Origin of the sequence: Actinoplanes sp. NBRC 101535 (assembly GCF_030269225.1) — a bacterium.
In the GTDB taxonomy this organism is placed as follows: Bacteria; Actinomycetota; Actinomycetes; order Mycobacteriales; family Micromonosporaceae; genus Actinoplanes; species Actinoplanes rectilineatus.
This window is the reverse complement of sequence record NZ_BSSY01000012.1, coordinates 1-57,671: the sequence shown is the minus strand read 5'-3', so window position 1 is coordinate 57,671 and position 57,671 is coordinate 1. Positions and strand designations below refer to the sequence as shown.

The following is a 57,671-nucleotide window of genomic DNA, read 5'->3' as shown; positions in this document are numbered from 1 at the left end:
CGCAGCGCCTGGTCGGTCGGCTCCAGGCAGTACCCCTTGGAGTCGATGATCCGGTAGCTGGTGCCGTAGTCGCCGGTGTCGTGGTAGACGGTCCACTGCAGGTAGTCGGTCTTGTTGCCGTTGGTGCACTTCTCGGCCGTCACCCAGGTGCCGACGGCGACGGTCTGCGGCGACTTCAGGCAGTAGGTGACGTTGCTCTTGATGAAGGTGATGTTGCCGGTCAGCGAGATCACCGGAGCCTTCGGCGTCGGATGGATGAACTGCTGGTTCCAGGTGACGACGCCGTTCGGGGCCTGCTTGCAGAACCAGGCGATCATGTACGACGCCCCCGGGTCCTGGCCGGTGACGTCCAGACAGCGACTGAACTGGGCATAGTTCACCAGCTGGTTGGTGTCGTCACCGGCCATTCCGGCACCGACACCGGTGTCCGCCCGCCAGATGCTCAAGGTGCTGCTGTTGTTGCAGCTGCCCAGCACGATCGGGCTGCCGGCCTGACCGGCCGTCTTCACCGTCAGGCAGTAACCCTCGACCGCCGAGCTGGCGCTGGCGGTGCGGTACTGGCTGGCGTCGTCCAGGCTCCACTGCAGCGTCGTGTCCCGGGTGGTACTGGTGTCGCACTTCTTGAACACCACGACCACACCGTTGGAGTGGGAGGAACCGGACGTCAGGCACATGCCGTTCGTCGCCGTCGACGACTCCGAGTTGACCAACTTCAGGTACAGGTCGCTGGAGTAACCGAACTGCTGGGTGCTACTGCCGTTGCAGACCTGCAGGGTGACCCCGGCGCCGACGGCGGGCTTGCTCGTCCCGGCGTCCAGGCAGGCGTTGCCGAGGCTGGAGGCGGCGATCCGCATCGCGCCGCCCGGGATGTTGGAGTTGCTGGTGGAGAAGACATAGGTGGCGATCATCACCCGGCTGACCGTGCCCGCGGTGCCGACCGAGGTCACCGTCGCGGTGGTGGGCACGTCGTTCGTCGGGCAGCTCAGGGCCTTGCCGTCCTGGTCGAGGTACCCGACCGAGACGTCGTAGCGCAGGGTGTCGCCGGCGCTGGTGACACCCGCGTCGCCGGTCATCCGGCACGCCGGCAGGTTCTCCAGCAGCCCGTACTGCTCGGAGTCCGACGCCGCCCGGACCCGCGCCATCATCATGTCCATGCCGACCTGCGCGGCGCTGATGGCGACGCTGCGGTTCAACAGGAGCCGGGTCGAGGTGATCTGCCGCAGCACCACCGGCACCAGCGCCGCCGACAGCGACATCCCGATGGTGATCACCAGCATGACCATCGGCAGCGAGCCCCGGTCGTCGTCCGGCACGTGGAACGTCCTCATACCGTCGGCCGTCCTTTGCTGCAGTCGTTGATCGAGGAGGTGTTCCGGGTGTTGTTGAGCGCCGAGAACACCACGTCGAGCGGCACGGTGACGGTCCCGACCTTCGCGCTGAAACGGAACCGCACCTGCTGACGTTCCGGGGAGAAGTTGCGTCCCACACCGGCGGTGTTGGGGCTGGCCGACGCGTACGGGAAACTGCCGGTCGCGTAGAGGGTGAACGGGGCCACCCCGGCCGTCACGGTGATCTCGCTCGCGATCGTCGACGGCGTGCCCGGGGTGGTGGACGGCAGGCTCCACGTCGCCAGGCTCAGCACCCCGTTCTCCAGCTTGAGCTGACGGCAGATCAGGACCAGGGCGCCGGCCGCGTCCCGGGTGGGCCGCTGGTACTCCATGTACCAGCGGGTGCCGACCTGCGCCGGAGTGTTGATCCAGATGGCGTACCGCAGATCGCTGTCGAGCCGGCGGAAGCTGGTGTCGATCTGCTCGCGGGCGTACGACTGCTGTTCGGTCTTGTTCGACATCGAGTACATCTCGGTGGTCGCACTGACGATCATGAGCGTCACGAACGTCATGATCGTGGTGGTGACGACCATCTCGATCAGGGTGAAGCCCTCGTCGTCGCCGCGGTGCCGGATCCTCATGTCACCGTCCAGATGAAGGTGTACGTCGACTGCTGGGTGAGGTTCTTGGCGACGATGGTGACCGGGTAGGTACCGGGTGTGGTCGGCTTGCCGGTGAGGGTGCCCTGGCCGCTGTTGTACTTCACGCCCGGCGGCAGACCGGTCACCGTGTACGTGGGACCGACCAGCCCGAGCAGGTCGGCGTTGCTCTGGATCGGCACGGACACCGACTGCCCGGACGGGGTGGAGAGGTCACCGGTCGGCGAGGTGATGTTCAGCTGGGTGCTGGTCGCCACGGTCAGGGCGAAACTGGTGCTCGCCGTGCCCCCGGTGCCACCGGTGGCGTCCGTCGCGGTCACCGTGATGATGTACCGGCCGGGCACCAGCGGCGTACCGGAGATCGTCCCCGTGCTCGCGGCCATGGAGGTGCCGGTCGGGACTCCGGTAGCGCTCCAGGTGTAGGTGCCGTCACCACCGGACGCGCTGTTGGTGACGGTGATCGACGAGGTCAGGTTGATGCTGCGGTCGGCGACCGCCGCCACGCTCACCACCGGATAGACGATGTGGGTGTACCGCACGGTGGCGCTCGCCATCGCGTTGGTGTCGGTGGCCGTGATGCCGGGGGTCCAGGTTCCGAGCGTGGTGGCGGTGCCGGTGATCTCCCCGGTGTCCGTGTTGAACGTCCAGTTGGCGGGCAGATCGGTGACCGCCCACGCATAGGGGCTCGCCCCGCCCGACACCGTCGGTTTGACGCTGACCGTCTCGCCGATGTGGTTCTTCACCGTGGCCGCGACCGTGACCGTGGGGGGCAGGATGACGATCCAGGTGAACGATGCCGTGTCGGTACGCCCCAGTTTGTCGGTCACCGTCACCGTGCCGGTCGTGGTCCCCACCGTCGTCGGGGTGCCGCTGACCACCCCGGCCGTGGTCATGCTCAGCCCGGCCGGCAGGGTGCTCGCGGTCCACGTGTTCGGCAGCTGACCACCGGTGGCGGTGAGCTGGAAGGACTGCCCGGCCACCCCCTTGTAGAAGGTGGCGCTGGTGGCTTTGACCACCGGTGACGGGCGTTTGATGTCGAAGATCGGTTCCGGCGCCCGGGACACCAGCGTGCTGGCGATGTGCGTGCAGACGTTGTCGGCGCAGTTCGTGCCCTTCCAGGTGACCAGGACGACCACCCGGAAGAACTTCAGCACGCTGGTGCTGTCGACCGGTGCCGGCGAGACCGGTTTGACGCACCCCTCGCCCTTGCCGACGTAGATCTCGCAGCCGCCGAGATAGGTCGAACGCTGGTAGAGGGTTCCGTTGACGGTCATCTGCTGGGTGGCGGTGGAGAGGGCCGCATCCGCGCCCGCGGTCTTGGCGATCACCGGGTCGGTCTGCCACACCGGCGTGATGGTCTTGTAGTACGGCTCCATCACCGCGGGCAGATTGTTCGTCCACTGGTTGGTGCTCGCGTCCTCGCCCCGGCCGACGATCAGGGAACTGCCCTTGAGCGCCCGGATCTGCTCCATCGCCGTGTTGGCGAGCTGGGCCGCCTCACGCTGGTCCCGCTGCTGGTAGACCGCGCGGTAGCTGTTGACGAAGAACGAGGCGAAGCCGGCCATCGCGACGGTGAGCACGACCATCGACACGATCAACTCGACGAGGGTCGAGCCCTCCTCGTCCGCCGCCCTGGCCATCCACCGCTCCTCCACGTCCCCGCATAGGGATGATCGGCAGGAGAGCGGAACAGAACAGGGTTATCCGCCGTACTCGACGGCCGGATCGGGACCGTGGTGCGCCAGGAGCCGCCGCAGCGCCGCCGAACAGCCGACCAACCGCAGCCGGTGCGGCCCGGCCACGGTGAGCAGCATCCGGACCGCCGCCGAGTCGGCGAACCGCAGACCGCCCACGTCCACCGTCAGGGTCCGCCGGTCCTGGCCCGGTGCCGCGTCGTCGTCCACGTGGTCGAGGATCGCGCGCAGGGCCCGCCGGTTCGACAGGTCGGCCTCGCCCACCAGCCGCAGGCCGAACGATCCGGCGGTCCGGGTCACGCGCAGCAGGGGGATCCCGCCCGCTTCGGTGCCGCCGGCGATGGTCGCCGGGTGCGAGCGGGTGATCTGATGCAGCTGTTCCTCGCCGAACAGGCTGCGGTCGTAGAGGCAGACGCCGACCGCGAACCCGTCCGCGAAGACCCGGCTGAGCTGGGCCTCGTACCAGGCGAGCCGGTCGGTGCCGGGCGGGTCGCCACCGGCCCAGGACATGTCGCGGATCGCGCGCAGGCCGTGGTAGCCGTCGTCGCGGGCGCGGGCCGACTCGTCGCGCCAGCGGCGGACGATCGTCTCGAGGTCCGCCGGGTCCGGTGTGACGATCCGCAGGCGGCCCTGCCGGGTCGCGGCGGCGACGTCCACGCCCTCGTCCGCCAGCCCGGACGCGGCCCGGTCGCCGTCGAGGGCGTGGTAGACCACCCGGTGGTGGTCGCGCAGGCCGGACCGGATCCAGGCGGCGACGTCCCGGATCCGGGCGGGTTCCTCGTCGACGACGAAGCAGGCGTGGTCACCCGGACAGAGCCGGTCGAGCAGACTCGCCTCGGCCATGACGCCCCCTTGCCGAAGCAGCAGCCGGTCGATGTCGCGCTCACCGTATGTCACCACAAAGAGGACCGGTATCGCTGAATCGGGGCATGACACCCCCGCGGATTAGCCCGTCCGGTCGGCTATGTAGTGGCAGAGGGCCTCGAGCGTTCGGCGGGCGGGGCCGTCCGGAAGGGCCGCAACGTGGTGGCGGGCTTCGGACGCGTACCCGTGCACGGTCTCCCGGGCCTGTTTGAGGGCGGCCGACTCGCGCAGCAGGAACAGCGTTTCGGCGTGCAGCGCGTCGTCGGTGATCGGGCCGGTGGCGAGCAGTTCACGCAGCCGCCGGGAGTCCGGTCCGGTGTCCGCGGCGGCGAGCGCGTACAGCACCGGCAGGGTGGGCACGCCCTCGCGCAGGTCGGTGCCGGGCGTCTTGCCGGACTGCGCCGAGTCCGAGGCGATGTCGAGCAGGTCGTCGGAGAGCTGGAACGCGATGCCGATCGAGGTGCCGAACGCGGCGAGCGCGTCGACGTGCGCGCCGGGCAGGCCGGCGAACATGCCGCCGAAGCGGGCCGAGGCGGAGATCAGGCAGGCCGTCTTGTCCTCGATGACCCGCAGGTGGTGGCGGATCGGGTCGCCGCCGCGCGGTCCGACCGTCTCGTCGAGCTGGCCGCGGACGAGCTGGGCGAGGGTCCGGGCCTGCAGCCGGACGGCGTCGTCGCCGAGGCCGGCGGCGATCTGGGCGGCCCGGGCCAGCAGGTAGTCGCCGACCCAGACCGCGATCGAGTTGGTCCAGCGGGAGTTCGCGCTGGCCGCGCCGCGGCGCATCGGCGCCTCGTCCATCACGTCGTCGTGGTAGAGCGTCGCCAGGTGGGTCAGTTCCATCAGCACCGCGGACGGGGCCAGGGCGGGCCGTCCCGGGTCGCCGAACTGGGCGCCCAGGGCCACCACCATCGGCCGGAACCGTTTGCCGCCGGCTTCGACGAGGTGCGCCGCGACCTCACTGATCAGGGGGTCGTCGCTGACCACCGAGGCACGGAGATCGGTCTCGACGGCGGCCAGGAAGGCGGCGACCGAGTCCCGGACCTCCGGGTCGACGGTATCGACGAGATCACCCGGGGCCCACGCACTCATGATCTTGAGGCTAGATCATCCTCCTGGGAAAACGCTGACCGGCCGTGGTCGCCGTGGTCACCCACCAGCTCGGGGTGGACATGCACCGCCGCACCGGCACAACCCGGGACATGCCGGGTGACCTCCTGCTCCGCATCGGTGGCGATCTCGTGCGCCGCCAGCAGACTGAGCCGGTCGTCCACCGCGATGGCGGCTTCCGCGTACAGGCGGTGACCGATCCAGCGCAGGCGCAGCCAGTCGACGTCGGCCACCCCGGGTACCGACCGGAGCGCGTCCTCGGCGTCGTCGACCAGACTCGGGTCGACCCGGTCCATCAGCCGGTGGTAGATCGCCCGCGCGCCGTCCTTGAGCACCCAGACGATCGCCGCGGTGACCCCCAGGGCCACCACCGGGTCGGCCAGTCGCCAGCCCAGCGCGGATCCGGAGGCGGCCAGCACCACGGCCAGCGACGCGAACCCACCGGTCCGGGCGTGTACGCCGTCCGCGATCAGGGCCGCCGAGCCGATCCGCCGGCCCACGGTGATCCGGTACCGGGCGACCACCTCGTTGCCGGCGAACCCCACCACGCCCGCGGCGAGCACCCACGGCAGGTGCGTCACGGTGTGCGGATCGATCAGCCGGTCGATCGCCAGCCAGGCGGTCGCCGCGGCGGACACCGCGATCACCGCGACGATGCCGACGCCGGCCAGGTCCTCGGCCCGGCCGAACCCGTAGGTGTAGGCGCGGGTCGCGGCCCGCCGGCCGAGCCGGATCGCGATGCCGAGCGGGATCGCGGTCAGCGCGCCGGCCACGTTGTGCACGGTGTCGCTGACCAGGGCCACCGAGCCGGAGATCGCGGCCACGGCGCCCTGCAGTGCCGCGGTGAGGCCGAGACCGGCGAGCGAGATCCAGAGGGCGCGCATCCCGGCCCGGGAGGAGGCCAGCGCGTCGTCCACACGGCCGGGGGTGCGTTCATGTGCCACACAACCACACTTACCGATAAATCACCCTAAATTGGTCGAAGCGGAGTGGGGTCACCCGGTCGACTGAGCCGCCCCGAACCACCAGGATGAACATCATGGATGCTCTCGACCTGCTCGACATCGACGGCCTGCTCACCGGCGAGGAGCGCCAGATCCAGGAGACCGTCGCGCGGTTCGTCGCCGATCACGTCCGGCCGCACGTCGCGGACTGGTTCGAGGAGGGCACGTTCCCCCGCGACCTCGCCCCGGAGCTGGGCAGGCTGGGCCTGCTCGGGATGCACCTGGACGGCTACGGCTGCGCCGGGACCGGAGCGGTCGCCTACGGACTGGCCTGCCTGGAGCTGGAGGCCGGCGATTCGGGGCTGCGCAGCTTCGCCTCCGTCCAGGGTTCGCTGGCCATGTTCTCGATCCACCGCTACGGCTCCGAGGAGCAGAGACAGGAGTGGCTGCCGCGGATGGCCGCCGGTGAGGCGATCGGCTGCTTCGGCCTGACCGAGCCGGACGTCGGCAGCGACCCGGCGAACATGCGCACCCGGGCGGTCCGCGACGGCGACGACTGGATCCTCACCGGCACCAAGATGTGGATCACCAACGGCAGCATCGCCGACGTCGCGACGGTCTGGGCGCAGACCGAGGACGGCATCCACGGCTTCCTCGTCCCGCGCGGCACCCCCGGCTTCACCTCCCGGACCATCAAGCGGAAACTCTCGCTGCGTGCGTCGGTGACGGGTGAGTTGCACTTCGATGGGGTACGCCTGCCGTCAAGCGCCCGCCTGCCCGGAGCACGCGGGCTGGGCGCTCCGCTGAGCTGCCTGGGTGAGGCGCGCTTCGGCATCGTCTTCGGTGCGGCCGGCGCCGCCCGGGACAGCCTGCGGGCCGCCCTCGACTACGCGAACACCCGTGAGCAGTTCGGCCGGCCGATCGCCGCGTTCCAGCTGACCCAGGAGAAACTGGCGGACATGGCCGTCGACCTCAACACGGCGACCCTGCTGGCGGTCCACCTCGGGCGGCTCAAGGAGGCCGGCCGTGTCCAGCCGCACCAGATCAGCGTCGGCAAGCTGAACAACGTCCGCACCGCACTGGCCATCGCCCGCGAGTGCCGGACCATCCTCGGCGGCAGCGGCATCACGCTCGACTACTCCCCTCTGCGGCACGCCAACAACCTGGAGTCGGTGCTGACCTACGAGGGCACGTCGGAGATCCACACTCTGGTGATCGGCCAGAAGTTGACTGGTCACGCCGCGTATCGATGAACCGGCCACCCGGGGGCGCGGGGGCGGACACGGTGACGTACGTTTATGATCTTGCCGCGTGATCCACAAGAAACTGTCCTTAGTGGCAGCAATAGGATTGATCGCCGCCTCCGCCTTCCTGGGCGCCACCCCCGCACTCGCCGACGAGACCACCACGGCCGAACCGCCCCGGGTCGAACTGGTCCTCGACGTCAGCGGCTCGATGAAGGCCGCCGACATCGACGGCGCCACCCGCATCTCGGTCGCCAAGCAGGCGTTCAACGACGTCGTCGACGCGCTGCCGGAGACCACGCAGCTCGGCATCCGGGTTCTCGGCGCCACCTACGGCGGCGACAACAAGAAGACCGGCTGCAAGGACACGCAGCAGATCGTCGAGGTCGGACCGGTCAACCGGGTCGCCGCCAAGAACGCCATCGCGTCGCTGAAGCCGACCGGGTTCACCCCGATCGGCCTGGCCCTGCGCGAAGCCGCCAAGGACCTCGGCGACACCGGATCGGTGCGGCGCATCGTCCTGATCACCGACGGCGAGGACACCTGCACCCCGCCGGACCCGTGCACGGTCGCCCGCGAACTGGCCGCGCAGGGCGCCGGCCTGGTGGTGGACACCCTCGGCCTCACCCCCGACGAGAAGACCCGCAAGCAGCTCGTCTGCATCTCCACCGCGACCGGCGGCACGTACGCCTCGGCGAAGAGCGAGGAGGAGCTGACCGACCGGATCAAGCAACTCGTCGACCGGGCCGCCACCCCGCCGCCGGTCACCCCGGCCGTCGTCACCGGCGCGAAAGACTGCGTCGAGGCGCCGCTGCTCTCCGCCGGCGTCTACACCGACCGGGAACTGATCAGCGAACACCGGTTCTACCGCGTCACCGTGGAACCCGGCCAGGAACTGCGCGCGTCGGTCAGCATCTCGCTGGACCGGCCACTGAACCGTGATTACGGCGTACTCCTGAAAGCAGCGACCGTGAACGGCCGTGAGCTGGTCCGCGGGGTCGACGCGGGCAGCGGGCGCGCCGACGTGCTCTCGGCCGGCCTGCGCTGGTCCGGCACCGAGGAGAAGGAGAACGCGGAGGCCGAGGAGAACAACTCCGCCTCCGAAGAGGAGACCACGACCGTGACGGCCGAGGAGACCACCGACGTCTGCCTGATCGTCAGCAACTCGTTCGCCTCACCGACCGCCGCCGGCGAGCCCGGCATGCCGCTCGAGCTGAGCATCGACGTCGTCGACGCCTCTCAGGCGCCGGACGCGCCCGGCCTGGGCCGCGGTTTCCTGCTGCTCTTCGTGCTCGCCATCGCCGGCCTCGTCGCCGGTGTGCTGGCCGGATGGCTGACCCGCTGGTGGGTCGCCACCTGGAGGGAGAACTGACATGCGGATCACTCAACTGGCCGGTGCCGTCGGCGTGCTCGCCGCGCTCGCCGTGGCCACCCCCGCCGCCGCGGCCCCGTCGCCGGCCCCGGGTGTCAGCAACGCGGGAACCTCGTTCCTGACCGCCGTGGCGATCAACGCCGACCAGCAGGTGCAGGTCGGCGCGGTCACCGGCGACTATCTGTACTGGTCGTTCGGCGCGGTCGCCGGACAGCGCCCCGACCTGGACATCACGGTCGCACTGCCGCCGTCCACCGACCGGACCGGCTCCCAGTCGTGGACCGTGGAGGTCTTCGACGGCCTGCGCCGCCGACAGGCCTGCGTGGCCGGCGAGCAGAACCCGGTCGCCGCCGAGAACGCCACGTCGATCACGCTCGGCTGCCAGCTCCGGCAGGTCCGCTCCTGGGCCGAGCCGTGGGACGGCGACCCGCTGCCCGGCACCTACTACGTGCGGCTGTCCAGCACCGAACTGCCCGAGGAGGACCTGGGCCTGCCGGTCGACGTGACCCTGGCGCTCGCCCTGCCGACCGGCGACACCGGCGCCGACCAGGGCGAACTGGCCGCGCCGCTGGTGCCGAACAACAAGCCCGGCAAGGTGCTGACCACCCCGGCGGCGGCCGCGTCCGCCGCCCCCGGCACCGAGGACGACGAGGACGGCCTCTTCTCCTCCTGGTCCTTCGACTGGATCCCGGACTTCTCGTCCCGCTGGGTGTGGACGGTCGCCGGTGGCGCTCTGGCCGCGGTCACCGGCCTGATCGGCTTCTCCTGGACCCGCCGGCGCCGCGTCGCCTGATCGTTTTCCGGAGAGGGGCCGATCCGCGCTCGCGGAACGGCCCCTCTCCGTCACAGCCCATGGTCCTGAGACATACCCCTGCGTAAGTTCGGGAACGACCGTGGGGGCCGGTCGGGGTAGCCGAAAACGACCGCCGCGACGGCCGGAACGGCCGAAGCGACCACAGGCGACGGCCGGGTACCCCCGAGCCGTCGCCCACGGTTGCTCTCGGCTCGCAAATGGACCGCAGCCGACGGCCGAGCCGACCGAGCCGTCAGCCACGGCCATTCGGGAGAGCAGAAACCAGCCACCAGCGACGGCTCGGGGGCACCCGGCCGTCGCCCACGGTTTTTTTCGGCTCATGGGCGGACCGTCGCCGACGGCCGGGGTGGCTGGAACGCCACCGAACCCATTCCGATCTCGACGACGGCCCTGGTGAGGCCGCGCGTTGCTGAACGGCGCCGACGCGCGGGGTGACCGGAGGCGGCGCCCGGCAGGCGTGATCGCAGCCGCGGCGAAGTCGATGGGCAGACTAATGATCAACTTAAGCCGAGTGGCAATGGACGACGGTCGGCGGCAGACAGCAGACAGCCGCACCATGCCACCCAGCCAAAGTCGACCTTGGACGCGGCCCCGCGCCGCGACAAACGGCTGAGCTGCGCCGACACGACCGCCACCACCGCCACCGGCCGACGAATCGCCACGGCGAAGGGAACCGCACAGCTACTGGTCATGGCATTGATCAACTTAAGCTGAGCGTCATCGGGCAAGTGCCGACCCATACCGGGCAACGATCATGACGGGAGCCGTATCGCACCACCCTTCGGCCATCGATAGACGACCGAAGGGGTGATCAGTGCCAGGCGGTTTTCCGATCACTGGGAGCGCGATGTCGCGGGTAGGGCCCGGGACGTGCTGGTGCGGTTGACTGAGGTGTAGCCCGTACCCCTGAGAAAACCGGTGATCTAGAGGCGCTGCAGTTGGGTGACCACCATGGCGATGGCGAAGAAGCCGTAGAAGGCGATGGCCGCCAGCAGGCCGATCAGGCGCCAGCCGCGGAGGCGGATGGCCGCCGGGAGATCGCGGATGTTCAGGCGGACCAGCAGGATCGAATAGAGCAGGGTGACCACCGACGCGGCGCAGGTGGAGATGATCAGCAGGCCGAGCGGCTGGGTGAAACCGGCCAGCAGGATCGCCGAGCCGAGGACGATCTCGGCCCAGACGACGGCCAGGTAGAGGCGCGGTTCGGTCCAGCGGGACGAGTTCTGCAGGTAGGCGCGGTGCAGGAAGTCGGCGGCGACGCGGCCGATGATGTCGAGCAGGCCCATCGCGGCGGCCCAGAGGGAGACCGCGGCGACCGCGAGGAAGAGCAGTTTCAGCCACTCGCCGACCTCGGCGGCCATGATGTCGCCCTGGATGCGCAGGAACGACGGGTCGCTCTTGAGGTCGTCGCGGCCGAACAGCGTCTCGTAGGCGAGCAGGCTCATCACGCCGATCGTCACGAAGCAGACCGCGACGAAGGTGACCAGGTGTTCGGCGTTCGCCCGTTTCCACCAGATGGTCCAGCGGCTCAGCGACGCCTCGTCGGTGGGGAACGTGTAGCGGCCGGCTCCGGCCGCCTCCTCCTGCCCGGTGATCGGTGAGATCAGCCGCGGCACGTGCGCCCCCATGCCGTAGCGCTTGTCCCGGATCCAGTTGCTCAGGACCAGATTGTGTACGCCGCCCGCCCCGGCCGCACCGATCGCACTGAGCAGCATGGTGAACGTGATGCCGTCGGGGATCTGCCCGAACTCGGTGATCGTCGCCTTCGCGCCGTCGCCCCAGGTGCTCAGCGAGATCACGAAGATCACCACGACCACCAGGAAGAACAGTGTCAGCACGACCTTGACCGTCTCGACCCGCTCGACGGTCTTGTAGATGACCTTGGAAAAGGTCAGCAGGACGCCGATCGCGGCCAGTACCCCGACCGTGATCCAGACCGGATCGCCGCCGCCGACCAGATAGGTGAAGACGGTGGAGCCGCTGGTCGCCCAGCCCGGCCAGACGTACTGGAACGCGCCGGCCAGGCAGATGATCACGCCCCAGCCCTTCCACCAGCGGGAGAATCCGGCGACCACGGTCTGCCCGGTGGCCAGCGTGTACCGCTCGATCTCCATGTTGATGACGAATTGCACGGCCAGGGTGGTGAAGGCCAGCCAGAGCAGGCCGAGACCGCCGAGCGCGGTCAGGTACGGCCACAGGATGATCTCGCCGGCCGCCATGCCGATGCCGACGGCGACGATGCCGGGACCGACCATCCGGCGCAGGGAGAGGGGTTCGGGGAGTTCTCGGGTGGTGGTGTCTTCGTCCGCGATCATGTCGGCTCCAGGGCGGTCAAACGAGTAGTTCGTCCAGGTGGCGCAGCATCCGCGCGATGTCGGGGATGCGCCCGGTGAACCACTGGAAGGCGGCGGCCGCCTGGTAGGCGCACATCGCCGTGCCGCCGACCGCCCGCGCACCGACGGCACGGGCGGCACGCAGCAGCTCCGTCTCGACCGGCATGTAGACGATGTCGACGACCCACAGGCCACGGTGGAGCAGCTCTGCGGGCAGCGGGATCCCCGGGTGGGCGTGCATGCCGACCGGACTGGCGTTGACCAGGCCGTCGGCGCCCGCGATCAGGTACGGCAGCCGTTCCGGCGCGGCCGTCATGATGCGGGTGTCGTCGAGGTGCGCGGCGAGCGACTCCCGCCGCCGGGCGTCCGGGTCGACCACGGTCAGCCGGTCGACGCCCATGCTGAGCTGTGCGTACGCGCAGGCCGCCCCGGCTCCCCCGGCCCCCAGTTGTACGACGTGCCCGTTGGCCGCGTCGGGCAGGTTGGCGCGGAACGATGCGGTGAAGCCGTACGCGTCGGTGTTGTGGCCGTGGCGCCGTCCGTCGCGGAAGACCACGGTGTTGACGGCGCCGATGGCCCGCGCCTCGGGCGACAGGTGATCGAGCAGCTTGATCACCTGCTGCTTGAACGGGTGGGTGATGTTGAGGCCGGCGTATCCGGCCCGCTCGGCGTCGTCGAGTGCGGCATCGGGGGTGTCCACGTCGTGCAGCGTGTAGCTGAGGTCGAGTCCCTGGTGGCGGCCCTCGGCCTCGTGCAGTGCCGGGGACAGTGAGGCGCCGATCCCGGTCCCGATCAAGCCACACCGCGTCACTGGATCTCCTTGATGCCGATCAATGTACGAACTGGTACGTTAGTTATCGACTGTGACGGGCGACACTGTCAAGAGGAGAATCTGTGCGGCGTTCGATCGCGACGGTCTGCATGTCCGGGACACTCGACGACAAACTGGCGGCGGCCGCGGCGGCCGGCTTCGACGGCATCGAACTCTTCGAGAACGACCTGGTGGTGTCACCGCTGTCACCGGCCGCGGTCCGGGCCCGCTGCGCCGACCTGGGCCTGTCGATCGATCTCTACCAGCCGTTCCGCGACTTCGAGGCGGTCCCGGCCGAGCAGCTGCGGGCCAACCTGGAACGGGCCGCCCGCAAGTTCGACGTGATGGCCGAACTGGGCGTGGACACCGTCCTGGTCTGCTCGTCGGTCTCGCCCGCCGCCGTCGACGACGACGCCCTGGCCGCTGCGCAACTCGGCGAGCTCGCCGACGCCGCGGCCGCCCGCGGCATCCGGATCGCGTACGAGGCGCTGGCCTGGGGCCGGCACGTGTCCACCTGGGACCACTCGTGGCGGATCGTCCAGCGCGCCGGCCACCCCGCCCTGGGACTGTGCCTGGACTCGTTCCACGTGCTGTCCCGGCCGGTCCCACCGGACGGCATCGCCGCGATCACCCCCGGCAAGATCTTCTTCGTGCAGCTGGCCGACGCGCCGGAGCTGCGGATGGACGTGCTGCAGTGGAGCCGCCACCACCGGCTCTTCCCCGGCCAGGGCGACTTCGACCTGCCCGGCTTCGTGGCGCTGACCCGGGCGGCGGGGTACGACGGCCCGCTGTCGCTGGAGGTCTTCAACGACGTGTTCCGGCAGTCCGATCCGTCGCGGACGGCAGTCGACGCGATGCGGTCCCTGATCGCCCTCGAACCGGCCGGGCTACCCACCGCGCCGACGCTGGGCCGGCACGCGTTCACCGAGTTCACCGTCGACGGGCAGTCCGGGCCGGAACTGCGGACGGCGCTGCGCGGGCTGGGCTTCGCGCACACCGGTCAGCACCGGACCAAACCGGTGGAGCTGTGGGAGCAGAACGCCTGCCGGATCGTGCTGAACAGCGCGGTGATCCGCCCGCAGGCGGCCCTGCTCAGCGCCTTCGCGGTGACGTCGGACGACCCCGCGCGTTCACTGGCCCGGGCGTCGGCGCTCCGGGCACCGGCGCATCCGAACGTGCGGGAGCCCGGGGAGGCGGCACTCTCGGCGATCACCGCGCCGGACGGGACCAGCGTGTTCGTGACCCGAGACGACGACGACTGGCGGTCGGACTTCCTGGCCACCGGCGCGGTCCCGCAGGTCACGGCGGGACTCACCGGCACCGACCATCTCGGGCTGACGCAGCCGTTCGACCACTTCGACGAGGCGGGACTGTTCTACCGGTCGGTGCTCGGGCTGACCGCGCTGGCCACCGAGGAGTTCGCGGCGCCCTACGGGCTGATGCGGTCCCGGGCGGTGGCTTCCGGCGATCGGGGCGTACGCCTGGCCCTGACCGTCTCGGTGCTGCGCCGCGGCGAGTGGGCGCCGGCCGTGGCGGACCCGCAGCACGTCGCCTTCGGCACCGCCGACATCTTCGCCACGGCGGCGGCGCTGACCGTGCCCACCCTGCCGGTGCCGGACAACTACTACGCGGACCTGATCGCCCGCCTGGGCCTGCCGGAGGAGTTCGCGGCCCGCCTGAGCCGGTACGGCATCCTCTACGACCGGGATGCCGCCGGTGGCGAGTTGCTGCACCTGTACACGCCGGTCCTGGGCGGCCGGGTCTTCTTCGAGCTGGTCGAGCGGCGCGGCGGGTACGACCGGTTCGGCGAGCCGAACGCCCCGGTCCGGATGGCCGCCCACCGGCACCGCCGCCTCACCCACCGATGAGTCGGCCGCCGGTGCGTTCACTTCTCATTCATTGCAACGAACGAGTCGCATTCGTTGCGTTGAATTCCATGCCATTGCAATGATTTCACGTCTCTGAGCTGCTCAAACTGCATCACTTTGCGACTTCGACGTTTCCCGATTTCTGAAAGCTACGTAGCGTTTCAGTCATCGGAAACAACCGCTCGAAGGAGAGAACGATGCAGAGGTTCGACACCCCCGCCCCCGTCGCCGCGCAGCTCGACATCCCGGCCGGCCGCATCCAGCTGATCGCCGCGGACCGCACCGACACCCGGGTCGAGATCCGGCCCGCGAACGCCGACGACCGCCGCGACGTGCAGGCCGCCGAACGCGTCACCGTCGACTACCGGGACGGCGTCCTGCGGATCATCGCCGCGAAGCAGGCCAACCGGCTGCTCGGCTCGTCCGGATCGGTCGACCTGACGGTCCAGCTGCCGGCCGGCTCACGCATCGACGGCAGGACGGCCAGCGCCGAGGTGCGCGGCGCCGGACGCCTCGGCGACGTCGAGTTCGAGGGCGCCCAAGGCTCGATCACGTTCGACGAGACCGCGAACGCCCACCTGAGCCTGCAGTCCGGCGACGTCACCGTCGGCCGGCTCGGCGGCTCCGGCCGGATCAGCACCCAGCAGGGCGACCTGCGCGTCACCGAGGCGGTCGGCGGCGCCGTCACCCTGAGCACCCAGCACGGCGACATCACCGTCGGCGCCGCCCGCGGCACCGCCGCCGCGCTGGAGGCGGACACCAGCCGGGGCCGCATCGTCAACGCGCTGCGCAACCCGGAGGCGGCCACCACCGAGCTGGCCATCCGGGCCACCACGGCCCACGGCGACATCACCGCCCGCAGCCTCTGAACGGCCCTGACAGAGCCGTGTCAACTCGGGATCGCCCGGCGGGGAACCGCCGGGCCACGGTTCCACCAGAGCGAGAGCCCGACACCGCTGAACGCCAGCAACGCGCCCACCAGCACGAACCAGAACGTCACCTCGACGTCCTGCTTCACCAGCCCGAACTCGCTCGGCAGATCGCCGAGCACATCGGTCAGCTGCTCGGCGTCCTCGGCCTTGAAGTACCGTCCCCCGGTCATGTCGGCGACCTCGGTCAGCGCCTCCTCGTCGATCTCCCGGTTGCCGCCACCCCGGCCGCCGCCACCGCCGAACCCGCCGCCGCCGAAGCCGCGGCCGCCGCTGAGCGAGTCGCCGCTCACCTGGTCGGCCGTGCAGACCATCTGGCCGGGCGTGGTGGTGCCGAACCCGATCGTGTAGACCCGCAGACGCCGGGCCGCGGCCTGCTCGGCAGCGGTGATCGGGTCGACGCCGGTGGTGTTCGAGCCGTCGGTGAGGACGACGATGGTGTCCGCCTCGTAGTCGGTGACAGCGCCGGGCACCGGGTCACCCAGGTCGACACCGGTGGCCGCCACATCCGGGTTGGACTCCGCGATCGCGTCGATGGAGGTGAGGATCGCCTGGCCGATGGCCGTGCCCCGGGCCGTCTTCAGCCCCTCGATCGCCTCGAGCAGCGGCGCCTTGTCGGTCGTCGGCGGCACCAGCAGGCCGGCGATGCCGGAGAAGGCCACCAGCCCGATCTTGGTCTCGCCCTCCTGGGACTCGACGAACTCGCGGGCCGCGTCGACCGCCACCGCCAGCCGGTTCGGGGCGATGTCGGTGTTGCACATCGAACCGGAGACGTCGATGGCCAGCAGGATCGTGGTGTCGTTCGACGGCACCGCGATCGACGCCTGCGGACGGGTGACCGCGGCGGCCAGCGACAGCAGACCGGCCAGGAAGAGGTAGACCGGGATACGCCGCCGCCACGCGGTCCGGCCCGGCAGCGCGGCCCGGATCAGCGCGACACTGGAGACGGTGACCGCGGTGCGCTTGCGTTTGCGGTTCAGCCACCAGCGGGCCGCGAGCAGCAGCGGCACGACCAGCAGCGCGAGCAGTGCCCACGGCCAGCTCAGCGACATCACACGATCCTTCCGTGCCAGCGGGTGCCGAGCAGGCCCCCGATGGTGAGGAGCAGCAGGGCGGCCGCGGCGAACGGCGCGGTCAGCTCGAGCGGCTCCTTCTCGGTGGTCAGGCGCAGGTCGATCGACGTGGTGGTGTCGGTCAGCGTGGCCGCGTCACCGGCCGCCAGATAGCTGCCACCGGTCACCTGGGCGACCGAGGTCAACAGCGTCTCGTCCAGAGCGGTGCCGAGCTGGAAACCGTCGACCTCGACGGTGGCTCCCTGCGTGGTGCCGACGCCGACGGTCTGGATCCGCACACCGGCCGACGCGGCGAGTTCCGCGGCGGCCTGCGCGTCCGGCCCACCGGTGTCCTGGCCGTCCGAGAAGATCACCATGGTGGCCGACGGCCAGTAACCCAGATCGGCCGGTGCGGCGCCGTCCTCCGGCAGGCTGACCGGTTTGCCGGTGATGGTGCCGAGACCGACCAGGATCGCCTGCCCCAGCGAGGTGCCACCCCCGGCCGCGGCCCGGTTGATCGCGGCCGCGGCGACGTCGTGGTCGGCGGTCGGCGCCTGGGTGAGCAACGCCTGATCGCCGAAGACCAGCACACCGACGTCCACGGTGTCCGGCTGCTCCTGGACGAACGTGGTGGCTGCGGCCTGCGCCGCACCGAGCCGGCTCGGTGTGACGTCGGTGGCGGCCATGCTGTTGGAGATGTCGAAGGCCAGCAGCACCGTCCCGGACACCCGCGGCACGGCGACCTCGGCCTGCGGGCGGGCCAGACCGACGAGCAGCACCGGCAGCGCGGCGAGCAGCAGGGCGTAGGGCAGATGCCTGCGGACGCCGCCGCCGGCCAGGGTGCCGAACCCGGCCGCGACCAGGGCGGCACGGCGGCGCCGCTGCAGCGCGACGTACCCGTAGACCGCCGCCCCGGTGAGCAGGGCGGCGAGGGCGAGCACCGACGGATGGAGGAAGGTCACCGGCGTCTCCGTCCGGAACGGCGGACCATGTCGACGAGCGCGGCGAGCATGTCCTGATCAGTGGTGATCCGGTGCTCGTCCACCCCGGCCCGGCGCATCCCCTCGGCCAGGCCGGCCTCGCGGGCGTCGACCTCGGCCGCGAGCCGCCCCCGCAGCAGGGGATCACTGGTGTCGACGAGCAGCTGCTCCCCGGTCTCGGCGTCCTCCACGAGGATCAGGCCCAGGTCGGGAAGTTCCAGTTCGGACGGATCGACCACGCGGATCACCACCACCTCGTGGCGATGGGTCAGCATGGCGAGCGACCTGTCCCAGCCCGGGTCGGCGATGAAGTCGCTCATCACGAAGACCAGGCTCCTCCGCTTCGCGGTCGTCGCCGCGGCCAGGCGGAACATGGCGGCCAGGTCGGTGGTCGCGCTGTCCTTCACGACCTTCTCCGGGGTACGCGTGAGCTCGCGCGCGATCCGCAGGATCTGATCACGGCCGCCCCGTGGCGGGACGACCTGATGGGAGTGGTTGTCGAAGAGGATCGCGCCGACCCGGTTCCCGCCCTGGGCGACGAGCCGCGCGAGGCTGATCGCCAGTTCGGCGGCGACCGACTCCTTGCCGGTGGCGGCGGTGCTCACGTCAGGCGTACCCGATGAGGGGTTCTGTCTTCCGAAACGCATCGACGCGGACCTGTCGACGACAAGCCAGGCCGTCATCTCCCGGTCCTCGGTGTACTGGCGCACGAACGGCTCGTCGAGACGGGCCGTCACGTTCCAGTCGATGTGCCGGACGTCGTCCTCAGGTGTGTACGCCCGCAGGTCGGTGAAGTCGAGACCGGCGCCGTGCCACACCGTGCGGTAGGCGCCCTGCAGACGCCCGTCGAGACGGCGCCCGAGTCTCCACTCCAGGCGCCGCAGCAGCCGGTCGGGGGCGGTCGTCATCGGTCAACGGCCCCGGCCGGCCGGGTCGGGGAACGCCAGGTTCGCCAGGATCTTCGAGATGATCAGATCGGCGGTGACCTCGTCCGACAACGCCTCGTAGGACAGCACCATGCGATGCCGCAGCACGTCCATGGCCAGCTCACTGAGGTCCTCGGGCACGACGTACTCGCGGCCGCGGATGAAGGCGAGCGCCCGTGCGGCGAGCACCAGACTGATCGACGACCGGGGACTCGCGCCGAACGTCACGTAGCGGGCCAGATCGGTCAGGCCGATCCGGGCCGGGTCGCGGGTGGCGTGCGCCAGCTGCACCGCGAACTCGATCAGCGACGGGTCGACGTAGACCTGATCGGCCTGCTGCTGCAACTGCACCAGCGTCTCCGGGTCGATGATCTTCTGGATCACCGGGTTCGGCGCGAGAGCCCGCTCGACCACCACGAACTCCTCGGTGGCCGTCGGGTAGCCGACCACCACCTTCATCATGAACCGGTCGACCTGCGCCTCCGGCAGCGGATAGACGCCCTCGTTCTCGATCGGGTTCTGGGTGGCCATCACCAGGAACGGGTTCGGCAGCCTGTGCGTCTCCCGGCCGATGGTGACCTGACGCTCCTGCATCGTCTCGAGCAGCGCGGACTGCACCTTCGCCGGCGCCCGGTTGATCTCGTCGGCGAGCAGCAGGTTGGTGAAGACCGGCCCGAGCTGAACCTGGAACTCACCGCTCTGCTGGTTGTAGACCCGGGTGCCGACGATGTCCGCGGGCACCAGGTCCGGGGTGAACTGAACCCGGTGGAAGTCACCGCCGATCGCCTCGGCGAGCGACTTCACCGCCAGGGTCTTGGCCAGGCCGGGCACGCCCTCGACCAGGATGTGGCCGCGGGCGAGCAGCGCGACGATCAGCCGCTCGAGCAGGACGTCCTGGCCGACGATGGTCTTCTTGACCTCGTACAGCACCTTCTCGATCGGGCCGGCGGAGGCGGGCGGGGCGTCGGTCCAGCTCATGTATCCGTCCTTGTCTTCTTACGGCTTCTGTCACAGCGGTGGGGCCTGCCCGTCGCCCTCTCCGCCACCACCGAGTGCGGCGCCGATCGGCACGGCGAACCCGATGCCGATGAAAGTGCCGGCGTCGGTCGGATTGGCGAGCGCGATGACGATGCCGACCACCTGCCCACGGGTGTTGATCAACGGTCCGCCGGAGTTGCCGGGGTTGACCGCCGCGTCGAACTGGATGAGCCCCTCGATCTTTCCGGCGGTCCGGTCCATGCCGGAGACGACGCCGTCGGTGGTGCTCCAGGTCAGCCCGAGCGGGTTGCCGATCGCCACCACCTCCTCGCCGACCTGCACGCCGCCGCCGAGCACCGCGGGCACCAGCGTCTCGGGGAGCTTGCCGGGAACGAGCGTGGCGATGTCCTGGGCCGGATCCTCGGTCACGATCTCGGCGGGCGCGGACGTCCCGTCCGCATAGGTCACCCGGATCGTCTCGGCGCCGTCGACCACGTGCAGGGCGGTCAGCACCGTGCCGTCCGCGTTGGCGATGACACCGGTGCCGGTGCCGGCCTCGGCCCGGCTCTGCGAATCGTGCCCGGTGGTCTGGATCAGCACGACCGACGGCGCCAGCGCCTGATAGACCTCCGGCACGGTCAGAGGCGCCTCCGACGCGGAGGGAGACGCAGCGGGGGCGGTGGCGGCCGGGGTCGTCTCATCGCCCCCGTCGCGTACGACGACGAGCACGGTGATCGCCACGGCCCAGGCGACGACAGCGCCCACCAGGACCCTGCGGCGCAGCTCGGGAGTGTTCCACGCGGTGTTGAACCGGGGCTTGCGCTCCTCCGTCACGGGCTCCGGCGGCTCGGACCCATCCGGACGGAGCACCGTCATCACGGCACGACCGCCACACTCTGCATCCATCGACCCTAGAAGCGATTCCTAAGAATTCCCCGTGAGTCTTCTGACGGTTTCCGGAACGCAAGATCCCGCATCAGGGACCAAACGCCCTTTTCTTCGGTACGCGATCACACTCCGGAACATCCACATCGCTCAGAAGCAGGTTCCGCAGAAGCCCTCGACATCCTCCGGGTTCGGCGGATCGTTCGACAGGTCGGCCGGATTGTGGTCCGGGTCGTAGCCCTCGCCGACATACTCCTTGGCGACCCGCACGTCGTCGACGTCGATCGGCTCGATGTATCCGATCCGAGGGCCGGTGAGCGCGCAGGCGACCCGCGTCCGGTCACCGGCGATCAAGCAGATCGGGACGACGCCGTCCTTCGGCACGTAGATCGCCGCGCCGAAACCCATCTGCTCCCCGGCGTCCGTGGTGGTGAACCGCCGGGCGTTGTAACTGGGCGACTCGCCGTACGAACGGCTCGGCCAGTACCACGCGATGCGGAAGCCGCCGTTCGCCACCGTCGGGCCGCACTGCGTGGCGGTACCCGTGACCACACCCCATTTTCCGAGGTAGTCGACGTCCACCAACTCGAATCGGCCGTCCGCACAGGGCGCACCGGTCCACGAGGTGTCCGCCGCCGCGGACGCGGCCACGGGTGCGGCCAGGACACTCGCGATCAGAGCGGTGACCACGGTCAGGGCTCGACGGGCCAGGGACATTCAGCTCTCCTCGGTTCGTTTCGTCCCGACCGGCGGCAACGGCACGGCCCGGGCGGCACCCAACAGCAGCGCCAACTGGAAACGGTTGTCCACACCGAGCCGGTCCATCAACGCGCGCAGCGTGTAGACGACGGTCCGGCGGCTGATGCCGAGATGTTCGGCCACAGCATCCTCGGTGGCTCCGGCAGCGAGGAGACCCACGACGGCCTCCTCCCGGGCTGACAATTCGATGTCCGGCACCTCTCGGCGTCCGGGATCCTCGGCGGTGCGCCAGATCCGGTGGAACAGTTCGGTCAAATGGGCGACCGCGTCCGGATCGACGATCTCCAGGGCACCCGCCTCGAAATCGGTGGGATCCGCCGGGATCAGCGCCGTACACCGGTCGAACAGCATCAACTTCAGCGGCAGCCGGGACGTCTCCCGGTACTCCCCGCCAGGCGGCGGACCCGGCCGGACACTGCCGTCACGTGGGCGCAACCCCAGCACCCGCAGGCGGATCCCCCGGCCGATCAGGTCCTCGTCCAGCGGCGCGGCGGCGGCCGTGGCCTCCGCCGTGAACACGTCCTCGGTGTTGATCGCCAGGTGTTCGTGCCGTTCCGCAGCGGTCAGCTCGGCGATGCGCTGCCGGGCGGCGAACCGGTTACGGAACCGGTGAACACCGCCCGGCAGCACGCGATCCAGATGCAACCCGGAAACCGTGGCGATGTGCCGCCGGACCAGTTCGGTGACCACGACCGGGTCACGGCGCTGCCGCAACCTGGCCATCACCTGGTCCGGGGCGGCGGCCTGCCACAGCCTCCGGCTCCCCCGTTTCACCTGTACCGCCGCCCCACAGGCCGCCAGCTCCTCCAATGCCTGAACGATCCGGAAGGCCGGAACCCCGAGATGACGCGCCAACCCGTTGCTGTCCTGCACGCCGGCCAGAAGGAGCGCTCGATACGTCAGATCGGCATGCGCAGAGAGACCCCATCGCCCCAACGACGGGATCGCGGTCTGCTCCGCCTGCATCGATCTCCTTCCGGCTCGACGACATGATTAGGACACGCCCCGCCACGTCACGGCTACCCCCACCCCACCCGGGTTGCGCACTTGCGCAACCGCCGCCGCCCCGCCCACCGCTCGAACCACCCCGGAGAACCAATCGAGGGCCTGGGCCTGGGCCGGAGCCAGAGCCGGAACCGGAGCCGGAACCGGAGCCGGAGCCGGAGCCGGAGCCGGAGCCGGAGCCAGGGTCGCAGCCGAGGCCAGGGCCGAGGTCGGGCAAGGACCAGGACGTGTCGGGCCGGAAGCGGAACAGGGGCGGGCCGGAGCCAGGCCAGAGCCGGACCGGTGCCAGTACCGAGGCGGGCCGGACCAGCCCGGAACCGGCGGCTGAGTGCGGAGCCGGGTGAGGTCAGGCGCCGACCAGGGCGGCCACCTCCTCCGCGGTGGCGGGGTGGGCGGCCAGCAGCGCCACCACCGGGCCGGTGTGGTCCGGCGCAGGCTCGGCGATCGGCGTCCACTCGCCCTCGCAACCGAGCAGCGCCGCCAACGCGTCCGCCGTCCCCGGATGCGCGGCCAGCAGACGGCCGGCCGGCCCGGGGTCCGAGCCGGGGTCCGAGCCGGGGGCGCCGGCGGTCGCGCTGCCGGGGGCGGTCACCGATGGTCGTGTCTTCTCCCACGGCGGGGTCCAGGAGTCGATGGCTGTGAGGCTGCCCGGGAAGGTCCGGCCGGCCTCCCGGGTCAGCACCGGGACCAGCTCCGCCGCCTGCGACTTCAACGTGGTGATCAGGGTCGGCAGCCAGGGCAGCAGCACCGGGTCGGGTAGGCGGCCGAACGCTTTCGACAGGGTTTCGACCACGAACGGCGCCAGCCGCGGCACCGATTCGAGGGCTTGGACGAAGCCGCTGACGTACTTCGGGACGGCCGGCACCACCAGGGGGTTGGCGAGCAGTTCGTCCACGCGTACCCGAAGGTCGGTGAGGGACAGCGCACCCAGCTGGTGGTGCGCCGCCCAGAGCAAGGCGATCTTGGCTGGCTCCTCGGGGTGTGACTGGCGCACCGCGATCTCCAGCTGGGTGCGGTCGCAGCCGAGAGAGAGGGCCAGGCTCTCCATGCTGAACAGGAAGCCGAGCATCGCACCGACCTGCCGGACGCCGGTCGTGTCGTCGACGAACGCGGACGGCAGCAGGGTGCAGTAGTGCGCGTACCCCTCGGTGACGAACCGCTCGCACCAGGACGGCAGGGTGGGCGTGCTGGACCGGTAGTAGGCGAGCAACCGGCGGATCCGGCGCAGCACCGCGGGCGCGTCGTCGACCGTACGCTCACCCGCCAGCAGTTCGACCGCGCGTGCGCCCAGTTCGTCGGTGAGTCGTGGGCTCTGCAGGAAGAGCAGCGAGTGCTCGACCGCGGTGAGGGCGGTTGCCGTCGTCGCTTTCGGGTCCCACGCGTCGCGCCGCAGACGCTGTTCGAGGACCTGTTCGACGGTGACGCCCTCGTAGCCCAGTTCGATGATGGTCCGCTGGTGGCGGCCCAGGTCGAGGTCCCAGCTCTCCTGGAAGTGTCTCTCGCCCAGTTTGCGGGAGCCCATGATCGGACGGACCGCCTGGTCGGGCAGCAGGTAGCGCAGCATCCAGAGCAGTTGGGAGCAGGCCGCCAGTTCGGGGTGGGCGGCCAGGTCGAGCAGCGCCCGCTGGATGGTGCGCTGTTCGAGGTTGAGCCCGAGCGGTTCGAGACGGTCGTAGACGTCGCGGGCCAGTGGTGGCAGCGCCTCGTAGCCGACCTGGCCGATCCGGTCGCCGCCGAGCAGGATCTCGCAGAGGCGGCGCACGTCGCGACGGCCCGGGACGGTGTCCTTCTCGATGCAGGTGACCGCCGCGTCCTGGAAGTCGTAGGGCGTGGGGCGGACCCGGCCCCGCATCCCGGCCAGCAGGATCGACGTCTCGTAGACGGCGATGGCGTCGGCGGTGCTGGCGAGGTAGCCGTTGCGGCGGGCCAGCCGGACGATGTCGACGCACCAGCCGCGCAGTTCCTCCTCGTCCAGCCCGTCGAGTGCGGGCGGGCCGGAGAGGTAGCCGGTGAGCTGGTCGGTGACGTCGGTGTCCACCGCGGGGGCGGGCAGCGCCTTCTTGACCCGCTTCTTGCCGCCCTTCTGCCCCTCGAGCCGGAACGGCGTGAGCCGTCCCCGCCCGAGCTGTTTCTGCCAGGTGGCGGCGGCGATCGACACCGAGCCGGGTGCCAGGCCGAACTGGGATTCGATGGCCGCGTGGCTGGACGGGATCAGGCCGTAGAGCCAGGTCGTCGCGGTCCGCGCGGTGATCGGGAAGTCCGGGGTGCCCGGCTCCGAACCGGCTTCCGGCACCCGGCTCGCCGCGTGGAACGCGCCGCAGATGTAGAGACAGTCGGACCGGTCGGCCCCGCTGCGGGCGAGGTGCTCCCGGATCCGGGTCCACATGTAGCGCTCGCGGTCCTCGTCGGTCGCGTACCGCCGGGTGTCGTGCGGGGCGAGCCGTCGGAACAGGCTGCCGATCAACACCATGACCTGCCGGTACGTCTCGTGGTCGGCCCCGGCCAGGGGCTGCTCCACATACTGGTCCCACCATTCGGACCAGTGCCGGACCCTGCCGTGGTGCAGCAGGTGCTCCTCCAGTTCGGCGAACCGGGGACGCAGGTCGCCGATCTCCACGCCGACCGCGTCGCCGTGCAGGTCCTGTTCGGGTTCCTCGGACGAGTGCGCCTCGACGGTGGGCTGCCACTGGAAGACGTGATCGGTGGACCGGTCGACGAGCACGAGTTCGACGTCGGGGGTCTCCAGCGCGTACGCGATCGCCTGGTATTCCGCGGACGCCTCGGTGATCGGCGCGATGACGCTGAGCGGCGCCGACTCCGGCGGGAAGCCGTCCACCTCGGACGCGAAGGCCTGCAACGCCACCGGCAGGCGGCAGTTGCGCAGTTCGGTCAGCAGCGGGCCGAGGTCCTCGCACAGCTCGAGGTAGATGACCTTCGGCTGTTTCTCCCGCAGCCGGCGCACCATGGCCAGTGCGGACGCCGGCGAGTGGTGGCAGACCGGGAAGATCTCCAGGGGCTCGCGCAGCGCGTGGTCGACGTCGTCGACGATCCCGGCAAGGATCTCGGGCAGCGCGGCCGGGCCTCCGGCGAGGTCCTCGGCCGCGCTGAGCAGCTGCCCGCGCAGCGCGTCGAAAGGGCTGTGCCCGCTCATGACAGGGTGGCGATCGCCTGGCGACCACCCTCCAGGAAACCGTTCCACTCGCCGCCCTGGTCCTTGCTCCGCGGCTCGATCACGCCGTGCCAGTACTTGTTGAGGATGGCCAGGTCCTCCGGGCTGCGCCGGGCGAGCGAACCGACGAGTGAACCGGCCAGCGTCTCGGCGGTCAGCGCGGCGGAGCCGAAGAAGTTGCTGTGCAGGATGGCGTCCTCCAGAACACCGATCTGCTCGGCGGTGGAGAGCGCCGATTCCAGCCGTTCGTCGTCGCTGGACGCCGCGGCGGAGGCGGCCCGCAGGTCGGCGAAGCTCTGCAGCAGCACGTCGAGCAGGGTGGGCGGCACCTCGAGCTCGATGTTGTGCCGGCGCAGCAACTCCTCGGTGCGGAAGCGGACGATCTCCGCCTCGCTCTTCTTGTTGGTGACCACCGGGATCCGGACGAAGTTGAAGCGCCGCTTGAGCGCGGACGACAGGTCGTTGACCCCGCGGTCCCGGCTGTTGGCGGTGGCGATGATCGAGAAGCCGGGCTTGGCGAAGACGATGTTGTCGTCGTCGAGCTCGGGGATCGACACGTACTTCTCGGAGAGGATCGAGATCAGCGCGTCCTGCACGTCACTGGTGGAGCGGGTCAGCTCCTCGAACCGGCCGATCACCCCGCCCTCCATCGCGGTCATGATCGGCGACGGGATCATCGACGCCCGGGACTGCCCCTTGGCGATGACCATCGAGACGTTCCACGAGTATTTGATGTGGTCCTCGGTGGTGCCGGCGGTGCCCTGCACGACCAGGGTGGAGTTGCGGCTGATCGCGGCGGCGAGCAGCTCGGCCAGCCAGCTCTTGCCGGTGCCGGGGTCGCCGATGAGCAGCAGTCCACGGTCCGAGGCGAGCGTGACGATGGACCGTTCGACAAAACTGCGATCGCCGTACCACTTCTGCTCGATCTCGCGGTCGAGGCCGTCGGCCCGCTCCGAACCGAGGATGAACAGGCGCACCATCTTGGGGCTCAGCCGCCACGAGAACGGCTTCGGGCCGTCGTCGATCGACTCGAGCCAGTCGAGTTCCTCCGCGTACTTGGCCTCGGCGGGGGCGCGCAGCATGTCCGACATCTCTGTTGTCTCCTCAAGTCTCATGTGCTCAGAACGCCAGGAAGTTCTTCAGCTCGACGACGAGCTTCTTGATGCGGCCGGAGAGGACCGGGGTGCCCTGGTCCTTGAACCGCTGGCGGAACCACGGGTTGACGCTCTGCTGCCCGCCGCTGCTCACCGAGCCGACCGGGATGAAGCGGGCACCCGAGCGGTGGATGGCGGCCATCCCGTCGAAGACGCCCTGCTCGTTCCACTCGTAGAAGTCGGAGATCCAGACGACCACGGTGTTGCGCGGGTCGACGATCTTCGGCCGGGCCAGGTCGAGGGCGACGGTGCCGTCGGTGCCGCCGCCGAGGTTGGTCCGCAGCAGCACCTCGAACGGGTCGTGCACCCACGGCGTGAGGTCGACCGCCCGGGTGTCATACGCGACCAGGTGCACGTCCACCTTGGGCAGACCGGTGAAGATCGAGGCGAGGATCGTGCAGTTGACCATCGCGTCGACCATCGAGCCGGACTGGTCCACCACCACGATCAGCCGGGCCGGGGTGACCCGCTTGGCGGTCTGCTTGTAGAAGAGCCGGTCGACGTAGAGCCGTTCGTCCTCCGGGCTCCAGTTCGGCAGGTTCTTCCAGATCGTCCGGTCGATGTCGAGGTTGCGATAGACGCGTTTCGGCGGGATGGACCGGTCGATGGTGCCGGCGCTGGCCTGCGCCACCTGGGTCCGCAGCACCTCGGCGACCTCGTCGACGAACCGGCGGATCAGCGCTTTCGCGTTGGCCAGGGCGACGCCGTCGAGGTTGTCCTTGTCGCGCAGCAGTTGCTCGATCAGCGACATGCTCGGGGTGAGCTGCTTGGCCAGCCGGTTGTCGGCGAGCACCTCCCGCAGCTGCATCCGGTTGACCAGCTCGCCCTCGATGCCGGCGAGCACCGGGCCGAGGTCGACGTCGAACCCGTTGCCGGGCCCGGTGCCGACGCCGCCACCCGGTCCGCGGCCCGATCCGCTGCCCGCGCCACCGCCCGCACCCGCGGCCGCCGCGCGCCCGCGCAGCTCACCGGGTCTGCAGCCGAGCGCCCGCTCGAACCAGCCGGCGTCCGACTGCCACCGGGCGAGCTGACCGGCGGTGACGTTGCCGCTGCCGGTGGCGAAGACGTTGAGCAGCAGTTTGGACACCAGCGCCGCGCGGCGGACCTCACCGTCGCGGTCATCGGTGGCGTCCGTCATCAGGCCGTCGAACTCCGCCTCGAGCTGCGGGAACCGCTGGACCACGGTGTCCACCGACACGGACGGGTCGAGCAGCGCGGCCGGCAGGCCGAGGTCGCCGACGATCGCCATGCTGCCCTGTTCCAGGGTGGCCTGCTCGTCCGGGTCGAAGATCCGGGCCAGCAGCCGCCAGTAGAGGACCTGCCGCCTGTTCTTCTCGGTGGTGCTCATTTGCGCAGCAGCCTTCCCGCGCGTTCGCGCAGCACGTCGACCGCGGTGCCGGCGGCGGCCTCGGCCTTGGCCGCCTTGGCGTCGGTGGGCCCGAGGGACCAGTCGGCGGTGTGCGCGACCACCGGCTTCTTACGGACCGTGGCCTGCACCGCGAGCGGCTGCACCGACCAGTGGTCGCCGTCTCGGCGCAACAGCCCCAGACAGGCGGTCGAGGCAGCGACCAGCGCCGGGGTGATCGGGCCGGCCGAGGGCAGCCGGGCCAGGTCCACGGTGAGGCGGACACCACCCAGCTCGAACGCCTCCTCGCCGGCCGTGTAGCCCTCCAGCAGGATCGGTTCGGCGAGCATCACCGGATGCCGGTCGAGTGGCGGGACCGGCGGGGCGATCGCCGCGCCGAGCCGGACCCGTGCCGTGGTGAACGGGTCGGCGGACTCGCCCGGGACGGCCAGCGACTCGTCCCAGATCAGGTCGCCGCCCGGGGTGAGCGGCATGCCGGACAGCTCGACGATGCGGTGTTCGGCGAGCGCGGACCGGAACACCGGGAACGCGGCGAGCATCCGCCACGCGGACGGGCCGCTGATGGTGTCCACCTTGGCGCCCGCGACGCTGACCCGGACCAGGCGCACGTCGCCACCCGGGGTCTCCAGCAGCCCGTGTGCCTGAGCCCGGAACACCGTGGGGTGCTCGTGCAGGTCGGCGCCGAGCAGCAGCAGGCGGCCGCTGACCGGGGTGGGCTCGGGGCGGGGCAGGCCGTCCTGGGCGAGCAGCAGCGCCCGGGTCCACAGGTCGGCCCAGCGGCGCACCGGGACGCGGTCCAGGGTGGCGACCGGGGCTGCGGCCCGCAGCTCGGCCGCGAAGCCGTCGAGCAGCACCGCGAGACGGCGGGCCGCCGGGTCGGCGAGCAGCGCCTGCACGGCCTGCGCCCCGCCGGCGGCCAGCTCGTGGTCGACGCCGTGCCAGCCGGCGATCGCCAGCTCCCGCAGCCAGGACCGGGTGCCGGCCAGCAGCAGGCCGGGCTCGGGGGCCGCGGTGCCGGCCGGCCACGCCTCGCGGGTCCGGCCGGCCGCACCGTCCACCGCGGACAACAGCGCGTCGTGGACGGCGCCGAGCAGGGCGCTGCGGGCGCCGGCCAGCACGATCAGATGCTCATCGGTCACCGTGCCGGCGATGATCTTGCCGATCGAGTCGGCGACCCGGCCGGCGAGCGGCGAGCCGGTGAACGCGGCGGCCAGCGACTCCAGGACGGCGGCCCGCTCCTCGTCGATCCGGCCCAGGCCGTGCACCAGCGCGTCGTCGAAGCCGTCGACCAGCGCCCACGCGGCGTCCACGCCGGCCGGGGTGTCCCGCAACAGGTCGGTGAGCATCAGCGCACCACCTCGGCGGCGGGGAACCACTGCAGCTCGGGCAGCGGATCGGTGGTCGGCGGCAGCTCCAGGTAGGCCAGGTGGCGCAGGAAGCTGGCGAACACCTCGGCCGCCCGGTTCGGTGCGGTGGTGGGGTGCAGGCCGGCCCAGAGGTTCTCCTCGCCCTCGGCCAGCTCGACCCGCAGGTAGCGGGTGACCCGGGACAATCCGTACTGCGCGACGGCGGCCTCGGCCAGCGCGCGGATGTGGTTGCACGGGTAGGTGCCGCCCAGGCCCCCGCACGGCCGGTTGTTGTTGGTGTTGCAGCTCAGCCCGTGGTCGCCCGCCGTGATCGACGAGACGTAGACCCGCTCGATGTCCGAGCCGCTCGACACCACACCCTGCAGCCGGCCCTCGGCCAGCTCGACGAAGGGCACCTTCGCCAGCTTTCGCGGCCGCACGGGCGCGATGACGGGCGCTGCGCTGCGCCGCTCGTAGGCGGCGCCATCGCTTGTCACAACCAGTCCTCCTCACGAACAAGTGCGGTAGTTGTACCGGACGGGTACGACAGAAACTCCGCTGCGCCCCTCAGGCTCCCCCGGGGCGGCACGCGCGGCCCCGGGAACCCCTGGACCGGCGTTGAATGGTTCAAAGACGATCTCGTCTTACAGGCCTGGAACGCGACTACCTGGGCCCTGAAACGATCCAGTTATTTACTTCTCTGAAACCGTTGACCACTGAGTTGCGTCGATGCAAACTCCAGGAAAGCGCTTTCCTCTCCCATCGAGCCATGGAAGGAGGGGCGTGTGAGTGCCCTCGGCGAGCTCCATCGACTCGGATCCACCAAGACCGGCCCACCCCGATCACGGGACAACAAGGCCGCTTTCCTGTTTCTGCTGCCCTGGTTCGCAGGGCTTTTGTTGATCACGGCGGGCCCGGTGGCGGCCTCGTTCGTGCTCGGTTTCACCGACTACAACCTGCTGCAGCCGCCCGAGTTCAACGGGCTGGACAACGTCGAGCGGATGATCGGCGACGAACGTCTGCACCAGGCCCTCGGCGTCACCTTCAAGTACGTCCTGATCTCGGTGCCGCTGCAGCTCGCGGCCGCCCTGGGCCTGGCCATGCTGCTGGACAAGGGCCTGCGCGGGCTGGCGTTCTACCGCTCGGCGTTCTACCTGCCCTCGCTGCTCGGCTCCAGTGTGGCCATCGCCGTGCTGTGGCGGCAGATCTTCGGGGCGGAAGGCCTGTTCAACCAGGTCCTGGCCATGGTCGGGGTGAGCGGGCGCGGCTGGATCTCGGATCCGGACACCGCGCTGTCCACACTGATCGTGCTGAACGTGTGGACGTTCGGGGCGCCGATGGTGATCTTCCTGGCCGGCCTGCGACAGATCCCGGTGATGTACTACGAGGCCGCGGACGTGGACGGCGCGTCGAAGTGGCGGCAGTTCGTACGGATCACCGTCCCGCTGCTGTCACCGATCATCTTCTTCAACCTGGTGCTGCAGATCATCCACGCCTTCCAGTCGTTCACGCAGGCGTTCGTGGTCTCCGGTGGCACCGGCGGGCCGTCCGACTCGACGTTGTTCTACACGCTCTACCTCTATCAGCGCGGGTTCAACAACTTCGACATGGGTTACGCGTCCGCTCTCGCCTGGCTGCTTCTTCTGATCATCGCCGCGTTCACCGCGGTCAACTTCTGGGCTGCCAAACATTGGGTCTTCTACGATGACTGATCTTGCCGAACGCACCACTGTCACCGTGGCCGCGGAGAAGACCCGGCCCCCGCGCAACCTGGCATTCCTCAAGCACACCGGCCTGATCGCGCTCGCATTGATCATGCTCTACCCGGTGATCTGGATGGTGGTCAGCTCACTGCGGCCGAACAACGTGATCTTCCGGTCGCCGGGAATCGTGCTTTCCGATCTTGAACTGCACAACTACGGCGAGGGCTGGAACGCGCTGGCCTCCCCGTTCGGCCACTACCTGGCGAACTCGGCGATCGTGGTGCTGGGCTGCATCATCGGCAACCTGGTCTCCTGCTCGATGGCCGCGTACGCCTTCGCCCGCCTCGACTTCACCGGCAAGAAACTGTGGTTCGCCCTCATGCTCGGCACGATCATGCTGCCGATCCACGTGATCATCGTGCCGCAGTACATCGTGTTCTCCCAGCTCGGCTGGATCAACACGTTCCTGCCGCTGATCGTGCCGAAACTGCTCGCCACCGACGCGTTCTTCGTCTTCCTCATGGTCCAGTTCATCCGCGGGCTCCCCAAGGAACTGGACGAGGCTGCCCGCATCGACGGCGCCGGGCACCCGCGCATCTTCCTGCAGGTCATCCTGCCGCTGATGCTGCCCGCCCTGGCCACCACCACGATCTTCACGTTCATCTGGACCTGGAACGACTTCTTCTCCCAGCTGATCTACCTGACCGACCCGGAGATGTACACCGTCCCGGTCGCGCTGCGCTCCTTCGTCGACTCCACCGTCGCCACCAGCTGGGGCTCCATGTTCGCGATGAGCGTGGTCTCCCTGCTGCCGATCTTCCTCGCCTTCCTCGTCGGCCAGCGATTCCTGATCAAGGGCATCGCCACCACCGGCATCAAATGATTCGGAGGACTCCCGTGCACCACGCGATGAGCAGACGATCCCTGCTGTCCCTCGGCATCGGCCTCAGCGCCGGCGCTGCCCTCGCCGCGTGCGGCGGAGGTGGCGGCGACGCGGGCGCGGACCTCTCCACCGACCCGGTGGAGCTGCGGTTCACCTGGTGGGGCTCGGACGCCCGGCACCAGCGCACCCAGCAGGTCATCGACCTTTTCACCAAGTCCCACTCGAACATCACCATCAAGGGCGAGTTCAAGGAGTGGAACGGTTACTGGGACAGCCTGGCGACCACGGTCGCGGCCGGCGACGCCCCGGACATCATCCAGATGGACGAGCTGTACCTGGCCTCCTACGCCGAACGCGGCGCGCTCCTCGATCTGGGTGCCGCGTCGAAACACCTGACCACCACGGACATCGACGCGGCGGCGCTGGACACCGGCAAGGTCGACGGCAAGCAGTACGCGATCCCCACCGGCCTGGCCGCGTACTCGATCGTCGCGAACATCGACCTGCTGAACCAGTACAAGATCGCGGTGCCGGACGACACCACGTGGACCTGGGACGACCTGAAGGCGATCGGGGCCGAGGTCTCCAAGGCCAGTGGGGGCAAGGTCACCGGCGTACAGTCGTGGGGGTTCGATGCCGGTGGCATCAACATCTGGGCGCGGCAGGCGGGTGCTTCGCTCTACGACGACGCCGGCAAGGTCGCCATCCCGCCGACGGTGCTGGCCGCCTACTGGCAATACCTTCTCGACCTGGCCAAACAGGGCATCGCTCCGTCGCCGTCGGTCACCATCGAGCGGGCCGGGGCACCGCTCGACCAGTCCGGCACGGCCACCAACACCTCCGCCTTCGGCACCTGGTGGAACACCCAGCTCACGTCGCTGAGCGCGGCCAGCGGACAGAACCTCAAGCTGCTACGGCTGCCCGGCGCGGCGGAGAGCTCCTACTACAAGCCGTCGATGTTCTGGTCGGTGTCGTCGAAGTCGAAGCACCCGGCGGAGGCCGCGGCGTTCGTGAGCTTCCTGCTCAACACCACCGAAGCCGGTGACGTGCTGCAGACCGACCGGGGCGTGCCGACCAACGCCACGGTGCGGGCCGCCATCACACCGAAACTCGCCGAGACCGACAAAGCGGCCGCGGAATTCCTCGACACGCTCAAGGTCGGCGCCTCGCCGCGGGTCACCCCGAACGGCGCCAGCGACATCGAGAAGATCCTCAAGCGGCACACCGAGGACGTACTGTTCGAGCGGCAGACCCCACAGGCCTCCGCCGAGGCCTTCATCAAGGAACTCCAGGCCGAGATCGACGCGGCCTGATGAAGAGCTTCCATGGTACGGCCGGCGTAGCGGTCGCGTTGTTCGCGGCCGCCGCGCTGCCGGCGCCCGTCGCGGCCGCCCCGTCGCGTGGCGCGGCACTCGAGAAGCTGGATCGTGGCCTGGTCGCTGCGACCACCGCCGACGGCGTCTTCCTGAGCTGGCGGCTGCTCGGCCCGGAGGTGACCGGCTCGTCCGCGACCGGTCTGACCGGCGCGAACTTCCGCGTGTACCGCGACGGCAAACGGATCGCCACCGTCACGGACAGCACGAACTACCTGGACAAGGGTGGCAGAACCACCTCGCGGTACCGGGTGGCGACACTGGTCGGCGGAGTCGAACGCAGCCTCAGCGCGGTGATCCAGCCGTGGGCGGAGGGCCACTACGACCTGCCGCTGCGTAAGCCGGCCGACGGGGTGACCCCGGCCGGCGAGACGTACACCTACGCGGCCAACGACATGAGCGTCGGCGACGTGGACGGCGACGGCCAGTACGAATACGTCGTCAAATGGGACCCGTCGAACTCCAAGGACGTCTCGCAGGTCGGCTGGACCGGCCCGGTCTACATCGACACCTACGAGCTGGACGGGACCCTGCTGCACCGCATCGACCTGGGCGTCAACATCCGAGCCGGGGCTCATTACACCCAGTTCCTGGTGTACGACTTCGACGGCGACGGCCGCTCCGAGATGATGTTCAAGACGGCCCCGGGTACGAAGACGATCCGTTACGCCCCGTCCGGCAAGGTGCTCTCCGAGCGGTACATCACCACCCCCGGGCACTCCCCCACCGAGGACTACCGTCTCAGCGCCGCGGACTACTACGAGCACGTCGTGGACATGTTCCAGGGCTGGCGGTCGCATCCCGAAGTGGTCGCCGGGAACTGGCCGGCCACCCTGGAGGAGGCGTTCGGGATCGAGCCGCGGTACACGTACCCGCTGACCAGGGCGGACGCCTCAGCCCTGGCCGATTACTTCATGGATGTGTACGCGCCGGCCCGCAGCACCCGCAACAACCTGCGCGCCTTCGAAGGTTTCGTCGTCGACGGCCCGGAGTACCTGACCGTCTTCGACGGCGCCACCGGCCGCGAACTCCAGAGCGTCGACTACAAGCCGGGCCGGCACGACGACGGCCTGATGTGGGGCGACTACGCGATGGCCCGGATCGAACCCGGCAACCGGGTGGACCGGTTCCTTTCCGGCGTGGCCTACCTGGACGGACGGCACCCGTCGGCGGTGTTCGCCCGCGGCTACTACACCCGGTCGACGATGGTCGCCTACCGTTGGACCGGCCGCAGACTGGTCGAGCAGTGGTACGTCGACAGCGGCTGGACGCCGATGACGAACCCGTTCAACGACTCGCCGCACGGCCGGGACGGCACCGACCCCGAGTTCGCCACCCTGACCACGCAGGGTTTCCACTCGCTCAGTGCCGCGGACGTGGACGGCGACGGCCGCCAGGAGATCGTGTACGGCTCGGCGACCATCGACGACGACGGCAGCCTGCTCTACTCGTCGTTCGACGTGCTCCCGGAGGGCAGCGCTGATCCGGGCGCCCGGGTCCGTCTCGGTCACGGCGACGCCATGCACGTGACGGACATCGACCCGGACCGCCCCGGCCTGGAGATCTTCACCGTGCACGAGGGGGCGACCTACGCGCCGTACGGCATGGCGATGCGGGACGCGGCGACCGGTGAGGTGCTGTTCGGTACGTACAGCGGGCGGGACACCGGGCGCGGCATGGTCGGCGACGTCCTGCCGGAGCACCGTGGCCTGGAGAACTGGGCGAGCATGCCGGGTGGCACCGAGGCCCTGGGCATACACACGGCGACCGGCGAGGTCGTCTCCACCACGATCCCCGGCACGAACCAGAGCATCCGCTGGTCGGCGGACCTGACCACACAGATCGTCAACGGCGCGCAGGACGTCACGCCGACGATCGACGACTGGAAGCGCGGCACTCTGCTCACCGCCACCGGCACACGGGCCAACAACGGCACGAAGGGCAACCCGAGCCTGGTGGCCGACGTCTTCGGCGACTGGCGCGAGGAACTGTTCCTGCGGCTGGCCGACAGCTCGGCGATCCGGGTGTACCTGAGCACCGAGGTGACCACCCACAAACTGGACACCCTGATGCACGACCCGCAGTACCGCGTGGAGGTGGCTCGCCAGCAGACCACCTACAACCAGCCGTCCTACCCGGGCTTCTACCTGGCCTCGGACACGGACTGGTCCCGAGTCCCCTGATCCGCACCCATCCACTCGCTCGACGGGGCCGAGCCGGCTGGGCCAGTCGGCTCGGCCTCGTCGGCACACACGGCTGACCTGCCCCTACCGACTCACCCGGCTGTCCTGGTCCTGTCGGTTCGCCCAGTCGAGCTGGTTCTGTCGGTTCGCCCGGCGGTGCAGCAGCGCCTGCGCCGCCGGGGCCAGGACGACGAGTAGCAGGAACAGCAGGAGCGTCCCGGAGATCGGCCGGGTGAGGAAGCCGGTCGGGTCGCCGCCGAAGAGCAGCAACGACCGGCGCAACGACGTCTCCAGCAACGAGCCGAGCACGAACGCCAGCACCAGCGGGCCGGGCTCGAACCCGAACTTCTTCATCAGATAGCCGAGCACCCCGAACGCGATCACCAGCCCGATGTCGAAGACGCTGTTGTTCACCGTGTAGGCGCCCACCAGCGTGATCAGCACCGTGATCGGGGCGAGGACGGTGGCGCGGACCCGCAGAATCCGCACGAAGAGCCCGACCAGCGGAATGCTCATGATCAGCAGTAGGACGTTGCCCAGATACATCGAGTTGACCACGCCCCAGAACAGCTCCGGGTGCTCGGTCACGAGTTGCGGGCCCGGCGTGACGCCCTGGATGAGCAGCGCCCCGAAGATCACCGCCATGGTCGCGTTGGCCGGCACGCCGAGCGACAGCAGCGGGATGAACGACGAGGTCGCCGCCGCGTTGTTCGCGCTCTCCGGCGCCGCCACCCCTTCGATGGCTCCCTTGCCGAACCGTTCCGGATGTTTCGAGCGCCGCTTCTCCAGCGCGTACGCCGCCATCGACGACAGCACGGCCCCGCCGCCGGGCAGAATGCCGAGGACGAAGCCGAGCGCCGATCCGCGCCCGATCGCCCCGCTGGACTGCCGCAGGTCGGCGCGGCTGGGCCAGACGTTCGCCACGTGCGCCGGGACCTTGATCGCGCGATGCCGGTCCTCGAGGTTGTAGAGGATCTCGCCGAGACCGAAGAGCCCCATCGCGATCGGCACGAAGTCCAGGCCGTCGGCGAGGGACAGGTTGCCGAGGGTGAAGCGCTCCGCACTGGTGAAGTCGTCCCGCCCGACCGTGGCCAGCAGCAGCCCGACCGCGGCCGCGGTGAGGGCCCGGATCCGTCCGCCGCCGCTGATGGTGGCCACGAGCAGGATGCCGAGCAGTGCCAGCGCGGTGTACTCCGGCGGCCCGAAGTCGAGGGCGAACCCGGCGACCAGCGGGGCGACGAGGCTGAGCACGATGATGGAGAGGGTGCCGCCGACGAACGAGCCGATGGCGGCCACGCCCAGCGCGGCCCCGGCCCGGCCCTGTCTGGCCAGCGCATGCCCGTCGAAGACGGTGACCACCGACGAGGCCTCGCCGGGCAGCCGGAGCAGGACCGAGGTGATGGTCCCGCCGTACTGGGCGCCGTAGAAGATGCCGGCCAGCATGATCACGGCGGTGACCGGTTCGAGGCCGAAGGTGAGCGGAAGCAGGATGGCGATGGTAGCGGCCGGCCCCAGTCCCGGCAGCACACCGATGAGCATGCCGATGACGACGCCGATGAGGCAGTAGAGCAGGTTCTCCGGCTCGATGACGACGGCGAACCCGTTGAGGACCGAGGACAACGGGACTCCCAGTGGTTCAGAACAGGTGCGGGATGGTCACGTCGAGGGCGCCGACGAACAGCGCGTAGAAGACGGCCACGACGCCGAGGCTGGTGAGGATCGAGAGGCGCCAGCTCTCCCCGCCGAGGAACCGCAGCCAGACCAGGGCCAGCAGCGCGGTGGGGATCTCGAAGCCGATGGTGGCGACGACCGCGACGAAAACGATCATCGTGGCCACCGCGGCGGCGACCGGCAGTCCGTTGCGGGTGAACCGCTCGGCCTCGCCGGCGTGCCGGGCCCGGGCCGCCAGCGCGAGCCCGAGGACGACGAGCACTCCGCTGACGATCAACGGCCAGGTGCCCGGTCCCGGCGCGGACGGGCTGCCGGCCCCGAGACTCAGCGACCCGGCGATCCCGGCACCGCCGAGAACGGTCACGACCCCAGCGGCGATCAGGTTGCTGACCGGCCCGGCCGGCTCCGGTCGCTCCTCCCCGGTGACATCTTCGTCAGTATCAGCACCGGCACCAGCACCAGCACCAGCAGGCTCGACACCCGGCGCAGCCTCGGATTCGGTCCCGGGCCCTCGTTTGGCCGGGAGGTCCTCGACGGGCACGACGGCCATCACTTCCCCGCCAGGTCGATCTCGTGCTGGGCGACGAGATCGCGATACGTCTTCAGCGCGTCGTTCCACTGCTGCAGCAGGGCCGTTCCGTCCACCTCGTTGGCGGTGAGCAGCCGCTGGTCGTTGAAGTCGCGATAGGCCTGGGCCGCGAACGCCTTCTGGAACGAGGTCCGGAGCCGGTCGACGACCTCCTTCGGGGTGCCCTTCGGCGCCACGACGGCCCGGGACTGCTGGACTGGCACGGTGTAGCCCGCCTCGGCAGCGGTCGGGGTGTCCGGCATGTAGCTGGGCCGCTCGGTGGCGAACGTGACGATCGGGGTCGCCTTGCCCGCCTCGATCTGCTCCTTGGCCTCGCCGAGCTGCACCGCGGCCACGTCGACCTGGCCGCCGAGGACGGCGGTCAGCGCCGGCGCGCCACCGTTGAACGGCACGGCGGTGGCGTTCACCCCGGCCTGGGCGAAGAGCAGGGTCTGGGTGAGCTGGCTGCCGGTGCCGACACCGGTGGTGGCGAAGGTGATCGGGCGCTTGGCGTCCACGATGTCCTTGACCGTGGTGAAGCCGGTCTTCGGGTTGGCGATGAGCACGAAGTCGTCCTGCGAGATGCCGGTGACGACCTCATAGCCGTTGATGTCGACGGCCTGGTCGGCCGGCACCGCCAGCGGGGTGATGTAGGCGAGCGAGCCGACGAAGACCATCAGGGTGTATCCGTCGGGCTTCGCCGCGGCCAGCTCCTTCGCCGCCACCGCGCCGTTCGCACCCGGCCGGTTCTGCACGGTCAGGGGCTGTCCGAGGTCGGTACTCGCCGGGTCGGCGAGGGCCCGTCCGATGAGGTCGGTGCTGCCACCGGCGTCCTGCCCGATCAGCAGGGTGATGGCCCGTTCCGGGTAGGCGGCGGTGGAGCCGCTGTCGTCGGAGCCGAGGTTGCCGCCACAGCCGGCCAGCGTGAGGACGGTGGCCAGGCCGAGGGCGGGAAACTTCCTGTTCATGGGCGTCTCCGCGGACGGTTGTGAGGGGCGTCACTTCGTCCGGCGAGCGTATGACCCTGCGTGAATGCGTGTCCAAGCCCTTTGATGCATCGATTGATACCTTCGCTGCATGACGTACACGCTCGAGCAGTTGCGTGGTCTCGTGGCGGTCGCCGAGGAGCTGCACTTCGGCCGGGCGGCGACGCGCCTTCGGATGACGCAGCCACCGCTGAGCAGGCAGATTCAGAAACTCGAGGCGGCGGTCGGCGCCCAGTTGCTGAACCGCGACAACCGCCGGGTGGCACTGACCCCCGCCGGCGAGGCGTTCCTCGCCGAGGCCCGGCGCATCCTGGCGATCGCCGAGGCCGCGCCGGAACTGGCCCAGCGGATCTCCTCCGGTTCCCGCGGCCTGGTCCGGCTCGCGTTCACCTCCGCGTCCACCTTCGGAACCCTCGGCCGGCTGCTCAACGAGCTGGAGCTGGAGCTGCCCGAGGTGCACATCGAACTGTTCGAGATGGTCACCCGGGAACAGATCGCGGCGCTGGCCGCCGGGGACATCGACCTGGGGCTGGCCCGGCCGCCGTTCGACCCGGAGCGGTTCTCGTCCCGGATCCTGCATCGCGAGCCCCTGTCCCTGGCCGTCCAGGAGGATCACGACCTGGCTCACCTCGATCGCCCGGTGGTGCCGGACGACCTGGTCACCGAGCCGTTGATCTTCCACTCGCAAGCGAAGGCACGGTACTTCTACGACCTGGTGGTCAGCATGGTCCCGCTGTCGCAGGAACGGGTCGTGCACACCGTCAGCCAGGTGATGACCATGCTCTGGCTGGTCTCCGCCGGCCGCGGCGTGGCCTTCGTACCGGCATCGGCCGGCGTCGTCGGCGTACCCGGCGTGGTCCTCGTCCCAATCGCCACCCCGATCCCGGAACCCGTCGAGTTGCACCTGCTCTGGCCCCGGCAGTCGGGCAATCCGGCGCTGCCGAGGGTGCTTGCCGCCCTGGGACACATGATGCTCTGACGGTATCGAGCAATGCCGAAACACTCTTGGACATGCATCACTGCCGCTTCCTACGGTGACCGGGTGACGCGAATCCCCCCGCTGGACCTCGCCGCCAGGCTGGCGACGGGCCTGCTCTCCTTTCCCGTGACCCACTTCGACGACCGGCTGGACTTCGACGAGTCCCGCTACCGCAACCACCTCGCCTGGCAGGCCGATTTCGGCATCGCCGGCCTGTTCGCCGCCGGCGGCACCGGCGAGGGCTTCTCCCTCACCCCCGCCGAGATCGACGCCGTGGTGCGCGCCGCGGTCGACGAGGTCGGCGATCGCGTGCCGGTCATCGCCCCGGCCACCGGCGGCACCGCGCTGGCGTCCGCCCAGGCCCGGTCCGCGCAGGAGGCCGGGGCCGCCGGGATCCTGCTCCTGCCGCCCTATCTGACCGAGGCCAGCCAGGCCGGTCTGATCGCCCACGTCGACGCCGTCTGCCGGGCCACCGAGCTGGGCGTCATCGTCTACAGCCGGGCCAACGCGGTGCTGGAGGACGTGACCGTCGCCGAACTCGCCGACCGCAACCCCAACCTGATCGGTCTCAAGGACGGTGTCGGCGACATCGAGCGGATGACCCGCACCTACGCCCGGGTCGGTGACCGTCTGGTCTATGTGGGCGGTCTGCCCACCGCGGAGACGTTCGCCCTACCCCTGCTGCAGCTCGGCGTCAGCACCTACTCCTCAGCGCTCTACAACTTCCTGCCCGAATTCGCCCTGCGCTTCTACGCGGCGGTCCGGTTGCAGGACAGGGCCGCGGTCTACGGCATGCTCAACGACTTCGTCATCCCCTACCTCGACATCCGCAACCGGTCCCGGGGCTATGCCGTCTCCATCATCAAGGCCGGCCTGACCGCCGTCGGCCGTGACGGCGGCCGGGTCCGCCCACCGCTGACCGACCTCACCGCCGAGGAACGTGCCGACCTCGCCGGACTCATCGACAAGGTGCGGTGAGATTCGTGGACACACACTCTGCGGCGTACACACAAATGAGGAACCGCACGGCGCGGGTGAGGAAAGCGGAGGTGCCGACGGTGGAGAGGAGTGCCCTGACAACCGCCCGGACACGACGGATCCGGCGATACCCGATGGGCGCCGGCTCCACGGCAGACAGCGGGACGGATCGGGCCCGGCCGGCGAAGGTGGGGTGGCCTCGGTGAGGGGGAGCATCCCGACGATCGACCGGATCGACGTCGTCCCGGTCGCGGGCCACGACAGCATGCTGCTGAACCTCAGCGGCGCGCACGGACCGTTCTTCACCCGCACCGTCGTGATCGTCACCGACAGCGCCGGACGAGTCGGACTCGGCGAAGCACCCGGCGGCGACGCCATCCGCCACACCGCCGAGGCCGCCCGGGAGATCCTGCTCGGCAAGCCGGTGGCCACCTTCGGCTCGCTGCTGCGCAGCTTCGCCACCCGGCACGCCGGCCAGGACGTTCAGGGACGGGGCCGCCAGACGTACGACGTCCGTGTCACCGTCCACGCCGTCACGGCTCTGGAGTCCGCCCTGCTGGACCTGCTCGGCCAGCACCTCGGGGTGCCGGTGGCCGAACTCCTCGGCGAGGGTGTGCACCGCGACAGCGTGCCGGTGCTCGGCTATCTCTTCTACGTCGGCGACCCCAGCCGTACCGATCTGGCATACGTCCGCGAGAAGGATCCGGCCGACGACTGGGAACACCTGCGCCGGATGCCGGCCCTCACCCCGGAGTCGATCGTCGCCCAGGCTGAGGCCGCCCAGCAGCGCTACGGCTTCACCGATTTCAAGCTCAAGGGCGGCGTCCTCCCCGGTACGGAGGAGGTCGCCGCGGTCCGGGCTCTCGCCCACCGGTTCCCGCAGGCCCGGATCACCCTCGACCCGAACGGCGGCTGGCTGCTCGCCGACGCCGTCGCCCTCTGCCGGGACCTGGGCGGTGTGCTCGCCTACGCCGAGGACCCGGTCGGCGCCGAGGGAGACCTGTCCGGCCGGGAGGCGATGGCCGAGTTCCGGCGGGCCACCGGGCTACGCACCGCCACCAACATGATCGCCACGGACTGGCGGCAGATGGCACACGCCGTCCGCGCCCACGCCGTCGACATCCCGCTCGCCGACCCGCATTTCTGGACCATGCGCGGCTCGGTACGCGTCGCCCAGCTCTGCCACGACTTCGGCCTCACCTGGGGGTCGCACTCCAACAACCACTTCGACATCTCCCTGGCCATGTTCACGCACGTCGGCGCGGCCGCGCCCGGCGAGATCACCGCCCTGGACACGCACTGGATCTGGCAGGACGGTCAGCGGCTCACCCGCTCACCACTGCCGATCCGCGACGGACACATCACCGTGCCGACCGTCCCCGGACTCGGTGTCGAAATCGACCCCGACGCCCTCGCCGCCGCCCACGAGCTCTACCTGGAACACGGCCTCGGTTCCCGCGACGACACCGTGGCCATGCGATACCTGGTTCCCGGCTGGCGGTTCGATCCGAAACGTCCCTGCCTGGTCCGCTGACGCCCGGAGGCATCACATGATCGACCGGATCACCCACGTCACGCTCTCCTCGGTCACCCTGCCGCTGAAGACCGCGATCAGCGACGCGAAGGTGCTCACCGGACGGCAGCGGCCGATGACCGAGGTCGCCTTCCTCTTCGCCGAGATCCGCACCGCGGACGGGCACGAGGGTGTCGGTTTCGGCTACAGCAAACGGGCCGGCGGGCCGGCCCAGTTCGCGCACGCCCGCGAGATCGCGCCCGAACTGATCGGTGAGGATCCGAACGACATCGCCCGCCTGTGGACCAAGCTGGCCTGGGCGGGCGCCTCGGTCGGTCGCAGCGGGGCCGCCACCCAGGCGATCGCCGCGCTCGACGTCGCGCTGTGGGACCTCAAAGCCAAGCGCGCCGGCCTGCCGCTGGCCAAACTACTCGGCGCCCACCGTGACGCGGTCCGGTGCTACGACACCTCCGGCGGTTTCCTGCACGAACCGGTCGAACAGATCGTGGCGAACGCCGGCGCCTCCCGGGCCGCGGGCATCGGCGGCATCAAAATCAAGGTGGGACACCCGTCGCCCGCTGTCGATCTCGCCCGGGTCCGAACGGTCCGCGAACACCTCGGCGACGACTTCCCCCTCATGGTCGACGCCAACCAGCAATGGGACCGCCCGACCGCCCAGCGGGTCTGCCGTGCGCTGGAGGAGTTCGGGCTGGTCTGGATCGAAGAACCACTCGACGCCTACGATGCGGCTGGCCACGCGGCGCTGGCTCGCAGCCTGGACACCGCGATAGCTTCCGGCGAGATGCTGACCAGCGTCGCCGAACACCGGGAACTGATCCGGCAGGACGCGGTGGACGTCCTCCAGCCCGACGCGCCACGCATCGGCGGCATCACCCAGTTCCTGCGGCTCGCCGCCCTCGCCGAGCAGCAGCACCTCACCCTGGCGCCGCACTTCGCGATGGAGATCCACGTGCATCTCGCGGCGGCGTACCCGCACGAGCCGTGGGTCGAGCACTTCGACTGGCTGCACCCGCTCTTCAACGAACGTCTCGAAATCCGCAACGGCCGCTTGCACCTGTCCACCCGTCCCGGTCTCGGCATCACGCTCAGTGAGCAGGCACGCCGCTGGACCATCAACCGCGCCGAGATCAAGGAATAGGTCGCGAGCCCACCACCCGGCAACCCTCTCCGGGCCGGGGCCGGGGCCGGGCCGGGGCCGGGAGCCGGGCCGGGGCCGGGAGCCGGGCCAGGAGCCGGGAGCCGGGCCAGGAGCCGGGAGCCGGTGGGATCGCGGATGGGGATGACGGAAGGTTCGGGTGGGGCTATGGGCGGTGCCGGGGTGGGATGGGCGGCACTACGCTGACGCCACGTGGATCTGGATCATGTGGTGCTGCTGTTCGTCGGTGGCATCGGCTCGGGGCTGACCGGCTCGATGGCCGGGCTGGCCTCGCTTGTCAGCTATCCGGTTCTGCTGGCTGTCGGGATACCGCCGGTGGCCGCCAACGTGACGAACAATGTGGCTCTGCTTGCCTCGGTGGCGGGTTCGGCGGCTGGGTCGCGGCGTGAACTTCGGGGCCAAGGGCTCCGGATCGCGCGGCTTGGTGTGCTCTCTGCGGCTGGTGGGCTCGGTGGGGCTGTGCTGCTGCTCAGCACCCCGTCGTCCGCGTTTGAGCGGGTCGTGCCGTGGCTCATCGCGGTAGGCGCGTTTGCCCTGCTGTTCCGGGATCAGTTGCGGTCCTGGTATGCCCGCCCCGGGGTGCGGCCGCCGGTGGGGCTCGCCGTCTTCGTGATCGCGATCTACGGGGGCTATTTCGGGGCTGCCGCCGGTGTTCTGATGCTGGCCGCTCTGTCACTGGCTGCTAGTGAGCCGTTCGCCGTCTCCAACGCCGTCAAGACCGCCGTCCTGGGTGGATCCAATCTGGCAGCGGCCGCCCTGTATGCCGCTGTCGCCCCGGTCCACTGGACTGCCGCCGCCCTGCTCGCCGCCGGTTGCCTGCTGGGCAGCTGGCTCGGCCCGGCCCTGGTACGGCGAACTCCCGAATGGCCACTGCGTATCGCCATCGCTGTCGCCGCCCTGGTCCTGGCCGGCTACCTCTGGCACGACACCGGCACTGCATCAGGCGTCTGACCCCTACCTTCGGTGGTGTGCGTCAGGGGAGTCCCGTTCCTGAGCGGTTCCGCGCTGTTCGGCGATACCCGTTCGCGTGAGCGTCACCGGCGCCCGCCGCACGCACCGAACCACGCGAACCACCCGCATCCCGTGTCGATCAAGGTGCGTTGGCCCCCGCGTGGGTTGGGCGATGCACCACGATCAACACGGGACAAGGGACACGAGACACGAGACGTTACTCGTCGAGCTGGCTTCTCGCCTGCCGGTCGCTTCGGGCCAGCAGGAACCTGCGACCACCCGGTAGACGACCGATTCCCTGGCTGACGACGATGTTGGCGGCCACCCGGGACAGGGCGTACCACGGTAGGCGGTAGGGCAGGCCCAGGTCGCGCATCGCCGCCGGCCCCAGCAGCCAGGCGCCCAGCGACAACGCCCGTTCCCGCTCCCAGAAGCGCAGCCGATGATCACCGGTCCGGCCGGTCAGGGCGCGGGCCAGGGCCACGCTGTTGTCGTCCGGCGGCGGATCGTTGGCCAGGAAGTGGTAAAGCAGGCGCCGGCCCCGGCGTTCCGTGAACGGCAGCCACTCCTCGTCGACGCCCATCAGCCAGCCCACGTAACTCCACAGGTGCATCACGGCCCGGCTGTCCGCCCCGGACACCCGGACGCCGAGCAGCCGCAGGTGCAGGAGGAAGCTGGTACTGAAGCCGCCCAGTGTGCTCGCCTGGTCGTACTGGTTGATCGGCACGCCGCGGTGGGACATGTCCCAGTCCGGTGCGGCCTCCAGGCGGGCGTTGACGAGCGCGTGCATCACGCGTACGTGAAGGGTCGAGCGCAACCCCTCGCCACCCGGCGCCAGACCGCCGGGTGCTGTCACGGCCCGCCACCAGAGGGTCGTCTCCTGCAGGCGGCGCCGGGTTTCGCCGCCGGCCAGGCGCCCGGTGCGCACCAGCGGTTCGAGGGCCGCCGCGGTGCGGTAGCCGCCGAGCAGGGAGCCGTAGGTCAGGACCAGGGTGGCGTCCTTCCCGAAGGCGCGGCAGGCCTGGGCGCCGCGGTCCAGCAGCCGGTCGTCGACCCAGGCCGGGCGGTTCAGCGCCAGGTCGTAGAACTCTCGCACCTTGCCGGGCAGGTCGTCTGCGAACGGTCCGGCGGCCAGCGCCCGGTGCAGGGCCTGGGGTGTCACCGCTCGGATCAGGGCTGCCGCCGGCTCGTCGCGGCGCAGCAGGCCCGCGCGGAGGGCCTCCAGTTCGTCGTCGGTCGGCTGGGCGCCGGGGCCGGCCGCCCAGCGCAGCGGCCGGGCGGCCCGTTCGCCCCAGGCCGGGTCGGCGGCGAACCTGGTCGGCACCGACGGATCGACGCGCGTCGTCATGAATCCGACGATAGGCGAGATACGAGCGACGAGAGACGAGTGGCGAGAGACGAGAGGCGAGAGGCGTCAACCGGTCAGCGGTTCACCGGGGATCACGAAGAGGGGCTGCCACGGCTCGTCGGGGCCGATGGGGTATTCGGTGGACGGCGCCTCGCCCTTGCTCGACCATCGCGCCTCGTAGGGCAGGTTCTCGAAGAGGACCCGGTCCTTGCGGGCGTAGACCTTCTCCGTGTTCCACGTCTCGGTCACGTCGGTCACCGTGGGGCTGGGCTGGGGCGCGCTCTCGCTGGGCCCGACCGGGCCGACCACGGACCACGGGGTCGGCGAGTCGGAGGACGAGGTCACCGTCGACGGGTCCACGCCCTGGTTGGTCCATTTTGCCTCGTAGACGACACCCCGCCAGACCACCTTGTAGCCGCGTACGTACTGCGCGGTGTATCGCCATACCGGGTACGGGCTGGTCGACGGATCGTCCTCGGCCGCGGTCCGGGTCGGGATGGTCACCGCTTCCCGTCCCGAGGTGCCGACCGCCTCGCCGGGCAGTCCCATGAACACCGAGGTGAAGGCGAGTGTCTCCTGGTCGACGCCGCTGCAGGTGTTGGAGTGCACGACCACGTTGGTGAACGTTCCGCGGCAGGGCGCGTCCCGGTTCAGCGACCACATCGACACCCGGCCCAGGCCTTTGGCGATCGCGTACGTGGCCAGCCCGCTCGCGTCCTCCACAGTGAAACGTTCGGCGTCCACGTCGTTCTGCCCGATCATCGGGGTGGCGCCGAGCCGTGACCAGATCTCCCGGGAGGTGAGCTGCACGCCGAGGCGCAGGTACAGGTCGGTGAGCTGCCGGTGGGTCGCTTCGAGGGCTTGTTCGGCGAGGTCGAGCATGTCCGGGGTGGTGCTGCCGGACGCCGACCCGTAGTCCATCGTCATGATGTTGACGCCGCTCAGTGCGACGCCGCCCGCGAGGGTCGTCTGCACCACGCCGAGTCCTTCGGCGGTCAGCCCGGTCGGTGCGACCGGCAGGGTCAGCCAGATCTCGAGTTCCGCCCCGGCGGCCTCGCGTTCGTCCTGGATCGTCTTGAGTGCCAGGGCCCGGCGTTCCAGGGACGGCTGGTCGGCGACGGCGGTGCCTTCGATGTCCAGGTCGAGGCTGGTCAGTTCGTACCGGTCGACCAGTTGCCGGTATGCGTCGGTGAGCCGCCCCTGGTCGGTGCAGGCGACGGCGAGTTCGGCGTTGGTGAGCCCGCCGACGCTGAGCATGACGTCGCCGCCGTTGGCCCGTAGCTGGCTGATCCGCCGGTCGAGTTCCAGGGTCGCGCCCGCCTCGTCGGGGCTGTAGTAGCCGCCCCAGCTGGGTGCGCAGGAGTCCTCCGGGTCGGCGACGACGAATGCGAGGGCGATGTCGTTGGCCGGGTTCACCTCGGGGTCCTGGAATTCGAAGGTGGGGGTGAGGGTGACGTCGACGTACGGGACGGCCCACGATTTGGCGGTCGGCCCGGCGGTGTCCTGCAGGTGCATGACTCCGGCGGTTCCGGCGCCGCCGAGGGCGATCACGATCACGATCAGGAAACCGACCCGCAGCCACGACAGGCGCATGACGGGTTCTTCCGGTTCGTCCCAGTCGGGATCCGCGACGACTTCCATGACGCCTCCCAAGGCTGGACGAGAACCCACCTTTGGATCGGCGCATTCGCCGCGAAGTTGAGAAACCTCAACCAACGTCACAAACAAGCCGATGGGGACGGCAGGAACCCCGTACGCGGAAGAAGAGGGACCTCGATGCACCAGCGCAACCGGCAGTGGGGCTCCGACCGGCGCACGGAACCGCATCCCCTGGTCCCGCCCCCGATCTCCGAGGGCCGCATCGCGCGCGGACGGCTGGCGATCATCCTGACCATCACGGTCTGGGCCTGCTACATCATCTACACGGTGATCGTGCAGTTCGTCGCGGGTGCGGCGACCACCGCCCGGCTGGCGATCGAGGCGATCGTGTACATGCTGGTGATCACGGCGCTGGCCGCGTCGGCGATGGCCTACCTGATCACCCGGATCGGCTACTTCTATCGCAGCCGGGCGCATCACCGGGCCCCGCGGATCGCCCTGGACCCGTTCCTGGCCGGTGACAAGACCGGTGGGACGCCCACGGTGACCGTGCTGGTGCCGTCGTATCAGGAGGACGAGCGGGTCATCCGGACCACTCTGCTCTCGGCGGCGCTGCAGGAGTATCCCGGCCTGCGGGTGGTGCTGCTCATCGACGACCCGCAGAAGCCGAAGACCCGGGCCGCGCGGGATCTGCTGCTGTCCGCCCGTGCCCTGCCCGGCCGGATCGAGGCGGAGCTCGCCGTGCCGTTCGAGCACGTGCAGAAGGCCTTCGACGCCTTCGATCGCAAGAAGCCCGGCCTCGCCGACATGCGGAACCTGGCGGCGGAGTACCGGTACGCGGTCGGCTGGCTCTACGGCCTCGGGCACCGCCAGGAGATGGTGGACCACACCGACAGCTTCTTCGTCGACCACATCCTGAACCGGCTCGCCGATGACCTCGGCACCATCGCCGGCGCCCTCGAGCAGGGCATCGACGAGGAGGCGATCCTGCCGGCCGGCCGAATGAACCAGCTCTACCAGCGGCTTCTCGCCATCTTCGACGTGACCGTGACCGGGTTCGAGCGCAAACGCTACGTCTCGCTCTCCGGCGAACCGAACAAGGCGATGAACCTCAACAGCTACATCGGGCTGATGGGCGGCTCCTACCAGGAGGTCAGCACGCCGCTCGGCATCGCGCTGATCTCCGCCGGGCCCGGTCGCGCCGACCTGACCGTCCCGAACCCGGACTATGTGCTGACCCTGGACGCGGACAGTGTGCTGCTTCCGGAGTACGCCCTGCGCCTGGTCCACCTGCTGGAGCAGGGCGCGCACGCGCAGGACGCGGTGGCGCAGACGCCGTACAGCGCGTTTCCCGGGTCGGCGACCCGGATCGAGCGGATCTCCGGCGCCACCACCGACATCCAGCACATCGTGCATCAGGGGATGACGCACTATGGCGCGACGTTCTGGGTCGGCGCCAACGCGGTGCTGCGCAAGAAGGCCCTCGACGAGATCTGCGAGGTCGCGTACGAGGGTGACTGGGAGATCCGTCGTTACATCCAGGACCGGACCGTCATCGAGGACACCGAGTCGACGATCGACCTGGGCGTGCACGGCTGGACGCTCTACAACTACCCGGAGCGGATGGCGTACAGCGCGACGCCGCCGGACTTCGGCTCACTCTGCATCCAGCGGCAGCGCTGGGCGAACGGCGGCCTGCTGATCCTGTCGCGTCTGCAGGACCAGTTCCGGGCCAAGTCGGCGCGCGGGCAGAAGAACCGGTTCGGCGAGCTGTTCCTGCGGGTCAACTACATGGCGTCGATCTTCTGGAGTTCGATCTGCCTGGTCGTGATGCTGGTGTACCCGTTCAACGCGGACCTGCTCAACCCGATCCTGCTGCTGGTGTCGGTGCCGTACTTCTTCATGATGGCCGCGGACCTGAAGCACTGCGGTTACCGGCGGGCCGACGTCCTGCGGGTCTACGGATTCAACCTGATCCTGTTGCCGGTCAACCTCTCCGGCAGCTTCGCGTCCCTGCTTCAGCTTCTGACCGGGGAGAAGAGCGCTTTCAAACGTACGCCCAAAGTGCGCGACCGGACGACGGCCGCGACCACCTACCTCCTGGCGCCGCTGGCCCTGATCGCTTTCTGCGCGTGGACCGTGGTCCGCGACATCCAGCTGCACCGCTGGGACAACCTGGTGTTCGCCGGCATCAACCTGGTGCTCTCCGCCTACGCGATGATCGCCTTCGTCGGGATCGGCAACACGTTCGTCGATTTCTTCACGCACCTGCGCGGCTGGTTGTACCGCCCGGTCACGCCGAAGAAGGCGCCGCGGTCCGCGGACAAACCGAAGGCCGCGGCGCCGGCCGGGCACGCCGAGGCCCGGGTGATCGGCGACTGGGCGTCGGTGCTGCACTACGGCAACGAGCGGCCGGGCCAGGTCGCCGTCCGGGCACCGCAGACGGTCCGCCGGGGACGGTCGACGGCGGTCAGCGGCGCGGGTGCCTTCGAGGAGTTCACCTTCTTCACCGTCTTCCAGCCGATCTTCGAGCTGGACTCCGGCGAGGTGGTCGGCTACGAGGCTCTCACCCGGTTCGCCGACGGCAGCAGCCCGCAGGTGGGGCTGGAGGCGGCGCAGGCGCAGGGCCGGCACATCGACCTCGACGCCGCCCTGGTCCGGGCCGCGATGGCGTCCGCGGCCTCGCTGCCGGACGGCACCTGGCTGTCGATCAACGTCTCCACCGACCTGCTGCGCCGTCGTGAGCTGGGACAACTCCTCGCCGAGTGCAACCGGCCGGTGATCCTGGAGATCACCAGTGCGGAGCCCGGTGACCTGGCCGAACTGCCGGCCGGCACCCGGATCGCGGTGGATGACGCGGGCGCCGGATACGACTCGCTGGCCCGCGTCGAGTCCCTCAAGCCCGCCTACCTCAAGGTCAATTCCGCTGCCCTGGACGGCGTCGAGACCGAGGAGGCCCGGCGGGCGTCGATCCGCTCGCTGGTCGAGTTCGCCCGCGAACACGACTGCACGGTGATCGCCGAAGGCATCGAGTCGTCCGGGCAACGCGATGCCCTGGCCGCGTGCGGCGTGCCGCTCGGCCAGGGCTTCTATCTCGGCCGGCCGGTACCGGCCGAGCGCGCTGTTGCGGACGCCGATCAGAAGATCGAGCTGACCCACTCCGGGTGATCGATGAACGGGTTCCGGTTGTGCTGGTAGGTGCTGTAGATCGTCTGGTTGCGGGCCTTCTCCGCGGCGTCCGGCGGGTCGGCGGTGTTCCAGGCCTTCAGCGTGGACAGCCGGCCCATGTACGGGACGCTGCCGTTGCCGGCCGTGTCGTTGACCTCCAGGTCGGCGAAGGCGTCGTCGCCCTCGTAGCGCACGGCCATGTAGAAGATCATCCGGGCGACGTCGCCCTTGACGGCGGTCCGCGGCTCCCACGAGTTCGAGTCGCTGTAGTTGCCGGACGCGCCGGAGACGGCGGTGCCACCGGTGTCGAAGTCCAGGTTGCCGCGCAGCGCGTTGATCGTGACGTCCTCGGGACGCAGGTGGTGCAGGTCGGTGCCCGGCCCGGCGGTGGTGCCGAAGTCACCGTGCGACTGCGCCCACACGTGCTCCCGGTTCCAGTCGCCGCTGTCGCCGCCGTTGAGCGACTTCGACCGGCTGATCCCGGAGTAGAACAGCTTCACGTTCGACGAGTTCGACGGGTCCTGGTCGGTCACCTTCAGCGCGTCCCAGACCCCGTCGTACGACAGCTTGGTCACGTTGCTGGAGATGATCGTGTGCAGCGCGCTCTTCAGGCTGGAACCGGTCTTGCCCAGCGCGTTCGCGTAGTAGGTGTCGGTGGTGCTGGACGCGGTCGGCGTCGCGGTCGCCGTCGACGTCGGGCTGGTGGTGGCACTCGTTCCGAGAGACATCGCGCTCGGCGATTTGAGGCCGGCGTGCGCGAAGTACGCGGTCAGCGTCCCCGTCACGGTGAGAGCCTTGCCGATCAGGCTCGGATTGCTCGCCAGTCCGAACGCCGACCGGTACGAGCTGGTGATCTGCACGTACAGCATGTCGTCGGTGTCGGTCTCGCTCGCGCTGTCGGCGATGGCCAGCGCGGTGTCCCCGGTGAAACTGCTGAACCGCACCGTGTCGGTGGCCGTGGGCTCCCCCACGATGTAGCCGACGACGGCGGCGCTGCTGCCGCTCTGGCTGCTGATCGCCTGCGCGACGGTGAGCGCGGCGGCCGCGGACGCCGGCACCGAGGCCAGCGTGAAGAGCAGACCGAGAAGCCCGACGAGACCGGGCAACGTGACCAGAAGGACACGTCGATGACGCGTGGAACCGGCCATGGGAGTACTCCATTCACCAGCCTGTATAGACAGGGTTCAGTCTGAGCGACAGACAAACGCCCGCCGCCATATCACTTCGGTCATACGGAGAAAGCTGTGAACACGAGTACAGCGAGGACCGTCCGGGGGCGAAATCCTGAACCAACGGATCGTCACGCGGGAGGCCGCCATGTCAGTCGTCACCTCACAGCAGCTGGCCGAGAAACTACTCACCGAGACGCGTGACGAGATCAGGCGCGCGGACACCAAGGCCACCGACTGCCTGCAGATCATCGGGGGTGGCGGTTTCACCCTCCTGATCACCCTCCCCGGCAACACCTCGGACGACTGGCGCTGGTGGGCCGCCGGCACCGCGTGGACCCTGGCCATGCTCTGCCTGGCCGCGGCCGTCACGCCCCGGCTGCACAACGCGGGACCCGCCGAACGGGTCACCTACTTCGGGCACGTCGCACGTCTGCGCCGGCCCGCCCGGGTCCAGCGGTGCATCGAGGAGGCCGCGGCGGATACCCTTCCCGGGGTGATCGCACAGCTCTGCGCCAGCAGCCGGATCGCCTTAGTCAAGTTCCAATTGATCAGAATCGCGATCGTTCTCACCGCGGGATCCGTGGCATTGATCGCAACCAGCCTCTTTCGATGACGTACCCGAATGCTCGATAGCCCGCGCCGTCCACCCCGATTAGGGTGACGTATCGCCTTCACCCGAATTGGGACAGGACCGGGAGATGAGCCTTCTCGGCCGAGAGCCGTCCGCATGGGAATCACTGGATCACGAGGATGCCACGGCACTTCTCCGCGCCGGCACCCGACGTGCCTACCGGCCCGGAACCGTCATGATCACTGAAGGGGACATACCGGAATTCGTCCTGCTGATCCGGACCGGTCGCGCAAGCGTCTCGGTGAACACTGTGCACGGGACCCGGCTGATCCTCGCTTTGCGCGGCCCCGGCGACATCATCGGCGAGCTCTCGGCCATCGACGGCGGCACACGCAGCGCGACGGTGACGGCACTGGTGCGCACCGAGGCCGTGGTGATCCCCGTCGGCCGGTTCACCGAGACGCTGACACGGCGGCCAGCGGCCAACCGGGTGATCATGCGTGCCCTGGGCGGCCGATTGCGGGACTCCGACTCCCAGCGACGCGCTCTGGTCTCCGCGACGCTTCTGCAGCGTGTGGCCCAGGTTCTCACCGAACTGGCCGACCGGGCGGGCCGGGTGTGCGACGACGGGGTGCGGATCGACCTGCCGCTTCCGCAGCACGAACTCGCCGCCCTGGTCGGTGCGACCCGTGAGGGTACGGCCAAAGCACTGGGCCTACTGCGAAGGTCCGGAGTGGTTCGGACCGCCCCGCGGCGCGTCATCGTCACCGATCAGGACCTACTGAAAGCGATCGGCACGGTGTGAACGGGTTCACATCGACCGCGACCACCACGTGCGACCTTCTTCGTTAGCCATTCGAGTGACGAGGTGACATGAGCACAGAGGCGCTCCACCACACCATTTTCATGATCGATGTGCAGGGGTCCGGAAAACTACCCAACCCGGCCAAGCTAGCCATGCGGGAAACGCTGTACGCGGCTGTCGGGCAGGCATTGTCATCGGCCGGCATCACCGACGGAATCCGGCTCGAGGACCGTGGTGACGGAATCCTCGGGACGGCGACCGCCGCGGTGCCGAAGATTCAGTTGATCGGCACCGGGATCCAGCACCTGTACCGCGCGCTCCAACTCGCCGACGGTCCCCCGCTGAAGTTCCGGATCGGCCTGCACGGCGGCGAGGTGGACCGGGACACCTGGGGGATCAGTGGTTCCGACGTGGACCTGGCGTGCAGGCTGGCCGACGCCCCAGTCGTCAGGCGAACCCTGGAGACCGCTACCGCGGCGCCGCTCGCCGTGGTGGTTTCCGAGCAACTGTTCGACTCCGTCGTCCGGCACGGCGGCCACCAACTCCACCCTGAGCAGTGGGCCCGCGTCGACGTCAAGGTCAAGGAGGTCGACCGGCGAGCATGGCTGTACGTTCCGGGCTACTCGACCCCACCGATTCCACCGCAGTCCCCGTCAGCTCCTACCGCACCCACGCCCCTGGGCAGTCGGCAGTTCACCTTCAACGGACCGTCCGCGTACGTCGAACGGAGCACGGTCCACGGCCTGCACGTCGGCCCGGCCTACCACTTGGGTGATCAGTGAGCGGCGAGTCCTCCGCCTCCGGCCCGGCCGGAGGCACCACGCCGAGCGGCGGCGACAAGTCCGCGGCCGGAGCAACGAGCTCGGGACCGAAGGACGGCACCGCATCCAAGTCCACCGGCAAGACCGACCGACACGCCAAGGGTGCCGCCACCGCAAAGCAGGGCCGCGACGACACCGGCCCTCTCTCCGGAGGCGGCCCCAACCCGCTGGCGGATCAGTCGGAGGCGTACCGCAGCGGCCTGAACTACCTGAGCGTCGGAAACAGCGCGTTCGTCGACAGCAGCCAGATACGGGATCTCCAAATCGGCACCCGTATCGTGCAGAACCTGGTGGCCGGTTACCAGGGCGCGCTCGGACCGGGTCCGGTCCGCGACACGGTGATGGCCGGTATCCGGGCCACCTACGTCTCGGTGGACGGTTACCACGATCTCCTGGCCGTTCTCCGGGAGCGGCACGCCATCGTCCTTCGCAGCGCCCCGGGGACGGGCCGTACGACCACCGCCCTCCATCTGCTGGACGCGGTCACCACTGGCAAGGTCGCCCGCGTCGCCGAGGACCGCGAGGTCGAGCGGCTCAGCGCGGAGGACATCGAGGAGTGCTGGGGATACCTCGCTGAATCCGACGGCGTGGGCCTCCGTGAGATGCACATGGACCGGCTCGGTCAGCTGATGCGGGAGAAGAACGCATACTGCGTCGTCATCGTCGATCTTGACGCGCTGCGCCCGGACACTCTCGGCGGTTACGTCCGCGATCACATCGCACCGGAGATCCCACCGACCATCGACGCGCACATCAGGGAGGCGCTCCGCGACCATGACGGTCTCGATGTGATCGACCGTCTCCGGGGTCTGGCGAGAGAGCCCGAGACGCTGGCCACGTTGGGTCCCCAACCCCACGTTTCCGAGGTGGTAGAGCTCGCCTCGCTGCTGGTGACCCACGGCCGTGGTGAGATCGGTTATGAGGATGTCCTGATCCGGTCCAGGCAGATGATCGAACGGCAGGTCCTCGCCTGGTTCGCACCCCTCCGCGCCGCGAACAAGGGCTCGGCACACGAGACCGAGCTCCGGACCGGCAGCTTGCGCATCGCTCTCGCCGTGTTCAGCGACTCTCCGTACGACCATGTGGTGAACACCGCTGAGGACCTGGCCCAGCGTCTGATCTCGACCACGGCCATCACCCGGAACCGCCGCCGTCCGGTCTTCAGCGATGACCGCAGCGGTCAACTGGCGACAATGCGCTGCCATATGGTGGAGAAGCCGATGTTCGTCAACGGCCTGCCGGTTCCCTCCCAGCGGGTGTTGTTCGACGACGACCGGTTCCCGATGGCGATCCTCACGTGCATCTGGAAATGGCACCACACCGTTCACCCCGCGGTCGTCGATTGGCTCAAGGAACTGGTCAAGGAGAGCCGGGCCTTCGTGTGGGTCCGAGCCGCCCAGGCTCTCAGCGTTCTGTGCGCCATGAACTTCGCATCCGTCCTGCACGACCTGGTCCAGCCCTGGGCCGCCTCGGCGGATGAGGATGAGCGGATGGCCAGCGCGATCATCCTGGATCTTGCCGCCTACGACGAGCGGGTACGCCCGGCCGTCCGCGCGGTCATTCACAAGTGGGTACGGGGAGACGACAACCGATTGCGCTGGACGGCCGCGCTGGCGCAGAGCCGCAATCTGGGGCTGCGGGATCCCGAGATCGCCCTCGATCACCTCCGCATCATCGGCACCTGGCGGAAGGTGAGGTCTTACGCGGTCCGCGAGGAACCCGAGGAGGAGACCGATGAAGAAACGGTCGGCTCGCTGGAACTACACCTGGCGGCTCGGTGGAGCGTCGCCTCGCTCTTCGCGGCCGGCGCGGTCGAACCGGTCCTCGACCACCTCAACGCATGGCTTCTGGAACGCCGCAACGGACTGCGCACCTTCGCTTTGTCCTGCATTCTGCAACTGATGGCCACCAGGCCCTTCGCCGGCTGGGAACCGGACGGCCACATCATCGCGGCGGATCGCGCACGCTGGCCTCTCCTTCTCACCCTGCTCGAACGCAACCCGGCGTTGGCCGACAACTTCGCAGATCTGGTCTGGCAGACGTTGAACGCCGCGCCCAACGACGTGTTCGGCGCGAATCAGCTCCGCGAATGGATCCGCGAGGCGGAGCGGGATCCTGCTTGTCTGTCCGCGCTGGAATCCTTTCTGCCGTTGCTCGCCGACTCCGACCATGCCCGCGATCACCTCAGGTATCTGGTCCGCAGCATGCGCGTCGACTGGGTAGACCCCCTCGCTCCGGCGGTCGCGGACCTCATCGAACAAGCCATCGACAAAGGCTAGGAAGGAAGGACCAGCATGCCGACGACCGACGCCCGGCACGAGCAGGACGACAAGGACGCCCCGACGACCAGGGCGGAGCCGGCCGCCTCGCCGCCCGTCGGCCCGGAGCAGCCTTCCCCCGAGGCAGACGGCCCGGCACCGTCGCACGCCTCGAACGCCGCACGCAAGCCACCGCCGTCAGAGAAGGCAGCCCGCCGGAACGTCCGCCTGTGGAGGGAACAGCGGATCAACCGGTGGAGCCTGCTGTGGAACAAGCCCCGGGTACGCGCCGCACGGGCACTGGTCCTGATGACGCGGACCGGTGAACTCGTCCCCTACACCCTGCCACGCCAGCCGACGTACGGTCAGCTTCTCGCAAGCCCGGCCGGGACTATGTACGAGGTGGACACCGGCCGGCACCAGACCATCATGCGAACCACGCTTCCCAGCAGGGTGGACGCCTTCGCGTTCACCGCGGATCTCACCCTCGTCTGGCGGGTGGTCCGCCCGGTCGAGGCGGTTCTGAGCAACATCCACAATCTGGGCCCGGCGATGGCCCGATCTGTCGCCCACGAGCTGCGATCTTTCTCCCGCCGATACCCGATCGACGCCACCGCGGAGGCGGAACGGGAACTGAACGAACACCTGCAGCATCGTTCGGCGAAGGCTCTCCTGTTCCTGGAGAGTGAGGCACTGGTCGACGCCGTCGCCGAGAACGAGCATCTCGCCGGTGTCGGGTACGGCACTCACGTCACCGCCTTCCTGCATCTCTGGACCGACGACGAGGGCGTCCAGCACGCCTCGGTTAGCCGCCGGATCGAACTCGAACGCGAGTGGCAGAAGCTGCGGCATCTCAAGGAGCAGAATCACCGGCAGATCGTCGCCGCCCGCGTCGAGTACTACCGCGGCATCATCGATCAGGGCGACATGAACCGTTTCGCCCTGCAGCTGGCGAAGAATCCGGCCGATTCGCAGGCGATCCTCGACGCCATCCGGGCGCATGCCCTCACCAACCGCAAGCAGACCATCGACTTCGTCAGCCGCTTGGTCGAGTCCGGCGCCATCTCCGCATACCAGATCGAGGAACAGGTACGGGTCGCCCTCGAATGGCTCAAGACCGGAACCGACCGGGTGCTGGGACACCCCATCCAGACCGAGGACAACCCCATACCCCAGCGACGGCGAGTACAGTCCACCGTCGACGCTGAGCTCCCGCTACCGGAGGAACCACCCGCGGTCGAGGACTAGATGCAACGCCGTTCAGTTAGGCGTTGGTGTGGCTGGTCAAGGGGTGTGTTGATCGGGGAGTAAGAAGCGGAGTTCAGGTATCAAGGTTTGTCACTCCAAGACAACCCAGAACCAGGAACTCCGCTTGAC

Annotated in this window: 46 protein-coding genes (1 of these 46 running past the window's edge); 20 read left to right on the top strand and 26 right to left on the bottom strand. The window is 69.6% G+C overall.

Translation table 11 applies throughout. The features are described 5' to 3' along the window. From QSK32_RS29340 to QSK32_RS29315, 6 genes are all read right to left on the bottom strand, one after another. On the bottom strand, positions 1-1,328 hold the 5' portion of the coding sequence (locus QSK32_RS29340) for an RICIN domain-containing protein (protein ID WP_045742820.1). The gene continues 202 nt to the left of window position 1, outside the view; 1,328 of the gene's 1,530 nt are visible here — the first part of the coding sequence; it begins with the start codon at positions 1,326-1,328; its stop codon lies off the left edge, out of view. Next, positions 1,325-1,969 carry a PulJ/GspJ family protein gene (locus QSK32_RS29335; protein WP_285473753.1) on the bottom strand — a complete coding sequence of 215 codons (645 nt, stop codon included), beginning with the start codon at positions 1,967-1,969 and terminating at the stop codon, positions 1,325-1,327. Before QSK32_RS29335 ends, QSK32_RS29340 begins: the two co-directional genes overlap by 4 nt. Then, a complete protein-coding gene (locus tag QSK32_RS29330) occupies positions 1,966-3,627 on the bottom strand; it encodes a type IV pilus modification PilV family protein (RefSeq protein WP_285473752.1) in 1,662 nt (553 codons plus the stop codon). Before QSK32_RS29330 ends, QSK32_RS29335 begins: the two co-directional genes overlap by 4 nt. 60 nt (positions 3,628-3,687) lie before the next feature. Further along, a complete protein-coding gene (locus QSK32_RS29325; RefSeq protein WP_157411049.1) occupies positions 3,688-4,524 on the bottom strand; it encodes an MEDS domain-containing protein in 837 nt (278 codons plus the stop codon). 102 nt (positions 4,525-4,626) lie between these two features. Further along, positions 4,627-5,634, bottom strand: coding sequence for a polyprenyl synthetase family protein (locus QSK32_RS29320; RefSeq protein ID WP_285473751.1), 1,008 nt, complete (start codon positions 5,632-5,634; stop codon positions 4,627-4,629). After that, complete coding sequence (locus QSK32_RS29315) at positions 5,631-6,596, bottom strand: cation diffusion facilitator family transporter (protein WP_285473750.1); 966 nt, start codon at positions 6,594-6,596, stop codon at positions 5,631-5,633. The genes QSK32_RS29320 and QSK32_RS29315 overlap by 4 nt, the downstream gene beginning before the upstream one ends. A 95-nt stretch (positions 6,597-6,691) precedes the next feature. Here QSK32_RS29315 and QSK32_RS29310 point away from each other — a divergent pair, with 95 nt between their 5' ends. Genes QSK32_RS29310 through QSK32_RS29300 form a run of 3 tightly spaced genes read left to right on the top strand, consistent with a single transcriptional unit; the run spans position 6,692 to position 10,005 of the window. Then, positions 6,692-7,849 carry an acyl-CoA dehydrogenase family protein gene (locus QSK32_RS29310; protein WP_285473749.1) on the top strand — a complete coding sequence of 386 codons (1,158 nt, stop codon included), beginning with the start codon at positions 6,692-6,694 and terminating at the stop codon, positions 7,847-7,849. Between the two features lie 58 nt (positions 7,850-7,907). Further along, positions 7,908-9,212 carry a VWA domain-containing protein gene (locus QSK32_RS29305; RefSeq protein ID WP_045742813.1) on the top strand — a complete coding sequence of 435 codons (1,305 nt, stop codon included), beginning with the start codon at positions 7,908-7,910 and terminating at the stop codon, positions 9,210-9,212. 1 nt (position 9,213) lies between these two features. Next, positions 9,214-10,005 (top strand): hypothetical protein, encoded by a 792-nt coding sequence (locus QSK32_RS29300; RefSeq protein ID WP_045742812.1) that lies wholly within the window; start codon positions 9,214-9,216, stop codon positions 10,003-10,005. Between the two features lie 944 nt (positions 10,006-10,949). On the opposite strand, the gene QSK32_RS29295 is transcribed toward QSK32_RS29300, so the two are convergent. Continuing rightward, positions 10,950-12,341, bottom strand: a complete 1,392-nt coding sequence (locus QSK32_RS29295; RefSeq protein ID WP_285473748.1) for an Nramp family divalent metal transporter — start codon at positions 12,339-12,341, stop codon at positions 10,950-10,952. A 16-nt stretch (positions 12,342-12,357) separates the two neighbouring features. After that, positions 12,358-13,170 (bottom strand): shikimate dehydrogenase, encoded by an 813-nt coding sequence (locus QSK32_RS29290; protein ID WP_285473747.1) that lies wholly within the window; start codon positions 13,168-13,170, stop codon positions 12,358-12,360. An 83-nt stretch (positions 13,171-13,253) separates the two neighbouring features. Here QSK32_RS29290 and QSK32_RS29285 point away from each other — a divergent pair, with 83 nt between their 5' ends. Together QSK32_RS29285 and QSK32_RS29280 are read left to right on the top strand one after the other, a co-directional pair. Beyond that, positions 13,254-15,038, top strand: a complete 1,785-nt coding sequence (locus QSK32_RS29285; RefSeq protein WP_285473746.1) for a bifunctional sugar phosphate isomerase/epimerase/4-hydroxyphenylpyruvate dioxygenase family protein — start codon at positions 13,254-13,256, stop codon at positions 15,036-15,038. Positions 15,039-15,235: 197 nt separating this feature from the next. Continuing rightward, on the top strand, positions 15,236-15,907 hold the full coding sequence (locus QSK32_RS29280; protein ID WP_045742808.1) for a DUF4097 family beta strand repeat-containing protein: 672 nt from the start codon (positions 15,236-15,238) through the stop codon (positions 15,905-15,907). A gap of 20 nt (positions 15,908-15,927) precedes the next feature. Here the strand turns inward: QSK32_RS29280 and QSK32_RS29275 are convergent, their stop codons facing one another. From QSK32_RS29275 to QSK32_RS29220, 12 genes are all read right to left on the bottom strand, one after another. Beyond that, entirely contained in the window at positions 15,928-17,019 is a 1,092-nt protein-coding gene (locus tag QSK32_RS29275; RefSeq protein ID WP_285473745.1) for a VWA domain-containing protein, read from the bottom strand. After that, positions 17,019-17,981 carry a VWA domain-containing protein gene (locus QSK32_RS29270; protein WP_045742806.1) on the bottom strand — a complete coding sequence of 321 codons (963 nt, stop codon included), beginning with the start codon at positions 17,979-17,981 and terminating at the stop codon, positions 17,019-17,021. Before QSK32_RS29270 ends, QSK32_RS29275 begins: the two co-directional genes overlap by 1 nt. Beyond that, positions 17,978-18,907 (bottom strand): DUF58 domain-containing protein, encoded by a 930-nt coding sequence (locus QSK32_RS29265; protein WP_045742805.1) that lies wholly within the window; start codon positions 18,905-18,907, stop codon positions 17,978-17,980. Before QSK32_RS29265 ends, QSK32_RS29270 begins: the two co-directional genes overlap by 4 nt. Positions 18,908-18,910: 3 nt before the next feature. Next, positions 18,911-19,903, bottom strand: a complete 993-nt coding sequence (locus QSK32_RS29260) for an AAA family ATPase (RefSeq protein ID WP_045742804.1) — start codon at positions 19,901-19,903, stop codon at positions 18,911-18,913. A gap of 30 nt (positions 19,904-19,933) precedes the next feature. Beyond that, positions 19,934-20,737 (bottom strand): S1C family serine protease, encoded by an 804-nt coding sequence (locus QSK32_RS29255; RefSeq protein ID WP_245673963.1) that lies wholly within the window; start codon positions 20,735-20,737, stop codon positions 19,934-19,936. Positions 20,738-20,938: 201 nt separating this feature from the next. After that, a complete protein-coding gene (locus QSK32_RS29250; RefSeq protein WP_045742802.1) occupies positions 20,939-21,505 on the bottom strand; it encodes a hypothetical protein in 567 nt (188 codons plus the stop codon). Next, positions 21,506-22,513, bottom strand: coding sequence for a LuxR C-terminal-related transcriptional regulator (locus tag QSK32_RS29245; protein ID WP_285473744.1), 1,008 nt, complete (start codon positions 22,511-22,513; stop codon positions 21,506-21,508). A 385-nt stretch (positions 22,514-22,898) separates the two neighbouring features. Then, positions 22,899-25,703, bottom strand: a complete 2,805-nt coding sequence (locus tag QSK32_RS29240) for a DUF5682 family protein (RefSeq protein WP_045742800.1) — start codon at positions 25,701-25,703, stop codon at positions 22,899-22,901. Next, the gene (locus QSK32_RS29235; RefSeq protein WP_045742799.1) at positions 25,700-26,812 is read right to left on the bottom strand and encodes an ATP-binding protein; all 1,113 of its coding nucleotides are present in this window, start codon (positions 26,810-26,812) and stop codon (positions 25,700-25,702) included. The genes QSK32_RS29240 and QSK32_RS29235 overlap by 4 nt, the downstream gene beginning before the upstream one ends. A gap of 28 nt (positions 26,813-26,840) precedes the next feature. Further along, on the bottom strand, positions 26,841-28,223 hold the full coding sequence (locus QSK32_RS29230; RefSeq protein ID WP_285473743.1) for a vWA domain-containing protein: 1,383 nt from the start codon (positions 28,221-28,223) through the stop codon (positions 26,841-26,843). Further along, positions 28,220-29,587 carry a hypothetical protein gene (locus QSK32_RS29225; protein ID WP_045742797.1) on the bottom strand — a complete coding sequence of 456 codons (1,368 nt, stop codon included), beginning with the start codon at positions 29,585-29,587 and terminating at the stop codon, positions 28,220-28,222. Before QSK32_RS29225 ends, QSK32_RS29230 begins: the two co-directional genes overlap by 4 nt. Then, on the bottom strand, positions 29,587-30,084 hold the full coding sequence (locus tag QSK32_RS29220; RefSeq protein WP_045742796.1) for a hypothetical protein: 498 nt from the start codon (positions 30,082-30,084) through the stop codon (positions 29,587-29,589). Before QSK32_RS29220 ends, QSK32_RS29225 begins: the two co-directional genes overlap by 1 nt. A 288-nt stretch (positions 30,085-30,372) precedes the next feature. Between QSK32_RS29220 and QSK32_RS29215 the strand changes: the two genes are divergently transcribed. From QSK32_RS29215 to QSK32_RS29200, 4 genes are read left to right on the top strand one after another with little or no spacing between them, the layout of a single operon-like run. Next, a complete protein-coding gene (locus QSK32_RS29215; RefSeq protein WP_045742795.1) occupies positions 30,373-31,299 on the top strand; it encodes a carbohydrate ABC transporter permease in 927 nt (308 codons plus the stop codon). Continuing rightward, positions 31,292-32,173 carry a carbohydrate ABC transporter permease gene (locus QSK32_RS29210; protein WP_045742794.1) on the top strand — a complete coding sequence of 294 codons (882 nt, stop codon included), beginning with the start codon at positions 31,292-31,294 and terminating at the stop codon, positions 32,171-32,173. Before QSK32_RS29215 ends, QSK32_RS29210 begins: the two co-directional genes overlap by 8 nt. A 26-nt stretch (positions 32,174-32,199) precedes the next feature. Next, the gene (locus QSK32_RS29205; RefSeq protein ID WP_045742793.1) at positions 32,200-33,486 is read left to right on the top strand and encodes an ABC transporter substrate-binding protein; all 1,287 of its coding nucleotides are present in this window, start codon (positions 32,200-32,202) and stop codon (positions 33,484-33,486) included. After that, entirely contained in the window at positions 33,486-35,729 is a 2,244-nt protein-coding gene (locus QSK32_RS29200) for a rhamnogalacturonan lyase (RefSeq protein ID WP_285473742.1), read from the top strand. The genes QSK32_RS29205 and QSK32_RS29200 overlap by 1 nt, the downstream gene beginning before the upstream one ends. 84 nt (positions 35,730-35,813) lie before the next feature. Here the strand turns inward: QSK32_RS29200 and QSK32_RS29195 are convergent, their stop codons facing one another. The 3 genes from QSK32_RS29195 to QSK32_RS29185 are packed head-to-tail and all read right to left on the bottom strand — an operon-like array spanning position 35,814 to position 38,936. Continuing rightward, positions 35,814-37,349, bottom strand: a complete 1,536-nt coding sequence (locus QSK32_RS29195) for a tripartite tricarboxylate transporter permease (protein ID WP_285473741.1) — start codon at positions 37,347-37,349, stop codon at positions 35,814-35,816. A gap of 16 nt (positions 37,350-37,365) precedes the next feature. Further along, positions 37,366-37,950: a tripartite tricarboxylate transporter TctB family protein gene (locus QSK32_RS29190; protein WP_285473740.1), complete on the bottom strand. Its 585-nt coding sequence runs from the start codon at positions 37,948-37,950 to the stop codon at positions 37,366-37,368. Continuing rightward, on the bottom strand, positions 37,950-38,936 hold the full coding sequence (locus QSK32_RS29185; RefSeq protein WP_285473739.1) for a tripartite tricarboxylate transporter substrate binding protein: 987 nt from the start codon (positions 38,934-38,936) through the stop codon (positions 37,950-37,952). The genes QSK32_RS29190 and QSK32_RS29185 overlap by 1 nt, the downstream gene beginning before the upstream one ends. A 109-nt stretch (positions 38,937-39,045) precedes the next feature. Here QSK32_RS29185 and QSK32_RS29180 point away from each other — a divergent pair, with 109 nt between their 5' ends. The 5 genes from QSK32_RS29180 (at position 39,046) to QSK32_RS29160 (ending at position 44,552) form a co-directional block, all read left to right on the top strand. Continuing rightward, complete coding sequence (locus QSK32_RS29180; protein ID WP_045742789.1) at positions 39,046-39,933, top strand: LysR family transcriptional regulator; 888 nt, start codon at positions 39,046-39,048, stop codon at positions 39,931-39,933. A gap of 63 nt (positions 39,934-39,996) precedes the next feature. Beyond that, entirely contained in the window at positions 39,997-40,911 is a 915-nt protein-coding gene (gene kdgD, locus QSK32_RS29175) for a 5-dehydro-4-deoxyglucarate dehydratase (protein ID WP_285473738.1), read from the top strand. A gap of 202 nt (positions 40,912-41,113) precedes the next feature. Next, positions 41,114-42,445: an enolase C-terminal domain-like protein gene (locus QSK32_RS29170; protein WP_285473737.1), complete on the top strand. Its 1,332-nt coding sequence runs from the start codon at positions 41,114-41,116 to the stop codon at positions 42,443-42,445. Positions 42,446-42,461: 16 nt separating this feature from the next. After that, on the top strand, positions 42,462-43,583 hold the full coding sequence (locus QSK32_RS29165; RefSeq protein WP_285473736.1) for an L-talarate/galactarate dehydratase: 1,122 nt from the start codon (positions 42,462-42,464) through the stop codon (positions 43,581-43,583). Positions 43,584-43,793: 210 nt separating this feature from the next. Further along, a complete protein-coding gene (locus QSK32_RS29160; protein WP_285473735.1) occupies positions 43,794-44,552 on the top strand; it encodes a sulfite exporter TauE/SafE family protein in 759 nt (252 codons plus the stop codon). Between the two features lie 217 nt (positions 44,553-44,769). Here the strand turns inward: QSK32_RS29160 and QSK32_RS29155 are convergent, their stop codons facing one another. Together QSK32_RS29155 and QSK32_RS29150 are read right to left on the bottom strand one after the other, a co-directional pair. Next, positions 44,770-45,900, bottom strand: coding sequence for an oxygenase MpaB family protein (locus QSK32_RS29155; RefSeq protein WP_285473734.1), 1,131 nt, complete (start codon positions 45,898-45,900; stop codon positions 44,770-44,772). Between the two features lie 66 nt (positions 45,901-45,966). Then, positions 45,967-47,541 (bottom strand): chitinase, encoded by a 1,575-nt coding sequence (locus QSK32_RS29150; RefSeq protein WP_285473733.1) that lies wholly within the window; start codon positions 47,539-47,541, stop codon positions 45,967-45,969. 135 nt (positions 47,542-47,676) lie between these two features. Between QSK32_RS29150 and QSK32_RS29145 the strand changes: the two genes are divergently transcribed. Beyond that, positions 47,677-50,667, top strand: coding sequence for an EAL domain-containing protein (locus tag QSK32_RS29145; protein WP_045742783.1), 2,991 nt, complete (start codon positions 47,677-47,679; stop codon positions 50,665-50,667). Here QSK32_RS29145 and QSK32_RS29140 read toward each other — a convergent pair. Further along, the gene (locus tag QSK32_RS29140) at positions 50,637-51,815 is read right to left on the bottom strand and encodes an endonuclease (protein ID WP_052720498.1); all 1,179 of its coding nucleotides are present in this window, start codon (positions 51,813-51,815) and stop codon (positions 50,637-50,639) included. The two genes, QSK32_RS29145 and QSK32_RS29140, sit on opposite strands and share 31 nt — an antisense overlap. Positions 51,816-51,984: 169 nt before the next feature. Between QSK32_RS29140 and QSK32_RS29135 the strand changes: the two genes are divergently transcribed. The 5 genes from QSK32_RS29135 to QSK32_RS29115 all read left to right on the top strand — a co-directional run bounded on the left by QSK32_RS29135 (position 51,985) and on the right by QSK32_RS29115 (position 57,542). Beyond that, complete coding sequence (locus QSK32_RS29135) at positions 51,985-52,452, top strand: Pycsar system effector family protein (RefSeq protein WP_285473732.1); 468 nt, start codon at positions 51,985-51,987, stop codon at positions 52,450-52,452. Between the two features lie 85 nt (positions 52,453-52,537). After that, positions 52,538-53,215 carry a Crp/Fnr family transcriptional regulator gene (locus QSK32_RS29130; protein WP_502872567.1) on the top strand — a complete coding sequence of 226 codons (678 nt, stop codon included), beginning with the start codon at positions 52,538-52,540 and terminating at the stop codon, positions 53,213-53,215. A gap of 68 nt (positions 53,216-53,283) precedes the next feature. Continuing rightward, positions 53,284-53,997, top strand: coding sequence for a nucleotidyl cyclase domain-containing protein (locus tag QSK32_RS29125; RefSeq protein ID WP_285473731.1), 714 nt, complete (start codon positions 53,284-53,286; stop codon positions 53,995-53,997). After that, on the top strand, positions 53,994-56,315 hold the full coding sequence (locus QSK32_RS29120) for a hypothetical protein (RefSeq protein WP_285473730.1): 2,322 nt from the start codon (positions 53,994-53,996) through the stop codon (positions 56,313-56,315). Before QSK32_RS29125 ends, QSK32_RS29120 begins: the two co-directional genes overlap by 4 nt. A gap of 15 nt (positions 56,316-56,330) precedes the next feature. Next, complete coding sequence (locus QSK32_RS29115; RefSeq protein ID WP_285473729.1) at positions 56,331-57,542, top strand: hypothetical protein; 1,212 nt, start codon at positions 56,331-56,333, stop codon at positions 57,540-57,542. Positions 57,543-57,671 lie beyond the last annotated feature (129 nt).

What these genes read in the sequence shown, in the direction of transcription:
- QSK32_RS29335 (WP_285473753.1), bottom strand. Translation starts at nt 1,969, where the DNA reads ATGAGGATCCGGCACCGCGGCGACGACGAGGGCTTCACCCTGATCGAG.
- QSK32_RS29330 (WP_285473752.1), bottom strand. Translation starts at nt 3,627, where the DNA reads ATGGCCAGGGCGGCGGACGAGGAGGGCTCGACCCTCGTCGAGTTGATC.
- QSK32_RS29325 (WP_157411049.1), bottom strand. Translation starts at nt 4,524, where the DNA reads ATGGCCGAGGCGAGTCTGCTCGACCGGCTCTGTCCGGGTGACCACGCC.
- QSK32_RS29320 (WP_285473751.1), bottom strand. Translation starts at nt 5,634, where the DNA reads ATGAGTGCGTGGGCCCCGGGTGATCTCGTCGATACCGTCGACCCGGAG.
- QSK32_RS29310 (WP_285473749.1), top strand. Translation starts at nt 6,692, where the DNA reads ATGGATGCTCTCGACCTGCTCGACATCGACGGCCTGCTCACCGGCGAG.
- QSK32_RS29300 (WP_045742812.1), top strand. Translation starts at nt 9,214, where the DNA reads ATGCGGATCACTCAACTGGCCGGTGCCGTCGGCGTGCTCGCCGCGCTC.
- QSK32_RS29295 (WP_285473748.1), bottom strand. Translation starts at nt 12,341, where the DNA reads ATGATCGCGGACGAAGACACCACCACCCGAGAACTCCCCGAACCCCTC.
- QSK32_RS29280 (WP_045742808.1), top strand. Translation starts at nt 15,236, where the DNA reads ATGCAGAGGTTCGACACCCCCGCCCCCGTCGCCGCGCAGCTCGACATC.
- QSK32_RS29275 (WP_285473745.1), bottom strand. Translation starts at nt 17,019, where the DNA reads ATGTCGCTGAGCTGGCCGTGGGCACTGCTCGCGCTGCTGGTCGTGCCG.
- QSK32_RS29265 (WP_045742805.1), bottom strand. Translation starts at nt 18,907, where the DNA reads ATGACGACCGCCCCCGACCGGCTGCTGCGGCGCCTGGAGTGGAGACTC.
- QSK32_RS29260 (WP_045742804.1), bottom strand. Translation starts at nt 19,903, where the DNA reads ATGAGCTGGACCGACGCCCCGCCCGCCTCCGCCGGCCCGATCGAGAAG.
- QSK32_RS29250 (WP_045742802.1), bottom strand. Translation starts at nt 21,505, where the DNA reads ATGTCCCTGGCCCGTCGAGCCCTGACCGTGGTCACCGCTCTGATCGCG.
- QSK32_RS29245 (WP_285473744.1), bottom strand. Translation starts at nt 22,513, where the DNA reads ATGCAGGCGGAGCAGACCGCGATCCCGTCGTTGGGGCGATGGGGTCTC.
- QSK32_RS29240 (WP_045742800.1), bottom strand. Translation starts at nt 25,703, where the DNA reads ATGAGCGGGCACAGCCCTTTCGACGCGCTGCGCGGGCAGCTGCTCAGC.
- QSK32_RS29235 (WP_045742799.1), bottom strand. Translation starts at nt 26,812, where the DNA reads ATGTCGGACATGCTGCGCGCCCCCGCCGAGGCCAAGTACGCGGAGGAA.
- QSK32_RS29230 (WP_285473743.1), bottom strand. Translation starts at nt 28,223, where the DNA reads ATGAGCACCACCGAGAAGAACAGGCGGCAGGTCCTCTACTGGCGGCTG.
- QSK32_RS29225 (WP_045742797.1), bottom strand. Translation starts at nt 29,587, where the DNA reads ATGCTCACCGACCTGTTGCGGGACACCCCGGCCGGCGTGGACGCCGCG.
- QSK32_RS29210 (WP_045742794.1), top strand. Translation starts at nt 31,292, where the DNA reads ATGACTGATCTTGCCGAACGCACCACTGTCACCGTGGCCGCGGAGAAG.
- QSK32_RS29205 (WP_045742793.1), top strand. Translation starts at nt 32,200, where the DNA reads ATGAGCAGACGATCCCTGCTGTCCCTCGGCATCGGCCTCAGCGCCGGC.
- QSK32_RS29200 (WP_285473742.1), top strand. Translation starts at nt 33,486, where the DNA reads ATGAAGAGCTTCCATGGTACGGCCGGCGTAGCGGTCGCGTTGTTCGCG.
- QSK32_RS29190 (WP_285473740.1), bottom strand. Translation starts at nt 37,950, where the DNA reads ATGGCCGTCGTGCCCGTCGAGGACCTCCCGGCCAAACGAGGGCCCGGG.
- QSK32_RS29185 (WP_285473739.1), bottom strand. Translation starts at nt 38,936, where the DNA reads ATGAACAGGAAGTTTCCCGCCCTCGGCCTGGCCACCGTCCTCACGCTG.
- QSK32_RS29180 (WP_045742789.1), top strand. Translation starts at nt 39,046, where the DNA reads ATGACGTACACGCTCGAGCAGTTGCGTGGTCTCGTGGCGGTCGCCGAG.
- QSK32_RS29165 (WP_285473736.1), top strand. Translation starts at nt 42,462, where the DNA reads ATGATCGACCGGATCACCCACGTCACGCTCTCCTCGGTCACCCTGCCG.
- QSK32_RS29155 (WP_285473734.1), bottom strand. Translation starts at nt 45,900, where the DNA reads ATGACGACGCGCGTCGATCCGTCGGTGCCGACCAGGTTCGCCGCCGAC.
- QSK32_RS29150 (WP_285473733.1), bottom strand. Translation starts at nt 47,541, where the DNA reads ATGGAAGTCGTCGCGGATCCCGACTGGGACGAACCGGAAGAACCCGTC.
- QSK32_RS29145 (WP_045742783.1), top strand. Translation starts at nt 47,677, where the DNA reads ATGCACCAGCGCAACCGGCAGTGGGGCTCCGACCGGCGCACGGAACCG.
- QSK32_RS29140 (WP_052720498.1), bottom strand. Translation starts at nt 51,815, where the DNA reads ATGGCCGGTTCCACGCGTCATCGACGTGTCCTTCTGGTCACGTTGCCC.
- QSK32_RS29135 (WP_285473732.1), top strand. Translation starts at nt 51,985, where the DNA reads ATGTCAGTCGTCACCTCACAGCAGCTGGCCGAGAAACTACTCACCGAG.
- QSK32_RS29130 (WP_502872567.1), top strand. Translation starts at nt 52,538, where the DNA reads ATGAGCCTTCTCGGCCGAGAGCCGTCCGCATGGGAATCACTGGATCAC.
- QSK32_RS29125 (WP_285473731.1), top strand. Translation starts at nt 53,284, where the DNA reads ATGAGCACAGAGGCGCTCCACCACACCATTTTCATGATCGATGTGCAG.
- QSK32_RS29115 (WP_285473729.1), top strand. Translation starts at nt 56,331, where the DNA reads ATGCCGACGACCGACGCCCGGCACGAGCAGGACGACAAGGACGCCCCG.